This window comes from Sphingobium limneticum, assembly GCF_008710155.1.
GTDB classification, from domain to species: Bacteria; Pseudomonadota; Alphaproteobacteria; order Sphingomonadales; family Sphingomonadaceae; genus Sphingobium; species Sphingobium limneticum.
On sequence record NZ_VYPZ01000025.1, the window covers coordinates 1 to 54,255 of the forward strand.

The following is a 54,255-nucleotide window of genomic DNA, read 5'->3' on the forward strand; positions in this document are numbered from 1 at the left end:
CAGCATCAGCATCAGCATCAGCATCAGCATCAGCATCAGCATCAGCATCAGCATCAGCATCAGCATCAGCATCAGCATCAGCATCAGCATCAGCATCAGCATCAGCATCAGCATCAGCATCAGCATCTGCATCTGCATCAGCATCTGCATCTGCATCTGCATCAGCATCTGCATCCGCATCGGCATCAGCATCGGCATCGGCATCGGCATCGGCATCGGCATCGGCATCGGCATCTGCATCTGCATCTGCATCTGTTTCTTCGATCGACGACGTGCCATCGTCACGGCTTCCGACGACGGCCGCGCCTGCGATGCCTACGCCGCCGATGACGGCCGGCAGGATCAAAGAGGAACCCGCTGCACCAGCACTGCCCGCAGCGCCGATCAGTTCATCCAGATCATTGAGGAGAGAAAAGCGCGGGAAGCGGCTACCGGAACGGGCCAGCCACTGGTTCCCATCCGTATCGCGCAGCACCAGATCGCTATGGCCGGCTTCGAAAGGTTCGTAGAATTTGGCAACCTTTATGGTGCTGCCATCGTTCAGCCGGATGACAAGATCGTCGCCGCTCTTTTCCAGAGCGGACACAGCTTCCCGGTTGATTTGAAGTCGGACGACGCTGGGATCCTGCAAAGTGATCGCATCGACGGGGGCCTGCGTGATTTCACCCGTGACTTTATCGATAACTTCGGCTGCCATCGTCTTCCCTTTCCTTCTGGCGCGCGTCGCAAAGCCGCGCCGGACAAGCCCATCGCCCCACGACGCCCGTCGAACGGACGCAGCATGGCGCTACACAGAAGGATCAAACGGCATGCGTCGGATGACGCTGCAAGGATTCCGATTTCGGATGTGATTTCCGCCTCTCATCTCACTCCCGGTGAGAGGCAGCATGTTTTTCAGCCCGATTTGGGGGCGCGAAAAGATGCAGGGCCGATATCATCATCGCCCCGCCGGGATGGAGACTTTCCATCAACCGTCGCAAAAACGAACATGGCCCCGTCTCCTGTTCCCAGGAGCGGGGCCATGCGATTTTCGGCGAAGCCGGATCAGCCGTTCAGGCGATCCTTGATGCCCTTGGCCGGAGCAAAGGTCAGCTTGCGCGAAGCGGCGATCTCGATGGTCGCGCCCGTCGACGGGTTGCGGCCCTGGCGAGCCGGGCTGTCCTTGACCTTGAATTTGCCGAAACCGCTTAGCGACACTTCGTCACCCTTGGCAGCCGCGTCAGCGATGGCGCCGATGACGGCATCCACCAGCTTGCGTGCTTCGGCCTTGCTCAGATCGTTCGACGCCGCGATTGCATCGGCAAGATCATTGTTGTTCATAAAACCATCTGCTCCTGATTATGGGCCGCTTCAGGTAACGCCCTCACGGCCTTACGTCCATGCCAGACACGCAAAGATTGCGCGATTCCAGCCGTTATTCCGGTGCGACCCCATATTATATCGTCCACAAAATCTCCGCCGGGGCGGGATTCGCGATTTTGTGGGTCCATGAAAAACATAGACAATAGATAATCGCAAGGCACATCCGCCCGCGATCCGCCGCAAGGCCGAAAATATCGGCATGTCGAAGGAGCCCATCGCCCGCGTGAAAACCCTTATCGCAAGGCCATGGAATAAAGCCGATCACCCCATTGCCCTTTGCGCTTGCCCGTCTAGTCTGTCTCGATGTCGGAGCGGAAACTCAGGGCGTGGCAGGCGGCGGGATTGATCGACGCCGACACCGCCAGCCGGATCAGCGCGTGGGAAGCGGCACATAGCCGGCCGATCGGCGTCTGGGCGGTCGTGGGCCTGGGCGCATTGACGACCGGCCTCGGCCTTGTCTCCCTCATCGCCGCCAATTGGGAAGATATAGCGGGCACCACGCGCCTTGCCATCCATATGCTGCTGATGGTCGCGCTGGCTGCCGGGACATGGTGGAGCATGTCCAGGGAACGGATGCACGATCAGGTTCAGGACGCCTTGCTCTTCATCGGCGCGGTACTTGGCCTTACCTTTTTCGGCCATCTGGGGCAGGTTTACCAGACCAGCTCACCGCTATGGCAGCCCCTGCTCGCCTGGATGCTGCTTTTTTCCCCGCTGCTCCTGCTGTTCGGCCGCGGCTGGCCGGTCGCTGGCCTGTGGATGGCCGGCCTGCTTGGCCTGATGTGGGCGCATGCCGACGATCATGGGCATATCTGGACGCTGTTCGGCCGAACGGAGCGGCCCTGGCTCTGTTGGGGGCTGATCGCCTGTCCGCCGATGATCGTTGCCGGGGCCGCCGCCCTTTTGCGCGGCAGGAGCAGCCGCCCCGCCTTCTGGCGTCTGCTCGAACAAATGGCCGTCGCCACCATCTTTACCGGCATCAGCCTGGCCATCCTGCTTCACGGCTGGGATGGCGACAGCAGCCTTCGCCCGGGCAGCGCGCTGATTCACGGTCTGGCCTTGCTGGCCGCAGCCGCCGCCATCGCCCATGCCCGTCGAACGGCGTCGGGCCGGGCCACCGCGGCGCTGCTGCTGGTCGCGGCTGCCTTGCACTTCACCCAGGCCCTGCTGCCCAATCTCCACGGCACTGCCCGCGCCTGGACCGGCAGTCTGTTCTTCTGCCTGCTCTGGGGCGCAGTCGCCGCTGCCGCCATTCATGCCGGCTGGCGTCGCCTGTTCCAGCTTGCCGTAACGCTGGTTGCACTGCGGATCATCATCCTGAGTTTCGAACTGAACGACGATCTGCTGGGCAGCGGGGTCGGCCTGATCCTGTCCGGCCTGTTCGCCATGGCCGTCGCCTGGGGCACGATCCGCCTGTCCCGCCGCTATGCGCCTGCGCGAGGAGACATGGCATGATGCCCCGTCGCACGCGACTGATCCTCGCCGCCGCGCTGACGCTACCGCTTGCCGCACTGGCCGGCAGCTGGGCCGTCACGCATCGCCAGGCGCAACAGGGACAGGAATGGCTGATCCCCATACAGGGCTATGACCCGCGCGACCTGCTGCGCGGTCATTATGTGCAATATCGCTATGACTGGCCGCTTGCCCCGCATCAGGGGGAGGATGGCCGGTTCGATCCCAGCTATGCCGACGCGCTGTGCGTGACCGGCATAGCCCCGCATATTCAGGCGGTCCGGCCCCTGCCCCGGACCATGAACGCAGATCAGAGCTGCGCCATCATCCTGCGCGGCACGATCGGCACCCGGCGCGAGATACGCGGCCTGACCAGCGACATCTTCTATGCCTCGCAATCGCAGGCGATCGTCCTGTCGCGCAAGCTGTCCGATCCGGCGCTTCAGGGGCTGGTCCGCGTCCGGGTGCGTCCCGACGGCATGCTAAACCCGGTCGCGTTGGAATTTCGTCGGCGCCCGCCCCCGCAGCCTTAAAGCTCCAGCCCGATCAGCGTCCCACTGCCAATCTTGTCGACATAGCGCTTGCCGTCGATTTCCAGCCAGTCGGGTGTCACCTCCAACCGGCGGCCATTGATGGTGGTGCGCAGATGCTCCACCGCGATCCGGTTGCGCGCCACGATGCGCAGCACCGCCAGCCCATCGCCCCGCGCCGCCATCATGCTGTAGCGGTCGCCGCGCAGCAGGAAATGCCAGCTGCCATCGGTCGGTTTCCATTCATTGCCGTCGATGATCTGGGTCGCGACGCCATCGGGCGACCCCAGCCGCACGCTGATCCGGGTCGCCCCGTTCATCCGGCGCGGCGGCGCGAAGATCAGGATCGGCTCGCCCTCCAGCGTGATCGGGATCGGCGTGTCGCGCAACAATCGCGATCCCCCGACAATCAATTGCGGCAGTTCCGCCGAAAAGGGCAAACGATCCCGCGCGAAATGGCGTTGGCGTACCACCGGATTGGCGTGGAAACTCTGAACCTGCGTGGCGGTCAGCCGCCCCTCCTCCACCAACCCATGGCAGGTCGGACAAAGCAGGGTCGCGCCCGGCCCATCCGGCAAACCCAGATAGCGATAGATGGTCACGCCGCAGCGGACACAGGCAAAACCGCAGGCCTGCCTTATATCGGCGCGCTGCTCGGCCGTCAGATCCGGCAAAGACGGCATTACTCGCAAGCCTACCATGGACGACCCCTTTTTCCGCCGTTCACCCCGATGTGAACGGACGTTCCTGACATGGCGTCCTCTTGCGATTATGGGGCTCTTCGGCCCCTCCCTTGTTAACCCTATCGTTGGAATTTATCGGCCCAAGTCAAGGGCCTGAACGAAACACACCGCTTTTTCCGCTATCGCTGCGGCAACAGATCGACATTGCGCGCGGCGGCGATCGCCCGGATGCGGTCGGGCCGCGGCATATTCTTGATCGCGATCTCGGCGATATCGCCTGCACTGAACAATTCGATATGGCCGACGCCGAAGATACGCTGACCCAGCGTCTGGGTAATGCGCACGGATCGGATGCTGGTCAGTGCGATCTCCGTCCGCTGCTTGGCCAGCAGTCCGCGCTCCAGCAACACCTCGCGCTCGCTCAGCGCCAGCCGCTCGCCCTTGTGCAGCACCCACCAGATGGCAATGGCGATGATGCCCACCACGGACACCAGCAACAACAGGAACAGGAAAGGATGCGCCCGGAACATCGCGGGATGCTCGTCATATAGCCAGATGTCGCTCACGCCGTCTCCCTCGCTACAGCCCCCGGACTTGACCATGGCCCGCCACGCCCGTCAAGCCGCAGGCTGATCAATGTCCGCGCTGCCTGGTTAACCGAAATTTTCCATAATCGACATTAAACGAAATCCTCCATTTGGGACGAAATATGGCACGCAATCTCTATGACGTCGGCGATCGCACCCCGGACGAAGAGGATGGCTGGCTGAACGAAAAGCAGGAAAAGCGTTCCAAGGTCGTGCCGATCGGCTTGGTGGCCATCGCCCTGGCGCTTGGCATTGGTGGAACGATGCTGGCGATGCAGGTCATGCCCGCTAGCAGCGCGCCTGCCAACACCCTGTCCCCCGTAAACAGCATAGCGGACGAGTTCAGCCTGTGTGACGATGCCAGGGGCGACGCCTGCGTCCTGTCTGCCGATGCCTATGCCTGGCGCGGCAAGCGTTATCATCTGGCCGATATTCAGGGACCAAGCGAGATCGAACCGCAATGCCCGCAGGAAGCCGCGCTCGCGCGCAAGGGGCGGGCGGCATTGATGGCGATGATGAATGGCGGCGCGTTCCAGACGCTTCAGGATTCTGCCGACAATGATCCCGCCGCCCGGATCCTGATGCGCGACGGCGTTTCGATCGGCCAGCTCATGATCCTCAAGGGCCATGCGAAAGCCTGGTCCCGCGACCCTGTTAATTGGTGCAAGGGTCAAGCGGCGATCGGGCCGGCGCAAACAGGCGCGCCGACCCGGTCCCATATTACCAGCTCAGCGAAACCCGGCCGTACAAATAGCGGCCGTTGAAGCCGAACGGCGAGTAATAAGGGAAGGCTACCACGCCGGTGCTGTTGTTTGCGACGGTCAGCGCATCGGGATAGATGTCGAACAGATTGTTCGCACCGATCGCCAGGTTGATCGCCTTGGTCGGCTTGTAGCGCGCTTCCAGATCCACGATCGTCTTCTTGCCGGTATGCGTATCGCCCGCCGCCGTCGAACCGGGCTGGGTCACGTCGCCATAATAGGTCGCCCGCGCGGTGGCCCCGAACTGATCCAGCGTCCAGTCGAGCGAACCCACGACCTTGGTGCGCGGCGTGCCTTCTTCGATGCTGACGATACGCTGGCGCGAGAAAAGCACCGGCGTCGGGGTCAGGGCGACCGCCGTCGAAACCGGCACGCGGTTGACCTTGATATCGTTGAAATTGGCAGCGGCGGTCAGGTCGAACTGGCCGGCTGCGCTGTTCAGGCGATAGTGCGCGACCGCATCGATGCCCTTGGTCGTGGTGCGCACCCCGTTCACGAAGAAGCGGGCGGCCGACACGCCATAGGGCGCCAGCAGCGCCGCGACCTGCGGGCTGAAGCTAGACTGGATATTTTCCGACAGGCCAAGGCCGTTGCGGACGCGAATCCAGTAGCCATCGACGGTCAGGTCGAACCCGCCGCTGCGGATCACCGTGCCGACCGACAGGTTGGTCGACTTTTCCGGCTTCAGCGGCAGGCCGCCCAGCGCGGTGCCGATATCGCTGACCGACGGGAAGGTGCCGGTTTCGACGATGTTCGGCGCCACGAATACCGACGCGGTGGAGGTGAAATATTGCTGCTGGAGCGAGGGCGCGCGGAAACCGGTGGAAGCCGTACCACGCAGCGCGAACCAGGGCGCGATGTCGTAGCGCGCCGACGCCTTGCCCGTCGCGATATTGCCGAAGTCGGAATAATGTTCGCCACGCCCGGCCAGGCCCAGCGTCAGCGCCTCGGTCGGATGCGCTTCCAGGTCTATATAGGCGGCGACGTTTTCACGATGCACATTGATGGTGTTGGACGGCTGGAACCCGCCAAAGCCTTGCGCGCCGCTACCCAACGATGCATTTCCGCCCAGCGGGCCGCGATTGTAGGATTCCGGATCGCCCGCCTTGATCTCATAGCTTTCGCGGCGGAATTCCCAGCCCCAGGCGATGTTGAGGTCGCCGCTGCCCAGCGGCACCTTGCGGCTCATGTCGAAACCACCCAGCGCCTGGTCGTAGATCAGCGCGCCGTCATAGAAGCTAGTCGGCGATGCCGCGCCATAGGTGGCGTTCAGCGAATCTTCGGTGCGGAAGTCCAGGCGATTGCGGCCATAGGACAGCTTGATCGTCGCATCCCAGTCGCCAATGTCGCCGCGCGCGCCGGTCGTCACCGTCAGATCCTTCGATCGCACGTTGATCAGCGGCAGGAAGCCATCGGGATAGAGCGAGGCGACATTGTTGACGTTGCTCGGCACGCGCGGGAAGGCCGCGCTGCTGCTGTCGCGATACTGATAGCCGCCAAAGGCGTAGAGTTCCCAGCCCTCACCGATCGGGTGGGCGGCGTTGAAGTAGAAGGTGCCCTGCTCGACGTCCGGATCGCCGAAGCGCGAGCGGACCACTGCCGGCGTCGCGCGCGGATCGACGTCGCCCCGGCTGGTGGGGTTGCGGTTGAGATATTCGCCGCTGATCGTCAGGAAGCCGTCTGCGCCCAGCGCGAAGCCCTGCCAGCCCGACACGGTCACCGTTTCGCCGTCCGACGCATGGCGCGAAGAGCGAGCGGCGTCGATATCCGTGTCATATTGGCCGTAGGATACGGTCGCCCCGCCGCCGCTGCGCGCTTCGCGCAGGCGCAGGTTGACGACGCCGGCGATCGCATCGGAACCATATTGCGCCGATGCGCCATCGCGCAGCACTTCGATCCGCTCCAGCGCCGCGCCGGGAATGGTGTTGAGATCGACCGCTGCCGCACCGCGACCAACCGAACCGTTGGTGTTGAGCAGAGCCGAAGGATGGGCGCGAACGCCGTTGATCAGCACCAGTGTCTGGTCGGGCGACATGCCGCGCAGCGTTGCGGGGCGGATCGAATCGGTGCCGTCCACCGCGGCGTTGCGCGGGAAGTCGATCGACGGCGCGATGGCAGACAGCGCCGCGCCCAGTTCGGTCGTGCCTTGCTGGCGCAGGCTGTCGCCCGACAGCACATCGACCGGCGCGACCGAATCGAGCCGCGTTCGGCCCTGCGCGCGCGTGCCGGTGACGATGATATCCACGCCACCTTCCGCAGCAGGCGCCGTCTGCGCTATGGCCTGGCCGCCGATGGAAAGGGCGAGCAGCCCGGTTGTCAGCAAGAGCGCGTTGCGAAGCGGCATATCTATCGTCCTTTGATTATTACGCTTTTGCGGAGCGTCTATAATCTACTTTTACGATAGACAATTAGCCGAACGTGATTTCCCGATTCCTGTGACATATGGGCGACACAAAGGTCAGCCCGATCTGGCCCGAACCGCATTCAGCACATCGGATGCCAGTTGCGCATAGTCCGCGCAGGCCCGTTGCATCGCCGCCTCGGCGCCCTCCCCGCGCACTTGTCCGAAACATTGGCGGTTCTGCGCGGCACGCATCTGGCGCAACCTGGCGCGGCTTTCGACGCCCAGCCCCAGTTGCGGCCCGTTGCGCCGCCACGCTTCCGCCGCACTGAAGATACGGCGCCCCGGATGGACGCCGGGATCGCATCCCGCCGCCGCGCCCAGCCGGTCGATACGCCCGGCTTCCACGATCAGGTCGGTCAGGAACAGGTCCAGTTCGCGCAGGCCGTTGCCGATCAGCTTCGCCGGCATGGCATCGCGCCGTCGCCCGGCGGCCCGCTGGCATTGCCCGAGCGACATGCCATTGGCCAGAAAGGCGGCAGCGCGCTGGAGATGAGCGACCTGGCCCGCCAGACTGGCGCAGCGGTCGCTCTCCCCGATCAGTTTTCGTCGCCCATGCGCAGCGCGGCGATGAAGGCTTCCTGCGGAATCTGGACGCTGCCATATTCGCGCATGCGCTTCTTGCCTTCCTTCTGCTTGTCGAGCAGCTTCTTCTTGCGGCTGATGTCGCCGCCGTAGCATTTGGCGGTCACATCCTTGCGCATCGCCGCGATCGTCTCGCGCGCGATCACCTTGCCGCCGATCGCCGCCTGAATCGGGATCTTGAACAGATGGCGGGGGATCAGATCCTTCAGCCGTTCGCACATGCCGCGACCGCGCGATTCGGCGGTGCCGCGATGGACGATCATGCTGAGCGCATCGACCGGCTCGCTGTTGACCATGATGCTCATCTTGACCAGATCGCCCTCGCGATAGCCGATCTGATGATAGTCGAAGCTGGCGTAACCGCGGCTGATGCTCTTGAGGCGATCGTAGAAATCGAACACCACTTCGTTGAGCGGCAGTTCGTACGTCACCTGCGCGCGGCCGCCGACATAGGTCAGGTTCTTCTGGATGCCGCGCCGGTCCTGACACAGTTTCAGGATCGAGCCGAGATATTCGTCGGGGCAATAGATGATCGCCTCAATCCACGGCTCTTCGATCTCATCGATCTTGGTGGGATCGGGCATGTCGGCCGGATTGTGCAGTTCGATCTCGCCCGCGCCATAGGTCAGCTGGATCTTGTAGACCACCGACGGCGCGGTGGTGATCAGGTCCAAATCATATTCGCGCGTCAGCCGCTCCTGGATGATTTCCAGATGCAGCAGCCCCAGGAAGCCACAGCGGAAACCGAAACCCAGCGCCGCGCTGCTCTCCATCTCGAAGGAGAAGCTGGCGTCGTTCAGGCGCAGCTTGCTGATGCTGTCACGTAGCTTGTCGAAATCGTTCGCATCGACCGGGAACAGGCCGCAGAACACCACCGGCTGCACTTCCTTGAAGCCCGGCAGCGGCTTAGTCGCGCCGTTCTTCACCGTGGTGATGGTGTCGCCGACGCGGGTCTGGGCGATTTCCTTGATCTGCGCGGTGATGAAGCCGATCTCGCCGGCGGCCAGTTCGGGCAGCGCCTCGATCTTGGGACGCATGCAGCCGACGCGGTCGATCAGATGTTCGGTGCCGCCGATCATGAACTTGACCGCCTGCCCCTTCTTGATGACGCCGTTGACGACGCGCACCAGAATGACCACGCCCAGATAGGGGTCGTACCAGCTGTCTACCAGCATCGCCTCCAGCGGCGCGTTACGGTCGCCCTTGGGCGGCGGGATCTTGGTGACGATGGCTTCCAGGATATCGTCGATGCCGATGCCGGACTTGGCGCTGGCCAGCACCGCTTCGGATGCATCGAGGCCGATCACGTCCTCGATTTCCTTGCGCACCTTCTCCGGCTCGGCGGCGGGCAAGTCGATCTTGTTGAGCACCGGCACGATCTCATGGTCATGCTCGATCGACTGATAGACGTTCGCCAGCGTCTGCGCTTCCACGCCCTGCGCGGCATCCACGACCAGCAACGCGCCCTCGCACGCGGCCAGGCTGCGCGACACTTCATAGGCAAAGTCGACATGGCCCGGCGTGTCCATGAGGTTCAGCTCATAGGTTTCGCCATTTTTGGCCGTATAGTCGAGGCGCACCGTCTGCGCCTTGATGGTGATGCCGCGCTCCTTTTCGATGTCCATATTGTCCAGGACCTGGGCGCTCATCTCACGGTCGGTCAGGCCGCCGGTGCGCTGGATCAGGCGATCGGCCAGCGTGGATTTGCCATGGTCGATATGGGCGATGATCGAAAAATTACGGATATGGCTGAGGTCGGTCATCGGCGCCCGATAGCAGCGATTTCACGCGCTGTCAGCAGGATCACGCACAGGCGGGATTCAATGACAAAGCCCGTCATTTGCGCACCGCTTTGCTTGGAAGCGATTGACCCCTGTGATAAGTATTCGCAGGAACGGGGCAACATTTTCAAACTCAAACAACAAACGGGGTTCTTGAAATGCGTGGAATGAAGAAGCTGACCATGGCGGCTACGTGCCTGGCCATGGTTGCACCGCAGGCGATGGCGGCGGACAAGGGTTCGTCGGGTCGTCAGGCCCAGACCCAAAAGCAGATGGAAATCCCCCGCTGCACCAAGCGCCTTGGCACCGTCGCGATCGTCGAACCCGACAATCAATGGTGGCGGGAACTGAACCTGGGCAGCCCGGAAGCAATCATCAAGCTGTTCGTGCAGCAGTCCGGCTGTTTCGGCATCGTCAATCGCGGCCGTTCGATGGCCAGCCGCAACATGGAACGCGCGATGGCGGATTCGGGCGAATTGCAGGCCGGATCGAATCTGGGCAAGGGGCAGGTGAAGGCGGCGGATTATTTCATCCAGCCCGACATCGTGACCACCAACAATAATAGCGGCGGCAATGCCATTGGCGGCCTGGTCGGCGGCTTCCTGGGTGGACGCACGCTGGGCGCGCTGGCCGGCGGCATCTCGGTCAAGAAGAGCGAGGCCAATGTCATGCTCTCGGTCGTCAACGCCCGCACGACAGAGGAAGAAGTGATGGCCGAGGGCTATTTCCGCAAGTCGGACCTGAGCTTCGGCGGTGGCGGCGGCCTTGGCTGGATGGGCGGCCTCGCGGCCGTAGGCGGCGGCGGCTATCAGAATACCGCCATCGGCCAGGTGATCGTGCTCGCCTATCTGGACGCCTATACGAAAATGGTCACGCAGATGGGCGGCCTGCCCGTCAATGCGGCCGCTGCGGCGCCCGTCGCCCAGTAAATTCGTCTCTATCGAATTAGGAAAGGGCGCGGCCGGTGACGGCGGCGCCCTTTTCGCGTCAGCTTCGGCTGGGCGCGGCGTCGGCCGACACTGGCTGGGCTTCGCGACGGCGCTTCCACCAGGCGATGATCGCTTCGCCGGCCGGACGCTCCACTGCGCGATTGATGGCCGTACCCAGGGTCAACGCTACCAGGAAGGCGGCGGCAAAGCCGATCCAGGGGCTATAGCCTGCCTTGGCAAATTCCAGCATCACGACGAAGCCGACATGCTGGTGGATCAGATAGAAACTATAGCTGATCCCGCCCAACCAAACGAGCGGCCGCAAGCTGAGGAAGCGCAGATGGCCATGGATCAGCGCCACGAACGCCGCGACCAGCACGCACCCCACAATGGTGACGTCCCATGTTTCGATCGTCGCGATCGAGAGCAACGCCATCGCCGCATAGGGCATTTGTTGCCGCATGGTCCGCTGCCCCGACCATATGCGATAGGCCAGCATGCCGATGACGAAGAAGGGCGTGTAACGCAGCACCAGCAGCATCACGATCCGTTCGGGCATGTCCGGCCAGAACCAATAAACCGAACGCACGGCCAGCCACAAAGCCAATATCGGCTCCAACCGCCGTATCCCGGCAAACTTCCATATGGCGATCATGCAGAAGTAAAAGGCGATCTCCACCGTCAGCGTCCAATAGGCGCCATCCACTTCCGGGATGAAGGCGAAACCCTGAAGCATGGTGATATTGGCTAGGATGTCGACCGGCCCGATCAGCAATTGCGTCGCATGGGCCACATATTCGATCGACAGCGTCAGCAGCATCGCCACCAGATAGGCGGGATAAAGGCGCGCGAAGCGGTTGACCACGAAATCCGCCACCGTGCGGATTCGGTCCAGCGTGAAAAAGATCGCGAAGCCGGAAATGGTGAAGAAGAGCAGGACGCGATAATTGCCGCCCGGAAAGCTGAAAGGCACATGGCTGGCCTGCGGGAACAGCTCATGGAAGCGGGTCGAATAATGGAAGGTCAACACGCACAGGGCGCCGATTCCGCGCAGCGCGTCCAATTCCGTCAAGCGGCCCCGGGATGATCCAACCATGGCGCTTCATAGCAACAACAGAGCAACCAATCCGTTAAGATCGTGGTTAACGCCGCATCCAGACCTGCTTTTCTTTTGCTGCTTTCTTTCCCAGCTGCGTTCTCGAGGCCGTCGCGGCAGCCCGCTGCGCAGGCAGGTGCGCCCGCCCAGGTCTTGATGCGACAATCGACCAAAAAGCCCGCATGGCCATTGGCCATCATAGCAGAATGGGCCGGCACAGCCTTCGCCGCACCAGCCCATGCCAGAAATCCGCGCATGTGAATGTCTTGCCCTCCCCCAATTGGGGAAGGGAGAAGATCAGGCCGTTTTGCCGTCCAGTATGGCGGCAATCGCGACGGTCACGTCGTTCATGTCGGCCATGCCGTCCACGCGCGACACGATATCGCGCGCTTCGTATATCGGCAGGATCGGTGCGGTCTTGGCACGATATTCGGCCATGCGGGTGCGCACCGTTTCCTCATTGTCGTCGGGACGGCGCTTGAACTCATGCCCATGGCACTTGTCGCACTCACCCTCGACCTTGGGCTGCTTGAAGCTATCATGATAGCCCGCGCCACAGGTGGCGCAGGTAAAGCGGCCGGTGATGCGCTCGACCAGCGCATCCTCATTCACTTCCAGCTCGATCACATGATCCAGCGTGCGATTGCGGTCGCCCAGGATGGTGTCGAGCGAATGGGCCTGCGCCTCGGTCCGCGGATAGCCATCAAAAATGACGCCCGTGTCCGGTGCCAGCGCGTCGAGCGCTTCGCCGATAATGCCCGACACCACTTCGTCGGGCACCAGCGCGCCCGATTCCATCAGCGCCTTGGCCTGAAGGCCCACAGGCGTTCCCGCCTTCACCGCTGCGCGCAGCATGTCCCCCGTCGACAGCTGCACCATGCCACGATCGTCAACCAGACGGGTCGCCTGGGTGCCCTTGCCGGCCCCCGGAGGGCCAAGCAGAATGATATTCATTGCGCGCATACTCCCCTGTTCGTTGCGCTGAATCAGAGTCTCGAAACGCCCCTCAGCGCAGTCGACCCTTGAGCTTCGCCTTTTTGATCAGATCGCCATATTGATGGGCGAGCAGATGGCTCTGAATCTGGGTCACGGTGTCGACCGTAACATTGACGACGATCAACAGGCTAGTCCCACCAAGGTAGAAGGGAATGCCCGCCCGCGCGATGGCGAATTCCGGCACCAGGCAGATGAAGGCCAGATAGGCCGCGCCGATGACGGTGATGCGCGTCAGCACATAATCCAGGTAATTTTCGGTATTCTTGCCCGGACGGATGCCGGGAATGAAGCCGCCATTGCGCTTCAGATTGTCGGCCGTCTCTTCCGGATTGAACACCACGGCGGTGTAGAAGAAGCAGAAGAACACGATGCCGAGGCCATAAAGGCCCATATAGACCGGGCTGCCATGCGACAGATACTGGTTCAGCGTCAGGACGAAGTCGCCCCACTTGCTTTCACCCGCGACCGTCTGACCGGCGAACTGCGAGATGGTCAGCGGCATCAGCAGCAGCGAACTGGCGAAGATCGGCGGGATGACGCCGGCGGTGTTGACCTTGAGCGGCAGATGGCTGCGATCGGCCTGCATCAGGCCCTGGCGCGTCTGGCGTTTGGGATATTGGATCAGGACGCGACGCTGGGCGCGCTCCATGAAGCAGATCAGAAGGACGAGGCCGACGGCCATCACCATGACCAGGAAGATCAGCAGGCCCGAGATCGACCCTTCGCTGCCCGACTTGAACAGGTTGCTGAGCGTCACCGGCAACTGGGCGACGATGCCCGCCATGATGATGAGCGACACGCCGTTGCCGATGCCGCGCGAGGTGATCTGCTCACCCAGCCACATCAGGAACATGGTGCCACCGATCAGCGAGACGACGGCGGTCAGGCGGAACAGCAGACCGGGTTCGATCACCGCCTGCATGCCCTGCTGGGCACCGAAGCCCTCCAGGCCCACGGCGATGAAATAGCCCTGCACCGCGGTCAGGCCGACGGTGCCGTAGCGCGTCCACTGATTCATCTTCTTGCGGCCGCTTTCGCCCTCCTTCTTGATCGCCGCAAGCTGCGGCGACAGGCTGGAGGCCAGCTGAACCACGATCGACGCGGTGATATAGGGCATGACGCCCAGCGCGATCAGGCTCATGCGCGACAGCGACCCACCCGAGAAGGTGTTGAAGATGTCGAGGATGCCGCCATTGGTCTGGCTATACAGCTGCGACAGGGCGGTCGGATCGACGCCGGGCAGCGGCACGAAGCTGAGGAAGCGGAACACGATCAAGGCGCCCAGCGTAAACCACAGGCGCTTCTTGAGGTCGGTCGCCTGGCTGAACTTCGCGAGGCTGAGATTGGATGCGAGCTGGTCGGCTCTCGATGCCATGGTGGCTGCCCTTCAAATCACTCTTACCCGGATAAAGCCGGGCCGGAATCGGAAATCCCCTTAACGGGGACATGGGGCGCTGTCGAACCGGGAATTACCGTGGATGCGGTAAACAGCGTCCCCCGATGCACAAGACCCCGCCGACCCATATCGGGCAGCGGGGTCATGCTTGCAAGACTGTCAGACCGAAATCAGGCCTTCGCTGCGGCCTTCTTGGCGGCCAGGGTCGTGCCCTTCTTCGCCTTGGCCTTCTCGGCAGCCGGAACGACTTCGATCACGTCGACCTTGCCACCGGTCTTTGCGACGGCGTCGATGGCGCTCTTGGACGCACCGGCGACCAGGAAGCTGACCTTGGCGGTCAGTTCACCCTTGGCGAGCAGACGGACGCCGTCCTTGCCACCGCGGGTCAGGTTTGCAGCGTTCAGAGCGGCCTGGTCGATGGTCGCGTTGGCGTCCAGCTTGCCCTCGTCGATCGCCTTCTGCACGGCGCCCAGGTTCACGATCGCATAGTCACTCGCGAAGATGTTGTTGAAGCCGCGCTTCGGGATACGCATGTGGAGCGGCATCTGGCCACCCTCGAAGCCGTTGATGCTGACGCCCGAACGCGCCTTGGCACCCTTCTGACCGCGACCGGCGGTCTTGCCCTTGCCCGAGCCGATGCCGCGGCCTACGCGCATACGGCCCTTGCGGGCGCCGGCATTGTCGTTGATTTCGTTGAGCTTCATGATGTGCACTCGCTTTCGCTTGGTTCGCGCTGAATGGAAGCGGGGCCCATAGCCTTTCCTGCCCCCCTTGTCACCCCTCCTTTTACTGCAAAGGCCACGCCGCGCCATTGACATGGCAGGGGTGCAAATTACGCTCGCCAGCAGGGCATGCCGGGGGGACGGAGCATGGACAGCGGGGGAAATGATCGGCCTATCGCCGACCGGACCAGTCATCGACCGATCGAGGAGATTCGGGTTCTCGCGACCCTGCTTCTCGTCATCTATCATGTGATCGGGGGCGAAGGCACCGGCCTCGCCCTATCCTACCCCCATCCCTTGCGCACTTTTGCGGACATGCTCGCGGATTTCCGCATGCCTGCCTTCGCGTTCGTGGCCGGCTTCGTCTACGCATTGCGCCCGCCGCGCCTGGCCGGTCTTGGCGCCTTCTATGCGGGCAAATTGCGCCGCATCGCCGTTCCCGGCCTTATCGCGGCGCTCGGCTTCGAAACCATCGCCCTGTTTCTCGATGCCATGGGCATGACGTTCGGATGGATGATTCCCCCGGACCAGATCTGGCGGCTTCTGATATTCCCCTACATCCATTTCTGGTTCCTGCAGGCCATATTGACGCTGTTTGCGGTCGTTGGCCTGATGGATGCCGCAACAAGGCACAGGCAGCATCTCTGGCTGCTGGCGACAGCCACCCTGCTCGCCCTGTCCGGGCTGAAGCTGCCGCCCTATTTCTCGCTCGATCAGGCTGCCAGCCTGGCGCCCTTCTTCATCCTGGGAATATGCGTTCATCGCGGCGGTGCCTGGGTCGATGCCCATCGACGCCCCCTCACCCTGACCGCTCTTATGGTCATGCTGATCTGTCTGTGCTGGAAATCATGGAGCTACACGCAGACGGGCATGATCGACCTCGATCGGCGCGATATCGAGACGCTCGCGATGGTTGCTGCATTATGCACCTTGCTGATCTTCTACCTGCCGACACATCCATGGGCCAAGCCGATCGGCCGAATAACCTTCACTATCTATCTCTATCATGTTCTCGGCACCGCCGCGGTGCGCATCGCACTCACCAAGGTCGGCATCGACATGCTGCCCATGCATCTCTTGTCGGGCGTGATCGCCGGGCTGATGCTCCCCGCCGCCATTCATCTGGTCGCGGCCCGCCATCCGCTCTCGAGCCGATTATTGCTCGGCATCAAAAGCGCGAGAAAGCCGGTCGCACCGCTATCTGCCTCTCCATCGCGCGACACCGTCTCTACGCTGGCGCCCTAGCATAGCGGCTGATCGCTATCCGGTCGCGCTTGCCCGGAGTGCATGGAGCAAGACGATTTTTGGACGTCACCGCTAGCGAAGCGTCGCGATCACGCAGTGGGTCCGTCTCGCATCATCAAACTCTCCGTGCCGTCAGATTTAGCCTTCCCCCGCAGTTGAGGCGATCTTGAGGACAAAAGAAAAGGCACGCAGAACCTAAGTTCCGCGTGCCTCCATCTCTATCGTTTTGGGAAGAAGGCTCAGCCTTCGACCACTGCCACCATGTGGGGGAGCTTCTTGATGGCGCCGCGGACTTCCGCAGTGTCTTCCAGCTCCACAACGCGGTGCATCTTGCCAAGGCCCAGGCCGATCAGAATCTTCTTCTGGGCTTCGGGGCGACGGATCGGCGAACCGATCTGCTTGATCTTGATCTTCGCCATGTCAGTTACTCCGCAATCGCTTCGGCATCAGCCTGCGCGACGTCGGCCGAAGCACCACCACGACGCAGAAGGTCGGCGACCTTCTTGCCACGGCGCTGCGCCACCGACTTCGGGCTGGTCTGTTCGACCAGAGCCGCGAAGGTCGCACGGATCATGTTGTAGGGGTTCGACGTACCGTTCGACTTGGTCACGACGTCAGCGACGCCGAGGCTTTCGAACACGGCGCGCATCGGACCACCGGCGATGATACCCGTACCGGCCGGAGCCGAACGGACAGTCACCTTGCCGGCACCGAAGTGGCCAAGGCCGTCATGGTGCAGGGTGCGGCCTTCCTTCAGCGGAACGCGAACCATTGCCTTCTTGGCAGCGGCGGTCGCCTTGCTGATGGCTTCAGGCACTTCGCGCGCCTTGCCATGGCCGAAGCCCGCACGACCCTTGCCGTCGCCGACGACGACGAGGGCTGCGAAACCGAAGCGCTTACCGCCCTTGACGGTCTTCGAGACGCGGTTGATGTGAACCAGCTTCTCGATCAGCTCTTCGCCCTGCTCCTCGTCACGGTTGCCACCGCGACGATCGTCGCGACGACCACGGCCGCCACGCTCGCCACGGTTGCGATCGCCACCGCCACGGTTGCCACGGCCACGGCCGGGGCCACGACCTTCGGTCGGTGCAGTCGCTTCGGCGCCCTCGACGGGTGCGACGACTTCGTTGGTGTTTTCGTCAGCCATGATCAGAACTCCAGCCCGGCTTCACGGGCCGCATCGGCCAGCGCCTTGACGCGGCCATGGAACAGGAAGCCACCACGGTCGAACACGACCTGGGTGACGCCAGCGGCGGTCGCCGCTGCGGCGACGCGCTTGCCGACATCGGCAGCTGCTTCGGCCGAGGCGCCGGTCTTGCCCAGAGCCTTGGAACCGACATCCTTGTCCAGGGTCGAAGCGGCGGCGACGGTCTTGCCGGCGACGTCGTCGATGACCTGGGCGTAGATGTGCTGGCCCGAACGGTGGACGCTGAGGCGCGGACGGGTGCCCGACACGGCCTTGAGCGCGGTGCGAACGCGGCGACGACGCCGCGCGAAGAGGGAAAGCTTTGCCATCTTACTTCTTCTTCCCTTCCTTGCGGAAGATGAACTCGCCGGCGTACTTGATACCCTTGCCCTTATAGGGTTCGGGCTTGCGCCAGCGACGGATCTCGGCAGCGACCTGACCGACCTGCTGCTTGTCGATACCGCTGATCTCGACCGTGGTGTTATCCGGGGTCTTGATCTCGATACCTTCCGGGATCGCGAAATCGACATCGTGCGAATAGCCGAGCTTCAGGTTCAGAACCTTGCCCTTCGAATCCGCGCGATAACCGACGCCGGTGATCAGCAGCTTCTTGGTGTAACCTTCGGTCACACCAGTAATCAGGTTGGCGATCAGGGTGCGCTGCATGCCCCAGAAAGCGCGAGCGCGCTTGCTGTCGTTGGCAGGCTTCACCGCGATCGAACCGTCTTCGATGCTGTAGGTGACTTCGTTAGCCAGCGGCAGCGAAAGGGTACCCTTGGGGCCCTTCACCGACAGCTGACCGTCGGCGATGGACGCGGTCACGCCCGAAGGCACGGTGACCGGCTTTTTGCCAGTGCGGCTCATCAGAACACCTCCGCCAGCACTTCGCCACCGACATTCTGTTCGCGCGCTTCGGCGTCGGACAGAACGCCACGCGGCGTCGAGACAATGGTGATGCCCAGGCCGTTGCGGATCACCGGAAGTTCCTTGGAACCCGAGTAAACGCGGCGGCCAGGCTTGGACACGCGGGCGACATGCTTGATCGCCGGCTGACCTTCGAAATATTTCAGCTCGATGCGCAGGCCAGGGTGGTTACCCAGGGCTTCTTCGGAATAGCCACGGATGTAGCCTTCACGCTGGAGCACGTCGAGAACGCGAGCGCGCAGCTTGGAAGCGGGGGACACAACGCTGTCCTTCTTCGCCTGCTGCCCGTTGCGGATGCGGGTGAGCATATCACCCAGGGGATCGGTCAATGCCATCTCAAATGATCCTTACCAGCTCGACTTGGTGACGCCGGGGATCAGGCCCTTGTTGGCCAGATCACGCAGCTGCACGCGGCAGAGGCGGAATTTGCGGTAATAAGCGCGGGGACGCCCCGTCAGTTCGCAGCGGTTCCGAACGCGGGTCGGATTGCCGTTGCGGGGGATCTCCGCCATCTTCAGACGCGCGATCAGACGATCGCTGTCATCGGCCGCGGTATCATTCGCGATCGCCTTGAGCTTTGCATAACGGCCGGCATATTTCTTAACCAGCTTCTTGCGGCGCTCGTTCTTGTTGATCGAACTCAGTTTCGCCATGACTTAAGTTCTCTTCCTTAGCTTAAGCGTTGGGAGAGAAGCGGGGCCTGATCAGGCCGCCTGCTTCTCTTCAATCGGGAAGGGGAAGCCGAAGAGGCGCAGCAGTTCGCGCGCTTCATCGTCCGTCTTCGCGGAGGTGGTCACGATGATATCCATGCCGCGCACCTTGTCGACGCGGTCATAGCTGATCTCCGGGAAGATGATCTGCTCTTTGATACCAAAGGCATAGTTGCCACGGCCATCGAAGCTCTTCGGGTTCAGACCACGGAAGTCGCGCACGCGGGGCAGAGCGATGTTGATCAGGCGATCAACGAACTCGTACATGCGTTCACGACGCAGCGTGACCTTCGCACCGATCGGCATGCCTTCACGCAGCTTGAACTGCGCGATCGACTTCTTCGCCTTGGTGATGACGGGCTTCTGACCAGCGATCAGCTCCATCTCTTCGGCAGCCGAGGTGACCTTCTTCTTGTCCTGGGTCGCTTCGCCCACGCCCATGTTGAGCGTGATCTTTTCGATCCGGGGGATTTCCATGACGTTCTTGTAACCGAACTTCTCGGTCATCGCCTTGACGATTTCGGCGTCATACTGCGCCTTCGAGCGCGGCGTAAACTTCTCGGCCATTACAGCACCTCACCGGACTTGACGGCGACGCGGACCTTCTTGCCGTCGCGATCCTCGAAACGGACGCGGGTCGGCTTGCCATCCGTATCGGCGACAGCGACGTTCGAAATGTGGAGCGGCGCAGGCTTGCGCTCGATGCCACCCTGCGGGTTCGCCTGGTCGGGCTTGCGATGCTTGGCATGCACGTTGATGCCTTCCACCAGGACCTTGTCGTCCTTGGGCATCACGGCCAGAACAGCGCCGGTACGGCCCTTGTCCTTGCCGGCCAGGATGACGACCTTGTCGCCCTTCTTGATCTTAGCAGCGCTCATTACAGCACCTCGGGAGCAAGGCTGATGATCTTCATGTGCTTCTTGGCACGCAGTTCACGAACCACGGGGCCAAAGATACGGGTGCCGATCGGCTCCTCGTTCTTGTTGATCAGCACAGCGGCGTTGCCATCGAAACGGATGACCGAACCGTCTGCACGGCGGATATCCTTGGCGGTACGCACGATGACGGCACGATGCACGTCACCCTTCTTCACCTTACCACGAGGCGCAGCTTCCTTGATCGAGACGACGATGATGTCGCCTACGCCAGCGAAGCGACGCTTCGAGCCGCCCAGCACCTTGATGCACTGGACGCGCTTGGCGCCGCTGTTGTCAGCGACGTCAAGATTGGATTGCATCTGGATCATAGATCCGGTTCCTTCTTATTTGGCCTACCGGGGCAATTCCCGGCGGTTCCGAATTCATCAGCCTAAAGCCCGGTGACTCTACGCGAAGCGCGGGCCTGTAACCCTTTCCGAAGGAAAAGGCCAGCCCCGCGCCGCATTTTTCACCAAAGGCTCAGCGAGCCTGCCCTCAGGCCGCCGTTTCCGGCGACTTGTGGGTGTCCACGCGCTCGATGACCTTCCAGGTCTTGAGCTTGGAAATCGGAGCGGTCTCTTCGATTCGGACCGTTTCGCCTTCCTTGTAGACATTGCCCTCATCATGGGCATGGTACTTCTTCGAACGGCGGATGATCTTGCCGTAGAGCGCATGCTTTACCTTGCGCTCCACGCGAACGACCACCGTCTTGTCGGTCTTGTCGGAAACCACAGTTCCCGTCAGCACGCGCTTGGGCATCGTGTGGTTCCTTTACTTGGCAGCGGAGCTGTTACGCTCCGTCTGCAGGGTCTTGATCTGCGCGATCGACCGACGGACTTCCTTGACGCGGCTGGGCTTTTCCAGCTGGTTGGTGGCCGCCTGGAAACGCAGGTTGAACTGCTCGCGCTTCAGGTTGTTGAGTTCGGTCGACAGTTCGTCGTCCGTCTTGGTCTTCAGGTCTGCGACATTCGCCATGTGCTTAACCCTCCAGATGCGAGGTGTCGCCGAGGCGGGCGACAACCTTCGTCTTGATGGGCAGCTTCATCGCGGCGCGCGAGAAGGCCTCTGCTGCGAGCGGACCGGGTACGCCGTCCAGTTCGAACAGGATGCGGCCCGGCTTGACGCGAGCAGCCCAATATTCGACCGAACCCTTACCCTTACCCTGACGGACTTCGGCAGGCTTCTTGGAAACCGGCACGTCGGGGAATACGCGGATCCACAGACGGCCCTGACGGCGAAGGTGACGCTGGATCGCGCGGCGAGCCGCTTCGATCTGGCGGGCAGTGACGCGCTCAGGTTCCATGGCCTTGAGACCATAAGCGCCGAAATTCAAAGCCGAGCCACCCTTGGCATCGCCCTTGATCCGACCCTTGAAGGTCTTGCGGAACTTCATTTTCTTCGGTTGCAGCATGACGCTATTACCTTCTTATCTTCAGCGCGCCGGGCGCACGCCGGAGGTTTGAGCCTCCAGCATCAGCCGGTCGGTCGCGAACGGATCGTGACCAAGGATTTCGCCCTTGAAGATCCAGACCTTGATGCCGCAAACGCCATAGGCGGTGTGCGCCGTGGCTTCGGCATAGTCGACGTTCGCACGCAGCGTGTGCAGCGGAACGCGGCCTTCGCGATACCATTCGACGCGCGCGATCTCTGCGCCGCCCAGACGGCCGCCGCAGGTGATCTTGATGCCTTCGGCGCCCAAACGCAGGGCCGACTGCACCGCACGCTTCATGGCGCGACGGAAGGCAACGCGGCGTTCCAGCTGATCGGCGATACCCTGAGCGACGAGCTTCGAATCGATTTCCGGCTTGCGGATTTCGACGATGTTCAGCGACACGTCGGACGAGGTCAGCGCACCCAGCTTGCGGCGCAGCTTTTCGATGTCCGCGCCCTTCTTGCCAATGATGACGCCCGGACGGGCGGCATAGATCGACACGCGGCACAGCTTGGCCGGACGCTCGATGACCACCTTCGAGATCGCTGCCTGCGGCAGGTTCTTGAAGATGAACTGGCGGATCTTGAGATCTTCCAGCAGCAGGCGACCATAGTCGGCACCTTCGGCGAACCAGCGGCTGTCCCAGGTACGGTTGATCTGGAGACGCAGACCGATCGGATTGCTCTTGTGACCCATGTGCTTACGCCTCCGCTTCTTCGCCAGCTTCACGCACGACGATGCGCACGCGGCTGTAGGGCTTGAGGATCCGGGTCGACTTGCCGCGGCCGCGAGCATGGAAGCGCTTCAGCGTGAACGCCTTGCCGACCGATGCTTCCGCGACGACCAGCGAGTCGACGTCGAGATTGTGGTTGTTTTCCGCATTGGCGATGGCCGAAGCCAGCACCTTGCGCACGTCGACAGCCATCGCCTTCTTCGAGAAGGCGAGGATGTTCAGCGCCTCTTCGACCTTGCGGCCGCGGATCAGCGTGGCAACCAGGTTCAGCTTCTGGGCCGAACCGCGGATCTGCGTGCCGACGGCCAGAGCCTCATTGTCGGCGACGCGACGGGGAGCCTTAGGCTTGCTCATTAGCGCTTGCCCTTCTTGTCGGCGGCGTGGCCGGGGAAGAAGCGGGTCGGGGCGAATTCGCCCAGCTTGTGACCCACCATATCCTCGTTCACGGAAACCGGAACATGCTTACGACCATTATAGACGCTGAACGTCAGGCCGACGAACTGCGGCAGGATGGTGGAACGACGCGACCAGGTCTTGATCGGCGCACGGCCACCCGCGTCCTGCGCGGCTTCCGCCTTCTTCAGAAGGCTGAGGTCCACGAACGGACCTTTCCAGACGGAACGAGCCATCTCGCTTACCTCTTCTTCTTCGCGTGGCGGCTACGGATGATGAACTTGTCCGTCGCCTTGTTGTGGCGGGTGCGAGCACCCTTGGTCGGCTTGCCCCACGGGGTAACCGGATGACGGCCGCCCGAGGTGCGGCCTTCACCACCACCATGCGGGTGATCGACCGGGTTCTTGGCGACACCGCGCGTCAGCGGGCGGATGCCGTTCCAACGGTTGCGGCCGGCCTTGGCAAGATTGGTGTTGCCATTGTCGGGGTTCGACACGGCGCCGATGGTACCCATGCAGTCCGAACGGATGTAGCGCTGTTCGCCCGAGGACAAACGCACCATCACCATGCCGCGATCACGACCGACCAGCTGGGCATAGGTGCCCGCCGAACGGCAGAGCTGCGCGCCCTTGCCCGGCTTCATTTCGATGTTGTGGATGATCGTGCCGACCGGCATCTGACCCAGCTCCATCGCGTTGCCCGGCTTCACGTCGGTCTTCTTGCCGGCGATGACCTTGTCACCGGGCGCAAGACGCTGCGGCGCGATGATGTAGGACTGCGTACCGTCAGGATAGTTGACCAGCGCGATGAAGGCGGTGCGGTTGGGGTCATATTCCAGACGCTCGACCGTACCTTCGACATCCCACAAGCGACGCTTGAAGTCGATGATACGATAGCGCTGCTTATGACCGCCACCGATACCACGCGAGGTCACATGACCCTTGTTGTTACGGCCACCGGTCTTGCGCTTGCCTTCGGTCAGCGCCTTTACGGGCTTACCCTTATGCAGGCTCGACTTGTCGACCAGGATCAGGCCGCGGCGGGCCGGGCTGGTCGGGTTATAATGCTTAAGAGCCATCTTAGCGGACTCCCTCGGTGATATCGATCGACTGGCCTTCGGCCAGGCGGACGATCGCCTTCTTCACGTCCGAACGCGTGTAGGGCTTGCCCTTCCAGCGCTTCGTCTTGCCCTTGGTCACCAGCGTGTTGACGCTCTTGACTTCGACGCCCCAGATCGCCTCGACGGCGGCCTTAATCTCCGGCTTCGACGCATCGCCAGCGACCTTGAAGACCACGGCGTTGTTCTCGGAGAGAAGAGTCGACTTCTCGGTGATGTGCGGGGCGACAACGACGTCATAGTGACGGTTGGCGACGGCCGCGGCTTCTTTTTTAGCCATTGAAACGGGCCTCCAGCTTTTCGACCGCGGCGCGGGTGAGCACCAGCGAGTCGGCCTTCAGGATGTCATAGACATTGGCGCCAACGGCAGGGAGCAGGTCCACGCCGATGATGTTCGCCGAAGCCTTCGCGAAGCTGATGTTCACGGCGTCGCCGTCGATGAACAGCACCTTGGTCAGGTTCAGCTTGGCAAGGTTGGCGACCAGCGCCTTGGTCTTGCCTTCAGCCACGTCCAGGCTGTCGATGATCGTCAGCGTTCCCGCCTTGACCTTCGAAGACAGCGCCATCTTCAGACCCAGCGCGCGAACCTTCTTGTTCAGCGAGGGGTTGAAGTCGCGAACGCGGGCACCGTGAGCCTTACCACCACCGATGAAGATCGGCGCGCGGCGATCGCCGTGACGAGCGGTACCGCCGCCCTTCTGGCGACCGAACTTCTTGCCGGTACGGGCGACGTCGGAACGCTCGCGGGTACCGCGGGCGGTGCCACGACGCTTTTCGAGCTGCCAGGTGACGACGCGGTGCAGGATGTCGGCGCGCGGTTCCAGACCGAACACGTCGTCATTCAGCTCCAGTTCGCCGGCGGCCTGCGCGTCGAGGGTCTGTACATTGACCTTCATGATTAGCCCTCCTGGCCTTCGGTCGCTTCGGGAGCGACTGCTTCAGCAGGCGTCTCGGCAGCGGTGTTGCTGTTGGCGGCAGCCTTCAGGCTGGCCGGATAGGGAGCGTCAGCCGGGCGCTTCACCTTGACGGCGTCGCTCACGGTCAACCAGGTACCCTTGGCACCGGGAACAGAACCCTTGACGAATAGCAGGCCACGCTCGACGTCCGTGCGGACGATTTCGAGGTTCTGCTGCGTACGCTCGCGGTCACCCATGTGGCCGGCCATCTTCTTGTTCTTGAAGACGCGACCCGGATCCTGACGGTTACCAGTCGAACCATGGGCACGATGGCTGATCGACACGCCGTGCGTGGCGCGCATACCGCCGAAGCCCCAACGCTTCATGGCACCGGCAAAACCCTTACCCTGGGTGTGCCCTGCAACGTCGACCAGCTGGCCGGCGATGAAATGGTCAGCGGCGATTTCGACGCCGACATCGAGGAGAGCATCCTCGGCGACGCGGAATTCGACCAGGCGAGCCTTGGGCTCGACTTCGGCCTTGGCGAAGTGGCCACGCTGCGGCTTGGCAACATTCTTCACCTTGGCAACGCCAGCACCGAGCTGAACGGCCACATAGCCATCGCTGTCGACATCCTTGCGTGCCACGACCTGGTTGCCCTCGAGGGCCAGAACCGTAACTGGAATGTGACGTCCGTCCTCCTGGAACAGACGGGTCATCCCGACTTTCTTAGCGATCACGCCTGTGCGCATCACTTGTTACTCCCATAGAGGCCCGCCTTAGCAGCGGGCGTATCCAACGAAAAAACCGCTCAGCATCTCTGCTTCGCGGCCCAACCCAATGTTTAGATCACCCCGTCCGGGTTGGATGCCACCCCCTCTCGGGAACAGCGACGGGGGACCAGAACCGCGACCTCTCCAGCTTACTGGCGTCGCGCGGTATCCCTTGTGTCGTTTGAGCTTCCGCCCCTCTTGAAAATCAGAGGTCCAGAATACCCGATACCCTGCCCTCCAAAAGGAAGGCAGGGACTTGCCGGCGTTTAGGCCAGCTTGATTTCGACGTTCACGCCGGCAGCCAGGTCCAGCTTCATCAGCGCGTCGACCGTCTGCGGCGTCGGCTGCACAATGTCAAGCATACGCTTGTAGGTGCGGACTTCGAACTGCTCGCGCGACTTCTTGTCGATGTGCGGACCACGGTTGACCGTGAACTTTTCGATGCGCGTCGGAAGGGGAATCGGACCGCGAATAAGGGCGCCGGTGCGGCGGGCGGTGTCGGCGATGTCGCCGGTCGCCTGATCGAGCACGCGATGATCGAACGCCTTGAGGCGAATGCGGATGTTGCTGTCCATAGTTCCTGTACCGATGCGAAAGAGCCAAAAACGTAGAGCATTTTCAAAAATCAGCCGGAGCAGCCGATGATTTGTAAAAATGCGCCAACAAAAAATATCCGCCCCGTAAACTGCCCTTCTAGCTCTTGCGAGCCGGAGAAAGGCGATCCGGGGCGGTTAAAATCCTCAGCGGCGCGAATCGGACGATTCGCGCCGCTGCGGTCCTATATTACTTCGAGATCGTGCCGACAACCCCTGCGCCGACGGTACGACCGCCTTCACGGATGGCGAAGCGCAGACCCGGATCCATAGCGATCGGGGCGATCAGCTTGATGCCGAGCTTCACGTTGTCGCCAGGCATGACCATTTCGGTGCCTTCGGGCAGGATCACTTCGCCGGTCACGTCGGTGGTGCGGAAGTAGAACTGCGGACGATAGTTCGCGAAGAACGGGGTGTGGCGACCGCCTTCTTCCTTCGACAGCACGTACACTTCGGCGTCGAATTCGGTGTGCGGGGTGATGGTGCCGGGCTTGGCCAGAACCTGACCACGCTCAACTTCTTCACGCTTCGTGCCACGCACCAGGGCGCCGATGTTGTCGCCTGCACGACCTTCGTCGAGCAGCTTGCGGAACATTTCCACGCCGGTGACGGTGGTCTTGCTGGTGTCCTTGAGGCCGACGATTTCGACTTCTTCACCAACCTTGATGATGCCGGTTTCGACGCGGCCGGTCACGACCGTACCACGACCCGAGATCGAGAACACGTCTTCGATCGGCATCAGGAAGGGCTTGTCAACCGGACGCTCGGGCTGCGGGATGAAGCTGTCGACGGCAGCCATCAGCTTGAGAACAGCGTCGTGGCCGATTTCAGGGGTCTTGTCCTGAAGGGCAGCAACAGCCGAACCCGGGATGACAGGGATGTTGTCGCCGTCGAAATCGTAGCTGCTGAGCAGCTCACGGATTTCCAGCTCGACCAGCTCGAGGATTTCGGCGTCGTCGACCAGGTCGACCTTGTTCATGAACACGACGAGCTGCGGAACGCCAACCTGACGGGCGAGCAGGATGTGCTCACGGGTCTGGGGCATCGGGCCGTCGGTGGCCGAAACGACCAGGATCGCGCCGTCCATCTGGGCGGCACCGGTGATCATGTTCTTCACATAGTCAGCGTGACCCGGGCAATCGACGTGCGCGTAGTGGCGGGCTTCGGTTTCATATTCGACGTGGGCGGTCGAAATGGTGATGCCGCGCTCGCGCTCTTCGGGAGCCTTGTCGATGTTGTCGTACGACGTAAAGGTCGCGCCGCCGGTTTCGGCCAGCACCTTGGTGATCGCTGCGGTCAGCGAGGTCTTGCCATGGTCAACGTGACCGATGGTGCCGATGTTGCAGTGCGGCTTATTCCGCTCAAACTTAGCCTTAGCCATTTTATCCTACCTTCTAATCAAAATCAGCTTGGGTCTGACCGCTCGGCCGCGCCTCGCGAAGGCGCGTCCATAGCAGCAAATTTACAGATTACCAGCCCCTAACCGAGCCGCTTGCACGGCTCGGCCCGGGAAAATCATCAGGCCATCTTCGCCTTGACTTCATCCGCCACATTCTGCGGCACTTCGTCATAGTGCGAGAAGGTCATCGAGTAATTCGCACGCCCCTGGGTGAAGGAGCGCAGCGAGTTCACATAGCCGAACATGTTCGCCAGCGGCACCATGGCCTCGACGATCTGTGCGTTGCCGCGCGTGTCGGTGCCCTGGATCTGGCCACGACGGCTGTTCATGTCGCCGATGACGTCGCCCAGATATTCCTCCGGGGTCACGACTTCGACCTTCATGACCGGTTCGAGCAGGGTGATGCCCGACTTCTGCGCCGCTTCGCGCATCGCGGCGCGGGCACAGATTTCGAACGCCAGCGCCGACGAGTCGACGTCATGATAGGCGCCGTCATACAGCACGATCTCGAAATCGATGATCGGGAAGCCGATCAGCGAACCGGTCGCTGCCGTTTCGCGGAAGCCCTTCTCGATCGCGGGGATATATTCCTTGGGAATATTGCCGCCCTTGATCTCATCCTTGAACAGGATGCCCGCACCGCGCTCGCCCGGCGTCAGCTTCACCTTGACGCGGCCGAACTGGCCGGTGCCGCCCGACTGCTTCTTGTGGGTGTAGTCGATGTCGACCGGCTTCTTGAGATATTCGCGATAGGCCACCTGCGGCGCACCGACATTCGCCTCGACCTTGAACTCGCGCTTCATGCGGTCGACCAGGATTTCGAGGTGAAGTTCGCCCATGCCCTTGATGATGGTCTGGCCCGATTCGTGATCGGTCGACACGCGGAACGAAGGATCTTCGGCAGCCAGACGATTGAGCGCGACGCCCATCTTTTCCTGGTCAGCCTTGGTCTTGGGTTCCACCGACAGTTCGATGACCGGCTCGGGGAATTCCATCCGTTCCAGAATGATCGGCTGGCGCTCGGCGCACAGCGTATCACCGGTGGTGGTTTCCTTCATGCCGGCCAGCGCAACGATGTCGCCGGCATAGGCCGCATCGATATCTTCACGGCTGTTGGCATGCATCAGCAGCATGCGGCCGATCTTTTCCTTCTTGTCCTTGACCGAGTTCAGGTACGTGCCCTTGGTCAGGGTGCCCGAATAGACGCGCAGGAAGGTCAGCGAGCCGACGAAGGGATCGTTCATGATCTTGAACGCCAGGCCCGAGAAGGGCGCGTCGTCCGCGGTCGCACGGCTGTCAGGTTCGTCGGTGTCGGGATTGATGCCCTGCACGTCTTCGATGTCGAGCGGCGAAGGCAGATAATCGACGACCGCGTCGAGCAGGGGCTGGACGCCCTTGTTCTTGAACGCCGAACCACACAGCACCGGCACGAAGGCCTGACCCAGCGTACCCTTGCGGATCAGCTTCTTGAGGGTCGCGACGTCGGGCTCATTACCTTCCAGATAGGCTTCCATCGCCTCGTCGTCCTGTTCGACGGCGAGCTCGATCAGCTTTTCGCGATATTCGGCAGCCTTGTCAGCCAGGTCGGCCGGAATTTCCTCATAGGAGAATTCGGCGCCCAGGCTTTCATCCTTCCAGATGATCGCACGGTTTTCGACCAGATCGACCAGGCCCTTGAAATCGGCTTCGGCGCCGATGGGCAGGTACAGGACGGCCGGGGTCGCGCCCAGGCGATCGATGATCGTCTGTACGCAATAATAGAAGTTGGCACCGGTGCGGTCGAGCTTGTTGATGAAGCACATCCGCGGAACCTTGTACTTGTCCGCCTGGCGCCACACGGTTTCCGACTGCGGCTCAACGCCGGCAACGCCGTCGAACGCGGCAACCGCGCCGTCGAGCACGCGCAGCGAACGTTCGACTTCGATGGTGAAGTCGACGTGGCCGGGGGTGTCGATGATGTTCAGGCGATGCTCGGGGCCCTTGCCCTCTGCAGCCTTCCACACGCACGTCGTCGCAGCCGACGTGATGGTGATACCACGCTCCTGCTCCTGCTCCATCCAGTCCATGGTCGCGGCGCCGTCATGGACTTCGCCGATCTTGTAGGACTTGCCGGTATAGTAAAGGATACGCTCGGTCGTGGTGGTCTTGCCGGCGTCGATATGCGCCATGATACCGAAGTTACGATAATGTTCGAGCGGATGGCTGCGGGCCATGATGCTTCTCCGTTGCCGGCGCACCGGCGGTGAGGGGATTCGTTTTTCTGCGCGTGGCCCCTAAACCAATCCGTTCGCCATGGGTAGCCACCCATGGCGAACGGACCGATTTTGAGTGCCGAATGTCGAAACGGGCACCTTGCGGCGCCCGTCCGATATTACCAGCGGTAGTGCGAGAAGGCGCGGTTCGCTTCCGCCATGCGGTGCGTGTCTTCGCGCTTCTTCACGGCATTGCCGCGGTTGTTGGCGGCGTCCAGCAGCTCACCCGAAAGGCGCGCGGCCATCGTGGTTTCGCTGCGGTTGCGCGCGGCAGTGATCAGCCAGCGAATCGCCAGGGCCTGCGAACGTTCGGGGCGAACTTCGACAGGCACCTGATAGGTCGCACCGCCGACGCGGCGGCTGCGGACTTCGATGCCGGGCTTGATGTTGTTCAGCGCATCATGGAACAGACCGATCGGATCCTTCTTGGCGCGGGTCTCGACAGTGTCGAGGGCACCATAGACGATCGATTCCGCAACGGCCTTCTTGCCGTCCTGCATGATGCTGTTCATGAACTTCGACAGCACGATATCACCGAACTTGGGATCGGGCAGGATGATGCGCTTTTCGGGGCGACGACGACGTGACATATTCTAGTCTCCCTTACTTCGGACGCTTCGCGCCGTACTTCGAACGGCTCTGCTTACGATCCTTGACGCCCTGGGTATCCAGAACGCCGCGCAGTACGTGGTAACGCACACCGGGAAGATCGCGTACGCGGCCGCCACGGATCAGCACAACGCTGTGCTCCTGAAGGTTGTGGCCTTCACCCGGAATGTAGGTGATGACTTCGCGCTGGTTGACCAGACGCACCTTCGCCACCTTACGAAGCGCCGAGTTCGGCTTCTTCGGGGTCGTCGTGTAGACGCGGGTACAAACGCCGCGCTTCTGCGGGTTCGCATCCATTGCAGGGACCTTGGACTTGGTCTTCTGCAGCTCGCGGCCCTTGCGGACCAGCTGATTGATTGTTGGCATGAAGCCCTTCACCTTTTTCAGTTACTTTACCTGGACGTCCCCGCGTTTTGCACCGTCCAGACGAAAGATTCGACCAAACGGCAAAGGCCCCGGTGGGCATAAGCCCCCTGGAGCCGCAAGAGCACCCGGCAATGTTCAGCTCTAAAAAGTGCCCAGAGAAAGGACGGAAAGAGAGCGAGTCTCCCCACGTCCGGGCCGCTGGGCAGCCGCGCCTATAGCGATGCACGCCGATCCGGTCAAGCAAGGCGCCTGGCTCACCGGCGCAGCGCCTTCATTCCTGTCGCTCGAAACGCTTCGGGAAGTGAAAAATACTGTCATTCGGACGGAACCAACGCACGCGATCCTCGTTTCGTCCCATTCAAACTTCGACTCGTCACGAGTCCGCAATGGCGGATTCGCGCGCAGTGCAAAGCTTTGCTACCGGCCCCGGCGGGCAAAAGAAGCATGGTTTAGAGTCGCGGGGTCGCATTGTCGCATCAGAAGAAGACGGGAATGGCCGGCCTCCGGGACCGGATCAGCGCCCTCTGCCCTGAGCGGGAGATTTTCCTGCGCTCCGGTGGCCAGGTCAAATTCATCCGTATCTCCCGCCGCGCGCAATTAGCCGCAGCGGGCCTGCTGTCCGCCGCGCTGATCGGCTGGGCCGGCGTCACCGTCTCCATGTTCGCCAGCAGCGCCTCAGTCGAGCAGCAGCGCGCCGCGCTCGCCCGGCAAGGCAAGTCGGTCGCCAGCGCCGCCAGCAAGGTGGAAGGCTATCGCCAGTCGGTCGAGGAACTGGCGCAGGATCTGAAGACCCGCCAGGACTTCATGGACGATCTCTACAAGACGCATTTCGGGGCGGAGGACGGCAATGCCGCCGGCGCCGATCTGGTCGGGGAAGAGAAGAACGCGGACAAGAGCGACAAGGCGGAACAGCTCAACACCAAGATCAGCATGGCGCCCGAAGCCGCGCCGCTGGTGAAGCTGGAGCAGCGCCAGCGCCGCTTCGCCCTGCTGCTGACCCATGCGGTCGAGCGCCGCGCCGACAAGGCCGCCGCCGCCATCCGCAGCTTCGGCCTCAATCCCGACACGCTCGCCCGCAGCGCCGCCCGCGCGCAAGGTGGTCCCTTCGTCCCCTGGAAGGGCGACAAGGGCGCGATGACCGGCGAACTGGAAGATCTTGCCGACGCCATGTCGCGCATGGAATTTCTGGAGCGCAGCCTGCTCACCATCCCCTCGGGCCAGCCCACCGGTTCACCGATGCTGACCAGCAGCTACGGCTATCGCCGCGACCCGTTCAACGGCCATGCCGCCTTCCATGCCGGCCTCGACTTTCCCGGTCGCTACGGCCAGCCGATCAACGCCGCCGCCGATGGCAAGGTCAGCTATGTCGGTCAGCGCCAGGGCTATGGCAATGTGGTCGAGGTCGAACATGGCAACGGCATCATGACCCGCTATGCCCACCTGTCCGGCTTTGCGAGCCGCGTGGGTCAGAAGATCGCGCGCGGCGACACGATCGGCCGCATGGGCTCGACCGGCCGCTCGACCGGCACTCATCTGCATTTCGAGGTTCGGCTGAACGGCCAGGCCGTCAATCCCCGCCCCTTTCTGGAGGCCCGCAAAGATGTTCTCCAAGTCCAGCAAATCGCCACGGCCCGTTTCGCCGATGTCCGCGACCGGGGGTAAGTCCATCCCCTTCTCGCTGATCGGCGGCGACGTCACCATCGCCGGCAATCTGACCGCGAGCGTGGACCTGCATGTCGATGGCGCGATCGAGGGCGACATCAGCTGCGCCGCATTGGTGCAGGGACCGGACAGCCGAATCACCGGCCATGTGACGGCGCAGAGCGCCCGCCTTGCGGGGCTGGTCGATGGGTCGATAACGGCGGGCGAACTGGTGGTGGAAAGCAGCGCCCGGATCACCGGCGACGTCGTCTACGAACGGATCACGATCGAACCGGGCAGCCGCGTAGAAGGCCGCTTCCGCCCCAAGGACAGCGACGCACCCGCGACCGAGTTGAAGCTGATCACCAGCGACAGCTGAATGGACATAATGGCGGGTATGGGTGGTTTTTTGCCTGCCCCTCCCGCTGGCGGGAGGGGCAGCGAGACTTACGCGCGCAGCGCGTTAGTCGCAGCGGGGTGGGCTGTCGCGACGTCCAGCCCACCCCCTAGCCCCCTCCCGCAAGCGGGATGGGGAACTATCCGCTTCCGCTCGGCAACCGCCCTTCCTCAATTGACCGGCGTCCGCCGCCGGTAACTCAACGCCTCGGCCACATGCACGCGCCCCACCCGCTCGGCCCCGGCGAGATCGGCGATCGTGCGCGCCACCCGCAGCACGCGGGTATAGCCGCGCGCCGACAGCTTCATCGCGGCGGCCGCCTGTGCCAGCAATTGCCGTCCGGCCTCGTCCGGCCCGGCGACTTCCTCCAGCCGTTCGCCATCCACCTCGGCGTTGGTGCGCGTCTTGCTCCCGGCATAGCGCACCGTCTGAACGCTCCGCGCCGCCGCGACCCGCGCCGCAACCTCGGCCGATCCTTCGGCGGGCGGCGGCAGCACCAGATCGGCGGCCGTCACCGCCTGCACCTCGACATGCAGGTCGATGCGATCCAATAATGGCCCCGACACCTTCGCTTGATAATCCGCCGCACAGCGCGGCGCGCGCGAACAGGCCAGCGCCGGATCGCTCAGATGCCCGCAACGGCAGGGATTCATCGCCGCGATCAACTGCACCCGCGCCGGGAAGGTCACATGCGCATTGGCCCGCGCCACCGTCACTTCACCCGTTTCCAGCGGCTGGCGCAGCGAATCGAGCACCGTGCGCTGAAATTCCGGTAGCTCATCCAGGAACAGCACGCCCAGATGCGCCATGCTGACCTCGCCCGGCCGGGCTTTCAGGCCCCCGCCGACCAACGCCGCCATCGACGCACTATGATGCGGGCTGCGATAGGGCCGTGCCCGGCTGATCCGCCCGCCCTCCAGCGTCCCGGCGACGCTCGCCACCATGGAGCTTTCCAGCGCCTCGGACGGCGTCATGTCGGGGAGGATACCCGGCAGGCAACTCGCCATCAGCGACTTGCCCGCGCCCGGCGGCCCGACCATCAGCAGATTATGGCCACCCGCCGCCGCAATCTCCAGCGCGCGCTTGGCGACCTCCTGGCCCTTCACCTGTTTCAGATCCACCGTGCGCACCGGCGCATCGACCGCGCCCGGCTGCGGCGGCGACAGCGCCGACGTCCCCTTGAAATGATTGAGCAGGCTCAGCAGATCGGGCGCGGCGACCACCTCCACCTCGCCAGCCCAGGCGGCTTCTGCCCCCTGCGCGACCGGACAGACCAGGCCCTTGTCCTGTTCGCCGGCATGGAGCGCGGCCAGCAGCACGCCGGGTGACGGCGCGGTCCGCCCGTCCAGCCCCAGTTCGCCCACGACCACATAGCCCGACAGCGTCTCGGCATCGATCACGCCCATCGCACCCAGCAAGGCCAGCGCTATGGGCAGGTCGAAATGCGATCCTTCCTTGGGCAGGTCGGCGGGCGAGAGGTTTACCGTGATGCGCTTGGGCGGCAGCGACAGACCGATCGCGGCGATGGCATTGCGCACCCGCTCGCGGCTTTCGGCCACCGCCTTGTCGGGCAGGCCGACGAGGATGAAGTTGGGCAGGCCCGGCACCAGCTGACACTGCACCTCCACGGCGCGTGCCTCCAGCCCCAGATAGGCGACCGTCGAAACCGTTGCGACCAAATGCCCCCCGCTATGCTCTTCTCAGGTTGGATCGGTACCTTCGTCCGGTCGCCCCTTGAACCCCTGTGCCACGACATACCATTCGACGCTGCCCTTGCGGCTGGCCGGCGGCTTGGCATGCTTGATCGTCGTGAAATTCTTCTTGAGCAGGACCAGCAATTCGCCATCCGTGCCGCCCGCAAACACCTTGGCGACGAAGGTGCCGCCCTTGCGCAGATTTTCCACCGCGAACCAGGCCGCCGCCTCGACCAGCCCCATGGTGCGCAAGTGATCGGTTGCGGCATGGCCGACCGTATTGGCCGCCATGTCGGAAATGATCAGGTCCGGCTCCTGCCCCAGCGCCTCACGCAGCACATCGGGCGCCTTGTCGTCCATGAAGTCCATTTCGAACAAAGTGACGCCGGCAATCGGATCAACCGGCAGCAGGTCGATGCCGACCACGGCGGCCTTCGGCGCCATTTTCCGCACCACCTGCGCCCATCCGCCCGGCGCGACGCCAAGGTCGACGACCGCCTTCGATCCCTTCACGAAATGGAATTTCTCGTCCAGTTCTATCAGCTTGAAGGCGGCGCGGCTGCGCCACCCTTCCGCCTTCGCCTTGCGGACATAGGGATCGTTCAGATGCCGCTCCAGCCAGCGCACCGACTGCGCCGTACGGCCCTTGGCGGTCTTGACCCGCACCTTGCCGACACCAGACCCTCTCACATCACTCTCCCGTCGCGGTCCATCAGCCCGCGTAAAATACCCTCTCTGATACCGCGGTCAGCGACGCCAAGTCGCTCCGCCGGCCAGATATCGAGGATCGATTCCAAAATGGCGCAGCCCGCCACCACCAGATCGGCCCGTTCGGTCCCGATGCAGGGCAGTTTCTGCCGTTCCGCCAGGTTCATGCCGGACAAGCGATCCGAAATCGCCCGCATCGATTCGCACGGCACGATCAGGCCGTCGATCGCCTGCCGGTCGTACCGCGGCAGGCCCAGATGCAGGCTGGCCAGCGTCGTCACCGTGCCCGACGTGCCGAGCAGCCGAATATCCTGCGCATCCTTGGGCAGGCGACGGGCCAGGGGCGAGAACGCCTCCGCCACGCGCGCGCGCATTCGTTCATAGGCAGCCAGCCGGTCGGCGGCATTGCCATGGTCGAACGCCTCGCTCTCCGTCAGCGACACCACGCCCCAGGGCGCGCTCACCCAATCGACGATACGCGGCGCGCCGGTTGTGCCGTGCGAATCGACCAGCACCAGCTCCGTCGATCCCCCGCCAATATCGAAGATCAGCGCCGGCCCTTCGCCCGGCTCCAGCAGCGCATGACAGCCCAGCACCGCCAGCCGCGCTTCTTCCTGCGCGCTGATGATGTCGAGCGCGATGCCGGTTTCCTTATACACCCGCTGGATGAATTCCGCGCCGTTGGACGCGCGGCGGCAGGCCTCGGTCGCGACCGATCGCGCCAGCGTCACATGACGGCGGCGCAGCTTGTCGGCGCAGACGGAGAGCGCCGCAATGGCCCGGTCGATCGCCGCGTCGCTGATCCGGCCAGTGGCGGCCAGCCCCTCGCCCAGACGCACGATACGCGAAAAGGCATCGACGACGATGAAGCCGTCGGCGGACGGCTTGGCGATCAGCAGGCGGCAATTATTGGTGCCGAGGTCAATCGCGGCATAGGATCGACGGTCGCGCGCACCATGGGGCGAAAGGCCCCGCTGTACCGGCGGGGGCGGAATGGCCGCAGCCTTGCTCCCATTGCCCGGACCGGAACGGGCGCGCTTGCCCGCATAACGGCCGGCCGGGCCGGAACTCTGCGGCGATGGGCGGCTCTGCTGCACCATGCCGTAACTCACTTCTGCTTATCGCCAGCCCCCAAAGCGGAGCCGGAACTTGACTCCATGCTTAGGCAGATATGCCGCGATACGCAAGCGACCCGCCGGCCGGGTGGTCCGGCGTAACGACCGACCGTCGTCCAAAGACATCAGATGCGCGGAGCAAGTTTCGTTACGAACATATAATGAATGACAATCATCGTTAGTAATGCATTAATATCGTACAAATCAGTCAGGAATGTGACCTTTTTGAAACAAGTCCAGACTTTCTTCATACGACTGATTGTCTTGGGCATTTCAGTTGACTAGCCTCCCCCTTGGTCTTTGGGGAGTTTATAACATGCACATTCGCAAGAATGGCGCGGGCCTGTTGGCGCGCGCCGGTCGCTCGGCCCTTCTCGCTTCCGCAGCCATAGCGGCTCTCAGCATCGCACCTGTCGCACAGGCCGTCGTGCCGGCCGACGACAAGACTCCCGCGGACATTCTCGACAGTGGCGTGAACGGTGTCGGCATCATGTATCGCGACGATGGGTTCGTTTGCACCGGAACGCTCATCAACCCGCGCACCGTCATCTTCGCTGCCCATTGCGTCAATGATTACACATCGGCCGACTATAGCACCGTCAATGGCGGCACCCCGGTGGCCTTCGCCTTCGAAGCGAATGCCCGCCCCGGCGTGATCGACTGGATTTCGAACAATTACCGCACCAACACGGCGCTCAGCGTCTATAATGTCAACAACATCGCCTATAATCCGGACTCGCTCGACCCGCCGGCACTCAGCTTCCTCTATGGCGACGTCGCGATGGCGACGCTGGACACGCCCGCCGCCGACGTACCGACCTGGGCCGTCCTCTTCTCGGCCCTGCCCGCCCCCTCCTCGATCAGCGAGACGAGCGGCACCGGCTATCATGTGACCATCACCGGCTATGGCCGCAGCGGCAGCGGCACCACCGGCAACAGCTTCGGCATCGACTTCCGCCGCAAGACGGCCGAAAATTTCCTCGGCCTGCTCGGCTCGCTGGACGATGTGGATGCGTTCCTGTTCGGCGAAGCCGGCGGCTATTCGCAAAATCTCTATCACACCGATTTCGACGATCCGAAGCGAGAGAACCCCTTCGACTTCAACCTGTTCAAGGATGACGCCCTGCCCAATGAAGGCGCCACCGCCGGTGGCGATTCGGGCGGTCCGCTGATCCTGGACCAGGCGTTCAACGAAAAGACGGTGATCGGCGTCCTTTCGGGCGGCAGCCGCTATTTCCTCGAACAGCCCGCCAGTTCCTATGGCGGCTCGTCCTTCTACCAGCCGCTCTATCTCTTCTGGGACTGGATCGCCGAAAATAATCCCTATCGCTATGCCACCGCCAAGGCCGGCGACGGCAAATGGAGCGACGCTAGCCATTGGCTCACCGCACTCGACCCCAATTACCGGATTATCGACAATAGCGGCCGGCTGGTGAACGGCGTGCCGACGACAGCGGGCGCCGGTGCCTTTGGCGAGGATGGCACGCAGAAATTCGGCCAGCTTTGCTACCAGCCCGACGGCATCTGCTATGATGTCGGTACGGGCACGATCACCGTCGATGGCGTGCCGGTCGAGGCTGGCGATAGCGGCACCACCCCGGCCACCGCGACGGCCGCCGGCACCACGACCGTGTCCAACAGCAAGGGCAAGGTCGAAATCGCCGAGCGCAGCCCCAATGCGGAAGGCGCAACGCTGTCCAGCGGCGCCATTCGTGACGCGCAGGCCGTGGGCGATGTGACGGCCACCGTCCTGCCCAGCGCGACGCTGGCCAACGGCCTGCCCGGGGCGACGGGGTTCATCCCCAACAATATCGACCCGGCCGCCTCGCGGGGTGTCGTGGGCCGCTATTATGACGTGACGCTGCGCGCGGCCGGCAAGACCACGCTGGATACCGTCGCGACCGTCGATCGCTTCACCATTTCGGGCGCTGGATCGACACTGGATGTCACCGCCGCAGGATCGCTGACCAGCCTGATGGATATTACGCATCTGGCCGGCGTGGTGAATATCGACGGCAAGGTGCAAACCCAGGGCGACTATTTCCTGCTGTCCGGCCTGCTGTCGGGCAAGGGCACGCTGCGCGCGCCCTTCTTCACCAACGTCCTGGGCACCGTGGCCCCCGGCGGCATCGGCACGGTCGGTACGCTCAGCGTGGAGGGCAACGCCCTGCTCGCTTCGGGCAGCACGCTGCATATCGACCTGGGCGCCAATGGCGTGTCCGACGTTCTGGCGGTCAAGGCGACGCAATTCGTCGGGGCAGATAGCCAGGGCGCTGCCGGAACCCCGACCACCGGCGGCCAGAGTGGCGGCCAGCAGCAGCGTCAGGAACAACTGTCCGCAGCGGCCATCACCGCGGCGCAGGCCGACGGCGACTTGTCACGCCTAGCTATCGGCGATCCGATCGACGGTATCGCCGCCGTCGGCGGTCACGTCGTGTTCGGCGCAGCCACCGGCACGAAGCTTCGCTATGGCAACCGATATACGTTCGTGACGGCCCAAGGCGGCATCGACGGCACCTTCACCGCCCCGGCCCAATTGTCGGCGATCCTGAAGCCGGTGCTGATCTATGGCGACAACAGCGTCAGCGTGCGGATCGACGCCGGCCGCTATGCCGACGTGGTCAATCGCGCCGCGCCGAACCAGACCAGCTTTGCCCAGCTGCTCGACCAGAATCGTCCGCTCTATGCCAAATATGCCGCTCTCTATGGCGAGGCGGACCTGCTGAGCGTCGCGGGCATTCAGGCAAGCTTCGAAGCGATGGCGCCGCGCACCGAAACGCTCAAGACGTCGATGGCCGAAGTGCTCAACGACAATATGGCGCGCTTCTATCGCGATCGCCTGACCAAGCTGGACGGCGGTTCGCTCGGCGGCACGCTGACCATGACCGGTCAGCCGATCCAGCTGGCCACCGCAAGCCTCAACAATATCGACCTGGGCATGGACCAGAGCGGCAACAGCGACACCACCACGCGCGAAGGCGTGCTGCCCGACGATATGAGCGCCTTCCTGGCCGGTGGCTATATCGACGGCAAGGCGGCGCCGATGCGCACCGCCGTGCCGCTGGGCAGCGACCAGTTTAACGGCTGGTACGGCGCGCTGGGCGTCGAAAAGGCGTTCGGCGACAATGGTGTCATCGGACTTTCCGCCTCCTTCAGCGAATTGAAGGGCAATACCGGCGCCAATGACTGGGCACGCGCACGCCTGTATCAGGGCACCGTCTATGGCGCGTTCGACCTTGGCGGGTTGAAGCTGGATGCTGTCGGCAGCGCCGGTACGCTGGCCACGCGGTCGCGTCGGTCCTTCGCGGTCGGGGTTAACCCCTACACCCTCTATGGCAACGACCAGGAACTGGCGCTGTCGGGTGAAATGGGCCTCAGCAAGGCGCTGGGCAGCGAAACGTTCAGCATCGTGCCGCGCGCCTCTATCCGTGGCGCCTATATCAGCTCGGGGAACCTGGCTGAAACCGGCGGCGACGCGGCCCTGGTCATCAAGCGCCACGCCATCCGCAGCGCACAGGGTCGCCTGGGCGCCACGGTCAAGGCGGACAGCGGCGGCTTCAAGCCTTACCTGACCGCCAACTTCGTGCATGAATTCAACGACCAGCCAGCCTTCCTGCTGGCCAATCTGGTCGGCGGCACCGGCGGCCCGGCGCCCTTCGCGCTCGGCGGTTCGGACAAGAATTGGGGCGAAGTCGGCGGTGGCATCACGCTCACCACCGGCACCATCGACCTCACTCTCTCGGCCGACACCACCGTCTGGCGCCAGGACGTGAAATATCAGAGCTATCGCGCCGGCGTGAAGTTCCGCTTCTGATTCCAGCCCCAGCAAAAAGAAAAGGGCCGCCCGATGGGGCGGCCCTTTTCTTATATCGACAAGCCATGATGGGAATCGAAGGCTCTGCGTTCCCCGACGCCAGTCCTAAGCTCTGAGCTGGACCCCGGCCTGCGCCGGGGAACGGCCCAAATCACCTAGCTTCAAGGCATCTTGGTCCTACTGCGTGTACAGCTTCACCAGTCGGTAGAGGAACGCCCGCCCGTCCAGCAGCGATTTGACGCGGATACGTTCGTTGAGGCCATGGACGCCCTGCCCGTCCGGGTCGGCGAACATGCCCGACACACCATAGGTCGGGATACCCGCCGCATTGGTGAAGCGCCCGTCGGTCGCGCCGGTCGCCAGACGCGGGATCACCGGCACGCCCGGCCACATCTCCTTCGTCAGCGTCTCGATCGGCCCCATGATCTGCGGCGTCAGTTCCGGCGCGGAAGATTTGGGCTGCGGCGGATCGGCCAGCGTCACCTTGACCTTCGGATCGGCAGCGACGTCGCTGAGGCGCGCCAGCACGGACTCGACGCTCTCACCGGGAATGATGCGGCAATTGACGTTCGCCGTCACCGATTGCGGCTGGGCATTGGGCGCATGCCCGCCATTGATCAGCGTCGGGATGCAGGTGGTGCGCAAAGTCGCATTCCAGCTGCCGCTCTCCGCCGACACGGTCGCATAATCGGCGTCTGTCGCCTTACCCGTACCGATCGCCGCCATCGCCGCCGACACTTTGGTGGGATAGAGCGACGCCGACGCGCCGAAATAGGCTTTGGCCGCGGGGGTCAGATCGACCGGGAAATCATAATCGTTGATCCGGGCCAGCGCCGCCGCCATCCAGCCGATCGCATTGAAACGCGGGGTCTGGCGCGAGCTGTGGCCGCCCGGCGCGGTCGCGGTCAGGGTGAAGTCCTGATAGACCTTCTCGCCGGCCTGTACGCCTTGGCTGACCGGCTTGCCCGCCTCGTCCAGCGACCCGCCGCCGCCTTCGTTCAGCGCCCAACCCGCCTTCAGCGCATCGGGCCGGTTCTTCAGCAGATATTCGACGCCGTTCAGCGCCTTCTCCGTCTCCTCGCCGCAGGTCAGCGCCAGCTTGATCGTGCGCTTGGGTTTATAGCCTTCGGTCTTGTAACGGATCATCTGATCGGTGAAGGCCGCCGCCATCGCCTTGTCGTCCGACGTACCGCGACCGTAAAAATAGCCGCCCTCCTCGATCAGGGTGAAGGGATCGCGCTCCCAATCGGCGCGCTTGGCCGCGACTACGTCGATATGGGCGAGCAGCAGCACGGCCGGCAGCTTGGCATTGCTACCACGCAGGATCGCGGTCAGATTGCCTTCCTTGGGGTGCGCCGGATCGGTGACGATCGCGATGTCGCCGTCGGCATAGCCCGCCGCCTTCAATCGGGCGCCCATCCGCTCCGCCGCGACCGTGCAACTGCCATCCGGCCAGCTCGAATCAGTCTCCACCAGTTCCTTGTAAAGCGCGCGGAACGCCGGCTCGTCCCCCCGCGCCTGCGCATCCGGGGCCGCTGCATGCGCGCTGGTGGTGACGAGCAGCGCAGCGATCAGCGCGGCGGCGGGACGGTGAAATGCCATGAAAAAGCCCCCTTGGGTTCAGCAAGGGGGCGACTTTGATCAAAGCAGGGGAAGAGGGCAAGCACTGCCCGACAGAATAGTGCCTTCATGTTCCCCGGCGCAGGCCGGGGTCCAGATCAGACCTTGAATACTGGACCCCGGCTTGCGCCAGGGAACAGCGTCGTAACAGCCGCACCTGCGTTACAGCGGCAGCAAAGCCGCCACGATCTGCCGCTCTTCGGCGCGCAATACGCCCCAGGCGCGGGCGGCGGCGCGGCTGTCCATCGCCTCCACGCCCAGCCCCAACGCCTCGACCGCGCGGACGAAGGGACGCGGCGGCTGGCGCAATCCCGCGCCGGTGCCCAGCAACAGAAATTCCGGTCGGGGATCGGTGCCGAACAGGTCGCCCAGCGCCTCGATCGTCAGTGCATCGACCGACGTCGGCGCATCGGCCCAGGCCAGCGCCCGCACCGGACTGAGCAGCAGGCCGCCGGGAAACACATCGTCGCGCACCCGGAAGCCCCGGCCCTGAAAGCCGGTGACGATCGGCCCCTGCCCGCTATCGTCGCGGCGGAGCTTTATCCCGGAATCGCTCAGGGCTTGGCCCCGTCGTCGCGGGGGCCGACCCGCTCGGCGGTACCGGCATAGTCGCCCTTCTTGGCCGCCTTCTTTTCCGACGTCTGCGGGCTGAGGCCCAGCGAGATGAGGAGCGAAGACGACACATAGACCGACGAATAGGTGCCCACGATAATGCCCAGCATCATGGCGGCGGTGAAGCCGCGCAGCACATGGCCACCCAGCAACAGCAGCGCACCCAACGCCAGCAGGATCGTCACCGACGTCATCACCGTGCGCGGCAGCGTTTCGTTGACAGACAGGTCGATCAGCGACTTCATGTCCATCTTGCGATATTTGCGCATATTTTCGCGGATACGGTCGTCGATCACCATCTTGTCGTTGATCGAATAGCCCACGATCGTCAGCACGGCCGCGATGATGTTGAGGTCGAATTCCAGCTGGGTGATGGCAAAGAAGCCCAGCGTCATCAGCACGTCGTGGACGATCGCCACGAAGGTCGACACGCCGAACTGCCATTCGTAGCGGAACCAGCTGAACACCGCGATGCCCAGGATCGCCAGCACGACGGCCAGAACGCCATTCTGGATCAGCTCACCCGACACCTTGCCCGACACCGTGTCGTAGCGGGAGAAGGTGACTCCGGGGAATTCGGCTACCATCGCCTTGCGGGTCTTTTCCACGACGGCATTGGCCGCACCGGCACCGCCCTGTTCGGGCAGCGGCAAACGGATCTGCACCGTTTTGGGATCGCCGAACTGCTGGAGCGAGCTTTCGCCCACGCCCAGCGATCCGATGGTGGAGCGCACCTTGTCGGTCTCCACCGCCTGCGGGAATTTCGCCTCGATCATCAGGCCGCCGACGAAATCGACGCCGAGGTTCAGGCCCTTGTGCAGGGTGGCGCCGACCGCCAGCACCGTCAGCAGCGCAGTGAGGGCGAACGCCCATTTCCGCACGGCGACGAAGCCGATATTGGTGTTGTCGGGGACGAGCTTGAGAAGTTTCATGGGTGTGTCCTCCCGCCCCTCTTAAATGTGAATGTCGGTCGGACGGGTGCGACGCACCCAGTTCGCGACGACCATGCGGGTGAAGGTGACGGCGGTGAACACGCTGGTCGCGATGCCGATCAGCAGCACGATGGCGAAGCCCTTGACCGGCCCGGAGCCGAGCGCAAGCATGATGCCGCCAGCGATGGCGTGAGTCACGTTCGCCTCGAAAATGGTGCGGCTGGCTTCCTTGTAACCATGTTCGATCGACGCCACGACATTGCGGCCGCGTCGCCGCTCCTCACGGATACGCTCGTAGATCAGCACGTTCGCGTCGACGGCCGTACCGATGGTCAGCACGAACCCGGCGATGCCCGGCAATGTCAGCGTAGCGCCCAGCATGCCCATCACGCCCAGAATGACCAGCACGTTGATGGCGACAGCCAGATTCGCATACATGCCGAAACGGCCATAGCTCACGAACATGAACACAGCCACGGCGACCACGGCGACCACCGAAGCGATCAGGCCCGCGCGGATCGAGTCGGCGCCCAGGCCCGGCCCGACGGTGCGCTCTTCCACGACGACGAAGTTGACGGGCAGCTTGCCCGAGCGCAGCGCGATGGCCAGCTGGTTGGCGCTTTCCACGGTGAAGCTGCCGCTGACCTGCGCGCTGCCGCCCAGGATCGGCTCGTTGATATTGGGGGCCGACAGCACCTTGCCGTCCAGAATGATGGCGAAGGGGCGGTTGACATTCTGCGACGTCACCTGCCCGAATTTGCGGCCACCCGAACTGTTGAAGCGGATGTTGACGATCGCCTGGTTGCTCTGGTCATAACCCTGGGTCGCGTCGCTCAGATCCTCGCCCGACACCATCACCTGGCGCTTGACCGCGATGAACGGCACGCCCGACGGGTTGTTGACATAGGGCAGCACTTCGCTGCCCACAGGGGCACGACCCTGCGCCACTTCGGCCGGGTTGGCGGTCGTATCGACCAGCTTGAATTCCAGCTTGGCGGTCTGGCCCAGCAGCGCCTTCAGCGCCTTGGGATCTTGCAGCCCCGGCACCTGCACGACGATACGATTGTCGCCCTGCTGCTGGATCGTGGGTTCGCGCGTGCCCATTTCGTCGATGCGGCGGCGAATGACTTCGGTCGAAACCTCCATCGCGCTCTTGACCGCATTCTTGATGCCGGCATCGGTCGGCGTGATGGTGATGGTGGAGCTGTTCACCACCTCGACATTGAAGTCGCGCTGGCCGGTCAGGCCCGCGCCCTGCGTCAACGGGCGGATGCGCTCGACGGCGGCATCGACCTGGCTCGGCTCACGGACCATGAAGCTGAGCTTCCCGTCGCGGCTCGAAATGTCACCGATCGCGATCTTGGGATCGCCCCGGCGCAATTCGGTGCGAACCTGCTCTTCCATGTTGGTCAGGCGCTGCTTGGCGACATCCTGGGTCGACGCTTCGAGCAGCAGATGGCTGCCGCCCGACAGGTCGAGGCCAAGATTCACGCGCGTCTGCATGAAGCGGGGCAGGTGCGCGACGGTGGCGTCGGGCAGGAAGCTGGGGATGGCGCACAAGACGCCGATCGCCAGCGGCAGGATGATCGCGGCGATCGCCCAGCGCGAGAAGTTCAGCATGGAGGGACTCAGTCGTTCGCAGGCTTGGCGGCGGTCGGGTCGATCACTTCAGTCAGGGTCGACTTGACCGCCTTGACCTTCATGCCCGGTGCCAGTTCGATGTCCGCGTAGATGTCGTCCACGCGTACGACCTTGCCGACCAGGCCGCCACCGGTGATGACCTGATCGCCCTTCTTCACGGCGTCGATCTTGGCCTTATGCTCCTTCATCTTCTTTTGCTGCGGACGGATCAGCAGGAAATAGAAGACCACGAAGATCAGGACCAGCGGCGCCATCTGCACCAGGATTCCGGCGCCGGAGGCTTGCCCGCCCGCGGTCTGGGCAAAGGCTGGGGTAATGAACATGGGTGGGACTGCCTTGTCTCTATCGGTCGCACACGCCCTGTCGGCATGCACGGATCAAGGGCCGGCGGCTAACATAGATGGGGGGCAAGAGGCAATATGATTAGGGATTCGGGCAAAGTGTGAAAAGAGGTGCGATTGAGCGCTTGCGCTTTTCTTTTCCGCCCCCTATTGGGCGCCCTCCGGTCGGGACGTAGCGCAGCCTGGTAGCGCATCACACTGGGGGTGTGGGGGTCGGAGGTTCGAATCCTCTCGTCCCGACCAAGATTTTCCGAAGTTAGCGGCCGTCCGGGGGACGGACGCGGGAAAATATCCCGAGCGCAAGCGCGGGATCCGCTGTTTTCAGCAATATCCTCTCCCTCTTCGTTAGTTTCAGCTGGTCGGGCAAAAAAGCGCCTGTCCTACAGCGAACCATATGGGATAAATGATTCGCCTCATTCCCGATATGGAGGCGACCCATGGATATTCACGACCTGATCGAAGAGGTCATCGCCCGCGAAGGCGGTTACAGCGATCATCCCGCCGACCGCGGCGGCCCCACCAATATGGGCATCACCCTGAAGGTCGCCCGTGCCAACGGCTATATGGGCGATATGAAGCTGCTGCCGCGCAGCGTCGCGGAAGCCATTTACCGCCGCCTTTACTGGGAACGGCCGGGCTACGCCTTCATCGCCGAAATGAGCTGGCCGATCGCCGCCGAACTGTTCGACACCGGCGTCAACATGGGCGTCGCGACCGCGACCGGCTTCCTTCAGCGCGCGCTGAACGCGCTCAATCGCAACCAGAAGGATTATCCCGACCTCAAGGTCGATCGTCAGGCCGGCGCCCGCACCTTCGCGGCATTGACCGCCTTTCGCGCCCTGCGCGGCGCGAGCGGGGACAAGATACTGCTCAAGGCGCTCGAAGCGCTTCAGGGCGAACGCTATGTCGCACTGGCGGAACAGCGTCCGGCGAACGAAGCCTTCCTCTATGGCTGGCTCGCCAACCGGATCGGTTAATGGAGACGCTTCATGCAACAGGATAGCGATGCCGAATCGGCCGACATCTGGACGCGGCGGGCCCGTCCCGCCTTCCTCTATGTCATGTATGCGCTACTGCTCTGGTCGCTCCCCATGGGGCTGATCGCCGGAGCACGGCCTGACATTGCGGCGGCGATCACGGCGGGGATGCGCGCCTATCTGAACGCCCTGCCCGAACCGCTCTATGCGCTCTTCGGCACCGGCTATCTGGGCTATACCGCTGCGCGCGCCTGGGGGAAGGCGAAGGGCGCGGAACGCTAGGCACGACCGGGCGGAGGACGCAGCCCCTCCGCCCGGCCTGCATCAGAAGCGGCGATGCGCCGCCGCGTCCACCGTGTCGCACATGCCGCGAAACCCATAGTCGCCGGTCCCCGCTATGCTGATCCGGCCGCCGATCCGATCGACCGTCAGGCGCGGCTTGTTCAGGCCGTTCAGCCGATATTCGCCGCTGATCCGGTCCGGCTGCATGGAGACATTATAGATATCCCACCAGCCATCCTCGCTGCCGCGCGAATGAATCGGCGGCACCAGCTTGCGCGGCAGTTTGATCCGCCCGCCGCCCGGCCAGAATTGCAGCATCACCGACGCATCGAACTGCTGCGCCGACAATTCGACGCGATTGTCGTAGACATAGCGTTTGCGATCATGGTCCCAGGTCCAGCCGGGATTATTGGCCACGGTCGGGCGCTGGCCGTCGCCAAAACAGACCAGGCCCAACTCTATCGCGCGCCCATCGACCATCGCTGCGCCCTCTCCGGCTGCGACCATGCTGGGGTCGCTCCGTTGCGGCCGTGCGCCGGCATGACCCAGATCAGGGTGATAGCCGCCATCCTGATGTGCCGGCGCCGCCTGCCCGCAATCGGGCGCTGGGGTCGCGACGATGGACTGATATCGGCCGTCGAAGGTCACCACGCTCAGACATTGATGCCGCTCGGCGTGCCACCAATAGCTCCATTTGCGATCGTCGCCGCTTTGCACACGCACGAACCGATAGCCGCGCGCCTGCAATTGCGTCTGGCCGCCCGCCCCCTTCGCGCCCACCAGATCGCGAACATCGTTTGGTGTCTCCGCCAGAGCGGGTGGAGCCAGAAGGCACGATATCAGGGCAAGCAAGCGGACGCGGGACATGTCGATGCTCCTTCACGATAAGGGACCATGATCGCAGAGGATCAAGACGGCGCGATGAACGCAAGTCTAGATTGCCGGTTCACACCGGGAAATGCGCCTTGATGAAGTCCAGCACGATCCGGGCGCGGGGCGGCAGGCGACGGCGCGACGGGTGCACCGCGAAAATATCCAGCGGGGCGATGACGCTGTCCGGCAACACCGGGACCAGTCGCCCCGCCGCCATGTCCCCCGCCACCCGGATCGCCGGCAGCAGCGCGATACCAAGGCCGCTCAACGCCGCGCGATGCACCGCCTCGCTATTGTCTGACCGGACCAGCCCCTCCACCAGCCGTTCCCGCCCGTCGATCGTCCAGCGCGCGGGCATATCGCCATAGGCATAGGCGATGCACTGATGCCCCGTCAGCGCGTCGGCCGACGTCGGCACGCCATGCGCGGCCAGATAGTCGGGATGCGCCACCAACCGCCGCGCCAACCGCCCCAGCGGATGCGCGACCAGACTATCGTCGCCGATCGGCCCAACCCGCACCGCCAGGTCCAGCCGGTCCTCCACCACGTCGCGCTGCCAATCGGTCATGGCGCAGTCGATCTGCAAGCCGGGATAGCGCCGCCCCAGTTCGCCCAACCGCTCCACATAATGGAGGCCCAGCGCCGTCGTCAGCCCGATCCGTACCAGACCATGCGGCTGGTCCCGCTCCGGCCCGAAATCCGCCTCCGCCAGGTCGAGCGCATCCAGCATGGTCCGGGCATGGACCAGCAACTGGTCGGCGTCCGCCGTCGGCACCAGCCGCCGCGTCGTGCGATGGAATAGCCGCACGCCAAAATGCGCCTCCACCATGTCCAGCCGCCGGGCGACGGTCGTGTGGCTGGCATGGATTTCCCTCGCCACGCGCGAAAAGCTGGGCACTTCGACCAGCCGGATAAATGTTCGCAACGCGATCAACAGATCGGACATATGCACGACTCACGCACAGATATTGTGCGGCCAATCCTTATTGTCCCCGGAACCAAAAGGCCACACCTGCATCGCCACGCCCAATTGCTACAGCAACACAACGGGCGGAAGGAGGATGAGAGGATGTCCGTAAACCGTATCGCTCACACCGGGCTGGCCGCCAAAAGCCGGTCCGCCGCAGAGGCCGCCGCGCTGATCCAGGACGGCATGACCGTGGGGATGAGCGGCTTCACCGGATCGGGCTATCCCAAGGCGGTGCCACTGGCGCTGGCCGACCGCATCATCACCGCCCATGCCGCCGGCAATCCCTTTCGCGTAAAGATCTGGACCGGCGCATCGACCGGCCCCGAACTGGACGGCGCATTGGCGAAGGCGGACGGCATCGAATATCGCCTCCCTTACAACAGCGATCCCATCGCCCGCGAACGGATCAACGCCGGGCAGATGCATTATTTCGACATGCATCTGAGCCAGGTCGCGCCGATGGCGTGGCAGGGCTTTCTGGGCGAACTCGACGTCGCGGTCGTGGAAGTCACCGGCATCACCGCCGATGGCGACCTCATCCCTTCCGCCTCGGTCGGCAACAACAAGACCTGGATCGACCGGGCCAAGGGCGTGATCCTGGAGGTCAACAGCTGGCAGAATCCCGCGTTGGAGGGGATGCACGACATTTATTACGGCACCGCCCTGCCGCCCTATCGCCAGCCTATCCCGCTGATCCGCGCCGACCAACGCATCGGCCAGCCGACCTTCCGCTGCGATCCCGCCAAGGTAATCGCGCTGGTGGAAACCGACGCGCCGGACCGCAACGCCCCCTTCTCCCCGCCGGATGCGACCGCCCATGCGATCGCCGGTCATCTGCTCGATTTCCTCAGCCATGAAGTGCGCCAGGGCCGCCTGCCTGCGTCGCTGCTGCCGCTGCAATCTGGCGTCGGCAATATCGCCAATGCGGTGCTAACCGGCCTGATCGACGCGCCCTTCCACGATATGGTCGCTTACACCGAAGTGATTCAGGACGGCATGCTGGACCTGCTGGATTCCGGCAAGCTGCGCATGGCGAGCGCCACCGCCTTCTCCCTCAGCCCGGAGGCCGCCACCCGGCTCAATGCCGACATGGGCCGCTATCGCGACAAGATGCTGCTGCGCCCGCAGGAGATCAGCAACCATCCCGAACTGGTCCGGCGGCTGGGCTGCATCGCCATGAACGGCCTCATAGAGGCGGACATCTATGGCAACGTCAACAGCACTCATCTGATGGGATCGCGCATTCAGAACGGCATCGGCGGATCGGGCGACTTTGCGCGCAACGCCTATCTGTCGATCTTCATGACCCCCTCGACCGCAAAGGGCGGCAAGATTTCCGCCATCGTGCCGCATTGCAGCCATGTCGATCATATCAATCAGGATGTGCAGGTCATCGTCACCGAACAGGGTATTGCCGACCTGCGCGGCCTCGCCCCGCGCCAGCGCGCGACGCAAATCATCGCCCGCTGCGCCCACCCCGATTACCGGCCGATGCTGGCGGATTATTATGCGCGGGCGCAAACGGGCAGTTTCGGCCTGCAATCGCCGATGCTGCCGGGCGAAGCGTTCGCCTGGCACCAGCGTTACATGGAGACAGGCACGATGCGGGGGTAGGCGCGACGGCGGGCCGGATCGACCATCCCGCCCGCCAGCTTGCAAACTAAGAAGGAGCGGATTCGGTGCCCCTCGCCGGTTCCGGACCGCATCATGCCCGGCGGGCCTGCAAGCGCACATGCAGGCCCGCCTTTTTATATATGGCAGGTCGCACACCGGCGGCACGGCGTGCAACATGCTGCATTGCAATCGAAACCAGCGGCCCTAGATTGCCAGCTCTTGACCAGTGGAGGATGCCGGATGATCGCCACCATCTTGCTTGCAATGGTTCAAACGGCCCCTGTCCCGTCCAGAGCATGGAAGGAGCGCAATCAGCCAGACATGCCTGTCCTTCCCCCATGCGAACCGGGCAATGGCGCAACACTCGTCCATTCGATCAAGGCGCTGCCCGACGAAGTGTCGGCTGAACTGGCCCGCTTCTTTCACGACGGATACGGGATGGCCGACGTTGGTGAACCCTTCAACAGCACCGACGTCGTTGAAGGCACGGTTCCGCAACGACGATTCATTCGGGCTTATCACAGCGGAAATTACTGGGTGATATGGTATGAACAAGGCGGCATCATCCACGCCTTGCAGACCATAGCGCTGCATCGCGAGAGAAGGCCGGGACAGCGCCCTGCATTTCAGATGGCGCCGGGTACAAGCTTCACCGGCGACCTCTGCATAGCGACAAAAGCCATTATATCGGGCGTTCGAGGCATCAACCCGTAAAGACAAGGCTGAGTCATGCCGCGCGGTCGCCCATTGCCGTGAGGCCGCCTGCCGCGCTCCGCCAGACAGGTTGGTGGAATGAAGGCCATTGCCCGCCCCCGCGTTCACATGCACGACAATTCAGGGACAGCAAGAACGCGTGTCGTCCGCCCCCATCATCTCCACTCTTTTGCACCATGCCCCACGCATGAGAGGGGCCGCCGGGTGCTTGCGCCCCGACGGCCCATCATTGACATGGTCAGCGGCCGGAAGCACCGCCCAAGGAAAACGGTTGATCGCGCTATCGCTCACCCGCAGACACGGCCTGTGTGTCGGCGCTCTTGATGCTTGCAGGTGATGGATCGACGCTAAAGGCGTCGCTCAGCGGCGCGTTTCCCGAATGGACTGAACCGACCCCATTGCTGAACCATGAGACATCGGATCACCTCCTTTCGCTATGTTGAAGCCCGCGTGACCGACTTCGCTTGTAACCTCTGATCGGCCACGAGACGGACTGTGAATCAGACGGGGCGCAGGATCAAGACTTGTAATTTTCTTTTTTCGAATCATAATTGCCCGTCCGCGTTTCGGTCTGAAACGCGCCGCACGGGTCAGCCCCGGCAATCCTCGATCACACGCGACACCTCGGCCCAGGCGGGCACGATCAGCGCTTCCTGCCCGGCCACCTCGACCGCAAACTTGCCCCGGCTATAGGCAAGCTGATCCAGCACCGTGTCCGATGCCGCGCGGAAGGCGACGATCTGCGGTACCGCACCGCTCGACGCCGCCGCGGGCCAGCTGGTCGCGCCATAGCTGGTGCGCACGACGATCGCGCTCGCGCCGCCAGCGCCGGCACGGGCCAGGCTGACCCGCCGGCTCGCCCGGTCGCAGCGCAGGGTCAGACGCGGATCGGCAGCGCTCGTCCCGAAGACCGCCACGGCGCCTGCCGCTTCTGCGCGATAACTCCAGTTGCCGGGCGTCGCCGGACGATATTGCCACTCCGTCGTCACAGGTGCGGGCTGGGCCGGCGGCACCGGCGCCGGGGCCGGCCGCGCGGGCGTAGGGGTCGGCGCCGGGACCGGGCGCGCCGGACCGGAACCGGGGCCGACGCAGGACGCCAGCAGCACCAGCGAGGGGAGGAAGACGACAAAGGAGGGAATGGCACGCATCCCCCTTCCATGCCGGACCCCGTCCCCCCACTCAACCGGAAAAGGGGCGAACCGCCGAACCCTTGCGTCCGGCCGCACGGCAATTGACTATTTTCCACCGAATCGCTAAAGGCCCCCTTCCCCTACATGCGGCGAGCGGTGGTGCTTTTGGCACTGGCCGTCTTTTGTGCGTCTAGGGGTCTTGTAATTGGCCGCTTTTCCTCGCCAGGGAAATCCGGCTCGGACGCTTTGAGATAGGGTAGCGCAAGCCGCCCTGTGGAGCAGGAGAAACTATTACCATGGCACGTATTGCGGGTGTAAATATCCCGACCAACAAGCGCGTGATCATCGCGCTCACCTACATTCACGGCATCGGTCGCAAGACGGCCGTCGATATCGCCGACAAGCTGGGCATCGACCACAGCCGTCGCGTGCAGGATCTTTCGGACGCCGAAGTGCTCCAGATCCGTGAAACGATCGACGCCGACCTGACCGTGGAAGGCGATCTGCGTCGCGACACCGCGATGAACATCAAGCGCCTGATGGATCTGGCCTGCTATCGCGGCCTGCGTCATCGCAAGGGCCTGCCGGTCCGCGGTCAGCGCACGCACACCAATGCGCGCACCCGCAAGGGCAAGGCGAAGCCGATCGCTGGCAAGAAGAAGTAATCGTTGAGGGTCATCGCTTCGGCATGACCCTCCGACGACTTCTACTTTTGAACGATTTCAGTAGGATAAGAGCAAAATGGCACGCGAACCCCAGCGCATTAAGCGCCGCGAACGCAAAAACATCTCGGCCGGCGTCGCGCACGTCAACGCCAGCTTCAACAACACCATGGTGACCATCACCGACGCCCAGGGCAACGCGATTTCGTGGTCCTCGGCCGGCATGATGGGCTTCAAGGGCAGCCGCAAGTCGACCCCGTACGCCGCTCAGGTGTGCGCCGAAGACGCCGGCCGCAAGGCCGCCGAACATGGCGTCCGTACCCTGGAAGTCGAAGTCAAGGGTCCGGGTTCGGGCCGTGAATCGGCTCTGCGCGCGCTGCAGGCCGTCGGCTTCCACATCACCTCGATCCGCGACGTCACGCCGATCCCGCACAATGGCGTGCGTCCGTCCAAGCGTCGCCGCGTCTAAACGCAGCGCTGCATGACATGCGGGCGGCGGACGCGTCGCCCGTTTACCCGTTTGCATCGCCGAAACGTCCTGTCGGGTGCAGGATTTCACAAGCGTTTCGGCCCATCCCCAGGGGAAATACATGACTGTCAACATGAAGAACTGGCAGGAATTGAAGAAGCCCAGCAGCCTTGAGATCAAGGCGTCGGGCGACGGCAAGCGTAAGGCGACCTTCGTTGCCGAACCGCTGGAGCGCGGCTTCGGCCTGACGCTCGGCAACGCGCTGCGTCGGGTTCTTCTGTCCTCGCTTCAGGGCGCGGCGGTCACCTCGATCAAGATCGAGAACGTCCTGCACGAATTCTCGTCGCTCGCCGGCGTGCGTGAAGACGTCACCGACATCGTCCTGAACATCAAGCAGGTCGCGCTGCGCATGGAAGGCGAAGGCCCCAAGCGTCTTCAGCTGTCCGCCACCGGCCCGGCCGTGGTCAAGGCTGGCGACATCAGCGTTGTTGGCGACATCGAAGTGATGAACCCGGACCTGATCATCTGCCATCTGGACCAGGGCGCGACGCTCAACATGGAACTGACCGCTGACGTCGGCAAGGGCTATGTCCCCGCCGTCGCCAACCGTCCGGCAGATGCGCCCATCGGCCTTATCCCGATCGACGCGCTCTACTCGCCGGTCCGCCAGGTCGCCTACAAGGTGGATAACACCCGCGTCGGCCAGGAACTGGACTATGACAAGCTGTCGCTGACGCTCGAAACCGACGGCACCGTGACGCCGGAAGATGCAGTGGCCTATGCCGCCCGCATCCTTCAGGACCAGCTCCAGCTGTTCGTCCACTTCGAAGACGCGCTGCCTGCCGCTGCCCCTGCTGCGGGTCACACCGCCGCCGCCGCGTCGGAAGGCGAAAGCGACACGAACCAGATCAACCGCTATCTTCTCAAGAAGGTGGACGAACTGGAACTGTCGGTCCGCTCGGCCAACTGCCTCAAGAACGACAACATCATCTATATCGGCGATCTGGTCCAGAAGACCGAAGCCGAGATGCTGCGCACCCCCAATTTCGGCCGCAAGTCGCTGAACGAAATCAAGGAAGTGCTGTCGTCCATGGGCCTGCGCCTAGGCATGGACATCCCCGGCTGGCCGCCGGAGAATATCGAAGAAATGGCCAAGAAGCTCGAACAAGAGCTGCTGGGCTAAAAGGTACGGGGCCGGGACAGATGTTCCGGCCCGGTTCCTT

The 54,255-nt window shown here is 63.3% G+C and carries 62 protein-coding genes and 1 tRNA gene; 16 read left to right on the forward strand and 47 right to left on the reverse strand.

From position 1 onward, the window contains the following. Together F4U94_RS19330 and F4U94_RS19335 are read right to left on the reverse strand one after the other, a co-directional pair. Positions 1-697, reverse strand: a 697-nt coding sequence (locus tag F4U94_RS19330; protein ID WP_150412153.1) for a BapA/Bap/LapF family prefix-like domain-containing protein, incomplete at its 3' end; no start/stop codon positions are given. Positions 698-1,044: 347 nt separating this feature from the next. Then, positions 1,045-1,320 (reverse strand): HU family DNA-binding protein, encoded by a 276-nt coding sequence (locus F4U94_RS19335; RefSeq protein WP_120250972.1) that lies wholly within the window; start codon positions 1,318-1,320, stop codon positions 1,045-1,047. 345 nt (positions 1,321-1,665) lie between these two features. On the opposite strand from F4U94_RS19335, the gene F4U94_RS19340 reads away from it, so the two are divergent. Together F4U94_RS19340 and F4U94_RS19345 are read left to right on the forward strand one after the other, a co-directional pair. After that, positions 1,666-2,817 carry a DUF2157 domain-containing protein gene (locus tag F4U94_RS19340; protein WP_120250973.1) on the forward strand — a complete coding sequence of 384 codons (1,152 nt, stop codon included), beginning with the start codon at positions 1,666-1,668 and terminating at the stop codon, positions 2,815-2,817. After that, positions 2,814-3,347 carry a GDYXXLXY domain-containing protein gene (locus F4U94_RS19345; RefSeq protein WP_120250974.1) on the forward strand — a complete coding sequence of 178 codons (534 nt, stop codon included), beginning with the start codon at positions 2,814-2,816 and terminating at the stop codon, positions 3,345-3,347. The genes F4U94_RS19340 and F4U94_RS19345 overlap by 4 nt, the downstream gene beginning before the upstream one ends. On the opposite strand, the gene F4U94_RS19350 is transcribed toward F4U94_RS19345, so the two are convergent. Both F4U94_RS19350 and F4U94_RS19355 read right to left on the reverse strand, forming a co-directional pair. Next, positions 3,344-4,027 carry a hypothetical protein gene (locus F4U94_RS19350; protein WP_172598831.1) on the reverse strand — a complete coding sequence of 228 codons (684 nt, stop codon included), beginning with the start codon at positions 4,025-4,027 and terminating at the stop codon, positions 3,344-3,346. The genes F4U94_RS19345 and F4U94_RS19350 overlap by 4 nt on opposite strands. A 179-nt stretch (positions 4,028-4,206) precedes the next feature. After that, complete coding sequence (locus tag F4U94_RS19355) at positions 4,207-4,593, reverse strand: PH domain-containing protein (protein ID WP_120252196.1); 387 nt, start codon at positions 4,591-4,593, stop codon at positions 4,207-4,209. Between the two features lie 143 nt (positions 4,594-4,736). Here F4U94_RS19355 and F4U94_RS19360 point away from each other — a divergent pair, with 143 nt between their 5' ends. Beyond that, complete coding sequence (locus tag F4U94_RS19360) at positions 4,737-5,378, forward strand: nuclease (protein WP_188117307.1); 642 nt, start codon at positions 4,737-4,739, stop codon at positions 5,376-5,378. Here F4U94_RS19360 and F4U94_RS19365 read toward each other — a convergent pair. From F4U94_RS19365 to lepA, 3 genes are all read right to left on the reverse strand, one after another. Then, positions 5,335-7,719, reverse strand: a complete 2,385-nt coding sequence (locus F4U94_RS19365) for a TonB-dependent receptor plug domain-containing protein (protein ID WP_120250976.1) — start codon at positions 7,717-7,719, stop codon at positions 5,335-5,337. The genes F4U94_RS19360 and F4U94_RS19365 overlap by 44 nt on opposite strands. 114 nt (positions 7,720-7,833) lie before the next feature. Then, complete coding sequence (locus tag F4U94_RS19370) at positions 7,834-8,235, reverse strand: hypothetical protein (protein ID WP_120250977.1); 402 nt, start codon at positions 8,233-8,235, stop codon at positions 7,834-7,836. Between the two features lie 80 nt (positions 8,236-8,315). Beyond that, positions 8,316-10,124: a translation elongation factor 4 gene (gene lepA / locus F4U94_RS19375; protein WP_120250978.1), complete on the reverse strand. Its 1,809-nt coding sequence runs from the start codon at positions 10,122-10,124 to the stop codon at positions 8,316-8,318. Between the two features lie 176 nt (positions 10,125-10,300). On the opposite strand from lepA, the gene F4U94_RS19380 reads away from it, so the two are divergent. Continuing rightward, positions 10,301-11,071 carry a CsgG/HfaB family protein gene (locus F4U94_RS19380; RefSeq protein WP_172598783.1) on the forward strand — a complete coding sequence of 257 codons (771 nt, stop codon included), beginning with the start codon at positions 10,301-10,303 and terminating at the stop codon, positions 11,069-11,071. A gap of 58 nt (positions 11,072-11,129) precedes the next feature. Here F4U94_RS19380 and F4U94_RS19385 read toward each other — a convergent pair whose 3' ends face one another. The 5 genes from F4U94_RS19385 to rplO form a co-directional block, all read right to left on the reverse strand. Further along, positions 11,130-12,167, reverse strand: a complete 1,038-nt coding sequence (locus tag F4U94_RS19385) for an acyltransferase family protein (protein ID WP_150412155.1) — start codon at positions 12,165-12,167, stop codon at positions 11,130-11,132. Continuing rightward, the gene (locus F4U94_RS24480) at positions 12,140-12,424 is read right to left on the reverse strand and encodes a hypothetical protein (protein WP_145986234.1); all 285 of its coding nucleotides are present in this window, start codon (positions 12,422-12,424) and stop codon (positions 12,140-12,142) included. Before F4U94_RS24480 ends, F4U94_RS19385 begins: the two co-directional genes overlap by 28 nt. Before the next feature lie 40 nt (positions 12,425-12,464). Then, positions 12,465-13,121 carry an adenylate kinase gene (locus tag F4U94_RS19390; RefSeq protein WP_120250980.1) on the reverse strand — a complete coding sequence of 219 codons (657 nt, stop codon included), beginning with the start codon at positions 13,119-13,121 and terminating at the stop codon, positions 12,465-12,467. A gap of 52 nt (positions 13,122-13,173) precedes the next feature. Continuing rightward, positions 13,174-14,538 carry a preprotein translocase subunit SecY gene (secY, locus tag F4U94_RS19395; protein ID WP_056691660.1) on the reverse strand — a complete coding sequence of 455 codons (1,365 nt, stop codon included), beginning with the start codon at positions 14,536-14,538 and terminating at the stop codon, positions 13,174-13,176. A 191-nt stretch (positions 14,539-14,729) separates the two neighbouring features. Next, complete coding sequence (gene rplO, locus F4U94_RS19400) at positions 14,730-15,263, reverse strand: 50S ribosomal protein L15 (RefSeq protein ID WP_120250981.1); 534 nt, start codon at positions 15,261-15,263, stop codon at positions 14,730-14,732. Between the two features lie 165 nt (positions 15,264-15,428). Here rplO and F4U94_RS19405 point away from each other — a divergent pair, with 165 nt between their 5' ends. Further along, the gene (locus F4U94_RS19405; protein ID WP_170271970.1) at positions 15,429-16,526 is read left to right on the forward strand and encodes an acyltransferase family protein; all 1,098 of its coding nucleotides are present in this window, start codon (positions 15,429-15,431) and stop codon (positions 16,524-16,526) included. 239 nt (positions 16,527-16,765) lie between these two features. Here F4U94_RS19405 and rpmD read toward each other — a convergent pair whose 3' ends face one another. The 24 genes from rpmD to rpsL all read right to left on the reverse strand — a co-directional run bounded on the left by rpmD (position 16,766) and on the right by rpsL (position 30,826). Beyond that, positions 16,766-16,945, reverse strand: a complete 180-nt coding sequence (rpmD, locus tag F4U94_RS19410; RefSeq protein WP_120250983.1) for a 50S ribosomal protein L30 — start codon at positions 16,943-16,945, stop codon at positions 16,766-16,768. 5 nt (positions 16,946-16,950) lie between these two features. Further along, complete coding sequence (gene rpsE / locus F4U94_RS19415; RefSeq protein WP_093020405.1) at positions 16,951-17,673, reverse strand: 30S ribosomal protein S5; 723 nt, start codon at positions 17,671-17,673, stop codon at positions 16,951-16,953. A gap of 2 nt (positions 17,674-17,675) precedes the next feature. Further along, a complete protein-coding gene (gene rplR, locus F4U94_RS19420; protein ID WP_120250984.1) occupies positions 17,676-18,041 on the reverse strand; it encodes a 50S ribosomal protein L18 in 366 nt (121 codons plus the stop codon). 1 nt (position 18,042) lies between these two features. After that, on the reverse strand, positions 18,043-18,576 hold the full coding sequence (gene rplF, locus F4U94_RS19425; protein ID WP_120250985.1) for a 50S ribosomal protein L6: 534 nt from the start codon (positions 18,574-18,576) through the stop codon (positions 18,043-18,045). Next, the gene (gene rpsH, locus F4U94_RS19430) at positions 18,576-18,971 is read right to left on the reverse strand and encodes a 30S ribosomal protein S8 (RefSeq protein WP_120250986.1); all 396 of its coding nucleotides are present in this window, start codon (positions 18,969-18,971) and stop codon (positions 18,576-18,578) included. The genes rplF and rpsH overlap by 1 nt, the downstream gene beginning before the upstream one ends. Before the next feature lie 12 nt (positions 18,972-18,983). Continuing rightward, the gene (rpsN, locus tag F4U94_RS19435; protein ID WP_007707881.1) at positions 18,984-19,289 is read right to left on the reverse strand and encodes a 30S ribosomal protein S14; all 306 of its coding nucleotides are present in this window, start codon (positions 19,287-19,289) and stop codon (positions 18,984-18,986) included. A gap of 51 nt (positions 19,290-19,340) precedes the next feature. Then, positions 19,341-19,913, reverse strand: coding sequence for a 50S ribosomal protein L5 (gene rplE, locus F4U94_RS19440; RefSeq protein WP_120250987.1), 573 nt, complete (start codon positions 19,911-19,913; stop codon positions 19,341-19,343). Then, positions 19,913-20,224, reverse strand: coding sequence for a 50S ribosomal protein L24 (rplX, locus tag F4U94_RS19445; RefSeq protein WP_120250988.1), 312 nt, complete (start codon positions 20,222-20,224; stop codon positions 19,913-19,915). The genes rplE and rplX overlap by 1 nt, the downstream gene beginning before the upstream one ends. Further along, the gene (gene rplN / locus F4U94_RS19450) at positions 20,224-20,592 is read right to left on the reverse strand and encodes a 50S ribosomal protein L14 (protein ID WP_056691686.1); all 369 of its coding nucleotides are present in this window, start codon (positions 20,590-20,592) and stop codon (positions 20,224-20,226) included. The genes rplX and rplN overlap by 1 nt, the downstream gene beginning before the upstream one ends. A 166-nt stretch (positions 20,593-20,758) precedes the next feature. Beyond that, positions 20,759-21,022, reverse strand: coding sequence for a 30S ribosomal protein S17 (gene rpsQ / locus F4U94_RS19455; protein ID WP_006960320.1), 264 nt, complete (start codon positions 21,020-21,022; stop codon positions 20,759-20,761). Positions 21,023-21,034: 12 nt separating this feature from the next. Continuing rightward, positions 21,035-21,238, reverse strand: a complete 204-nt coding sequence (gene rpmC, locus F4U94_RS19460) for a 50S ribosomal protein L29 (protein WP_056691689.1) — start codon at positions 21,236-21,238, stop codon at positions 21,035-21,037. 4 nt (positions 21,239-21,242) lie between these two features. Then, a complete protein-coding gene (gene rplP, locus F4U94_RS19465) occupies positions 21,243-21,674 on the reverse strand; it encodes a 50S ribosomal protein L16 (RefSeq protein ID WP_120250989.1) in 432 nt (143 codons plus the stop codon). 21 nt (positions 21,675-21,695) lie between these two features. Further along, positions 21,696-22,391 carry a 30S ribosomal protein S3 gene (gene rpsC / locus F4U94_RS19470; RefSeq protein ID WP_120250990.1) on the reverse strand — a complete coding sequence of 232 codons (696 nt, stop codon included), beginning with the start codon at positions 22,389-22,391 and terminating at the stop codon, positions 21,696-21,698. 4 nt (positions 22,392-22,395) lie between these two features. Continuing rightward, positions 22,396-22,782 carry a 50S ribosomal protein L22 gene (gene rplV, locus F4U94_RS19475; protein WP_056691698.1) on the reverse strand — a complete coding sequence of 129 codons (387 nt, stop codon included), beginning with the start codon at positions 22,780-22,782 and terminating at the stop codon, positions 22,396-22,398. After that, entirely contained in the window at positions 22,782-23,057 is a 276-nt protein-coding gene (gene rpsS / locus F4U94_RS19480; RefSeq protein WP_056691701.1) for a 30S ribosomal protein S19, read from the reverse strand. Before rpsS ends, rplV begins: the two co-directional genes overlap by 1 nt. Positions 23,058-23,062: 5 nt before the next feature. Beyond that, positions 23,063-23,899: a 50S ribosomal protein L2 gene (rplB, locus tag F4U94_RS19485; protein ID WP_120250991.1), complete on the reverse strand. Its 837-nt coding sequence runs from the start codon at positions 23,897-23,899 to the stop codon at positions 23,063-23,065. Position 23,900: 1 nt separating this feature from the next. Beyond that, entirely contained in the window at positions 23,901-24,218 is a 318-nt protein-coding gene (locus F4U94_RS19490; protein WP_120250992.1) for a 50S ribosomal protein L23, read from the reverse strand. Then, positions 24,211-24,834, reverse strand: coding sequence for a 50S ribosomal protein L4 (gene rplD, locus F4U94_RS19495; RefSeq protein ID WP_120250993.1), 624 nt, complete (start codon positions 24,832-24,834; stop codon positions 24,211-24,213). Before rplD ends, F4U94_RS19490 begins: the two co-directional genes overlap by 8 nt. A 2-nt stretch (positions 24,835-24,836) precedes the next feature. Further along, entirely contained in the window at positions 24,837-25,586 is a 750-nt protein-coding gene (gene rplC, locus F4U94_RS19500; protein WP_120250994.1) for a 50S ribosomal protein L3, read from the reverse strand. Between the two features lie 287 nt (positions 25,587-25,873). Beyond that, positions 25,874-26,182 (reverse strand): 30S ribosomal protein S10, encoded by a 309-nt coding sequence (rpsJ, locus tag F4U94_RS19505; RefSeq protein ID WP_007686587.1) that lies wholly within the window; start codon positions 26,180-26,182, stop codon positions 25,874-25,876. Between the two features lie 208 nt (positions 26,183-26,390). Next, on the reverse strand, positions 26,391-27,581 hold the full coding sequence (gene tuf, locus F4U94_RS19510; protein WP_120250995.1) for an elongation factor Tu: 1,191 nt from the start codon (positions 27,579-27,581) through the stop codon (positions 26,391-26,393). 137 nt (positions 27,582-27,718) lie between these two features. Further along, on the reverse strand, positions 27,719-29,812 hold the full coding sequence (gene fusA, locus F4U94_RS19515) for an elongation factor G (RefSeq protein ID WP_120250996.1): 2,094 nt from the start codon (positions 29,810-29,812) through the stop codon (positions 27,719-27,721). Between the two features lie 158 nt (positions 29,813-29,970). Further along, entirely contained in the window at positions 29,971-30,441 is a 471-nt protein-coding gene (gene rpsG, locus F4U94_RS19520) for a 30S ribosomal protein S7 (protein ID WP_120250997.1), read from the reverse strand. A gap of 13 nt (positions 30,442-30,454) precedes the next feature. Next, positions 30,455-30,826: a 30S ribosomal protein S12 gene (gene rpsL / locus F4U94_RS19525; RefSeq protein WP_004208728.1), complete on the reverse strand. Its 372-nt coding sequence runs from the start codon at positions 30,824-30,826 to the stop codon at positions 30,455-30,457. 492 nt (positions 30,827-31,318) lie between these two features. Here rpsL and F4U94_RS19530 point away from each other — a divergent pair, with 492 nt between their 5' ends. Further along, on the forward strand, positions 31,319-32,488 hold the full coding sequence (locus F4U94_RS19530) for a M23 family metallopeptidase (protein WP_120250998.1): 1,170 nt from the start codon (positions 31,319-31,321) through the stop codon (positions 32,486-32,488). After that, positions 32,469-32,846, forward strand: a complete 378-nt coding sequence (locus F4U94_RS19535) for a bactofilin family protein (protein ID WP_172598784.1) — start codon at positions 32,469-32,471, stop codon at positions 32,844-32,846. Before F4U94_RS19530 ends, F4U94_RS19535 begins: the two co-directional genes overlap by 20 nt. A gap of 188 nt (positions 32,847-33,034) precedes the next feature. On the opposite strand, the gene F4U94_RS19540 is transcribed toward F4U94_RS19535, so the two are convergent. Genes F4U94_RS19540 through F4U94_RS19550 form a run of 3 tightly spaced genes read right to left on the reverse strand, consistent with a single transcriptional unit; the run spans position 33,035 to position 36,366 of the window. Next, complete coding sequence (locus tag F4U94_RS19540) at positions 33,035-34,543, reverse strand: YifB family Mg chelatase-like AAA ATPase (RefSeq protein WP_120251000.1); 1,509 nt, start codon at positions 34,541-34,543, stop codon at positions 33,035-33,037. A 21-nt stretch (positions 34,544-34,564) separates the two neighbouring features. Beyond that, positions 34,565-35,248, reverse strand: a complete 684-nt coding sequence (locus tag F4U94_RS19545) for an RlmE family RNA methyltransferase (RefSeq protein ID WP_120251001.1) — start codon at positions 35,246-35,248, stop codon at positions 34,565-34,567. Next, a complete protein-coding gene (locus F4U94_RS19550; RefSeq protein WP_120251002.1) occupies positions 35,245-36,366 on the reverse strand; it encodes a Ppx/GppA phosphatase family protein in 1,122 nt (373 codons plus the stop codon). Before F4U94_RS19550 ends, F4U94_RS19545 begins: the two co-directional genes overlap by 4 nt. Before the next feature lie 331 nt (positions 36,367-36,697). Between F4U94_RS19550 and F4U94_RS19555 the strand changes: the two genes are divergently transcribed. Continuing rightward, positions 36,698-40,195, forward strand: a complete 3,498-nt coding sequence (locus F4U94_RS19555; protein WP_120251003.1) for an autotransporter domain-containing protein — start codon at positions 36,698-36,700, stop codon at positions 40,193-40,195. A 177-nt stretch (positions 40,196-40,372) separates the two neighbouring features. Here the strand turns inward: F4U94_RS19555 and F4U94_RS19560 are convergent, their stop codons facing one another. From F4U94_RS19560 to yajC, 5 genes are all read right to left on the reverse strand, one after another. Continuing rightward, positions 40,373-41,797, reverse strand: a complete 1,425-nt coding sequence (locus F4U94_RS19560; RefSeq protein WP_150412157.1) for a M20/M25/M40 family metallo-hydrolase — start codon at positions 41,795-41,797, stop codon at positions 40,373-40,375. A gap of 180 nt (positions 41,798-41,977) precedes the next feature. Beyond that, positions 41,978-42,373 carry an Mth938-like domain-containing protein gene (locus tag F4U94_RS19565; RefSeq protein ID WP_331852624.1) on the reverse strand — a complete coding sequence of 132 codons (396 nt, stop codon included), beginning with the start codon at positions 42,371-42,373 and terminating at the stop codon, positions 41,978-41,980. Next, positions 42,370-43,359, reverse strand: coding sequence for a protein translocase subunit SecF (gene secF, locus F4U94_RS19570; protein WP_120251004.1), 990 nt, complete (start codon positions 43,357-43,359; stop codon positions 42,370-42,372). The genes F4U94_RS19565 and secF overlap by 4 nt, the downstream gene beginning before the upstream one ends. A 21-nt stretch (positions 43,360-43,380) precedes the next feature. Further along, complete coding sequence (gene secD / locus F4U94_RS19575) at positions 43,381-44,979, reverse strand: protein translocase subunit SecD (RefSeq protein ID WP_120251005.1); 1,599 nt, start codon at positions 44,977-44,979, stop codon at positions 43,381-43,383. A gap of 8 nt (positions 44,980-44,987) precedes the next feature. Beyond that, on the reverse strand, positions 44,988-45,323 hold the full coding sequence (yajC, locus tag F4U94_RS19580) for a preprotein translocase subunit YajC (RefSeq protein ID WP_120251006.1): 336 nt from the start codon (positions 45,321-45,323) through the stop codon (positions 44,988-44,990). Positions 45,324-45,507: 184 nt separating this feature from the next. Between yajC and F4U94_RS19585 the strand changes: the two genes are divergently transcribed. The 3 genes from F4U94_RS19585 to F4U94_RS19595 all read left to right on the forward strand — a co-directional run bounded on the left by F4U94_RS19585 (position 45,508) and on the right by F4U94_RS19595 (position 46,600). Next, a tRNA-Pro gene (locus tag F4U94_RS19585) sits at positions 45,508-45,584 on the forward strand. Positions 45,585-45,778: 194 nt separating this feature from the next. Beyond that, the gene (locus F4U94_RS19590) at positions 45,779-46,318 is read left to right on the forward strand and encodes a glycoside hydrolase family 108 protein (protein ID WP_120251007.1); all 540 of its coding nucleotides are present in this window, start codon (positions 45,779-45,781) and stop codon (positions 46,316-46,318) included. Between the two features lie 12 nt (positions 46,319-46,330). Beyond that, a complete protein-coding gene (locus F4U94_RS19595) occupies positions 46,331-46,600 on the forward strand; it encodes a 3TM-type holin (RefSeq protein ID WP_120251008.1) in 270 nt (89 codons plus the stop codon). A gap of 42 nt (positions 46,601-46,642) precedes the next feature. Here the strand turns inward: F4U94_RS19595 and F4U94_RS19600 are convergent, their stop codons facing one another. Together F4U94_RS19600 and F4U94_RS19605 are read right to left on the reverse strand one after the other, a co-directional pair. After that, positions 46,643-47,467 carry a hypothetical protein gene (locus F4U94_RS19600; RefSeq protein ID WP_120251009.1) on the reverse strand — a complete coding sequence of 275 codons (825 nt, stop codon included), beginning with the start codon at positions 47,465-47,467 and terminating at the stop codon, positions 46,643-46,645. 79 nt (positions 47,468-47,546) lie between these two features. Continuing rightward, positions 47,547-48,419, reverse strand: a complete 873-nt coding sequence (locus F4U94_RS19605; RefSeq protein WP_120251010.1) for a LysR family transcriptional regulator — start codon at positions 48,417-48,419, stop codon at positions 47,547-47,549. Between the two features lie 123 nt (positions 48,420-48,542). On the opposite strand from F4U94_RS19605, the gene scpC reads away from it, so the two are divergent. Further along, positions 48,543-50,057 (forward strand): succinyl-CoA:acetate CoA-transferase ScpC, encoded by a 1,515-nt coding sequence (gene scpC / locus F4U94_RS19610; protein WP_120251011.1) that lies wholly within the window; start codon positions 48,543-48,545, stop codon positions 50,055-50,057. 240 nt (positions 50,058-50,297) lie between these two features. Beyond that, complete coding sequence (locus F4U94_RS19615; protein ID WP_120251012.1) at positions 50,298-50,771, forward strand: hypothetical protein; 474 nt, start codon at positions 50,298-50,300, stop codon at positions 50,769-50,771. A 590-nt stretch (positions 50,772-51,361) separates the two neighbouring features. On the opposite strand, the gene F4U94_RS19620 is transcribed toward F4U94_RS19615, so the two are convergent. Further along, positions 51,362-51,919, reverse strand: a complete 558-nt coding sequence (locus F4U94_RS19620) for a hypothetical protein (protein WP_120251013.1) — start codon at positions 51,917-51,919, stop codon at positions 51,362-51,364. 278 nt (positions 51,920-52,197) lie between these two features. On the opposite strand from F4U94_RS19620, the gene rpsM reads away from it, so the two are divergent. The 3 genes from rpsM to F4U94_RS19635 all read left to right on the forward strand — a co-directional run bounded on the left by rpsM (position 52,198) and on the right by F4U94_RS19635 (position 54,215). Next, positions 52,198-52,566, forward strand: a complete 369-nt coding sequence (gene rpsM / locus F4U94_RS19625; RefSeq protein ID WP_120251014.1) for a 30S ribosomal protein S13 — start codon at positions 52,198-52,200, stop codon at positions 52,564-52,566. 76 nt (positions 52,567-52,642) lie between these two features. After that, positions 52,643-53,032, forward strand: coding sequence for a 30S ribosomal protein S11 (rpsK, locus tag F4U94_RS19630; protein WP_004208752.1), 390 nt, complete (start codon positions 52,643-52,645; stop codon positions 53,030-53,032). Between the two features lie 121 nt (positions 53,033-53,153). After that, positions 53,154-54,215 (forward strand): DNA-directed RNA polymerase subunit alpha, encoded by a 1,062-nt coding sequence (locus tag F4U94_RS19635; protein WP_120251015.1) that lies wholly within the window; start codon positions 53,154-53,156, stop codon positions 54,213-54,215. The last annotated feature ends 40 nt before the right edge of the window (positions 54,216-54,255 follow it).

What these genes read in the sequence shown, in the direction of transcription:
- F4U94_RS19360 (WP_188117307.1), top strand. Translation starts at nt 4,737, where the DNA reads ATGGCACGCAATCTCTATGACGTCGGCGATCGCACCCCGGACGAAGAG.
- scpC (WP_120251011.1), top strand. Translation starts at nt 48,543, where the DNA reads ATGTCCGTAAACCGTATCGCTCACACCGGGCTGGCCGCCAAAAGCCGG.
- rplX (WP_120250988.1), bottom strand. Translation starts at nt 20,224, where the DNA reads ATGAGCGCTGCTAAGATCAAGAAGGGCGACAAGGTCGTCATCCTGGCC.
- F4U94_RS19385 (WP_150412155.1), bottom strand. Translation starts at nt 12,167, where the DNA reads ATGGTTGGATCATCCCGGGGCCGCTTGACGGAATTGGACGCGCTGCGC.
- rpsS (WP_056691701.1), bottom strand. Translation starts at nt 23,057, where the DNA reads ATGGCTCGTTCCGTCTGGAAAGGTCCGTTCGTGGACCTCAGCCTTCTG.
- rpsC (WP_120250990.1), bottom strand. Translation starts at nt 22,391, where the DNA reads ATGGGTCACAAGAGCAATCCGATCGGTCTGCGTCTCCAGATCAACCGT.
- F4U94_RS19600 (WP_120251009.1), bottom strand. Translation starts at nt 47,467, where the DNA reads ATGTCCCGCGTCCGCTTGCTTGCCCTGATATCGTGCCTTCTGGCTCCA.
- rplO (WP_120250981.1), bottom strand. Translation starts at nt 15,263, where the DNA reads ATGAAGCTCAACGAAATCAACGACAATGCCGGCGCCCGCAAGGGCCGT.
- F4U94_RS19560 (WP_150412157.1), bottom strand. Translation starts at nt 41,797, where the DNA reads ATGGCATTTCACCGTCCCGCCGCCGCGCTGATCGCTGCGCTGCTCGTC.
- rpsN (WP_007707881.1), bottom strand. Translation starts at nt 19,289, where the DNA reads ATGGCGAAACTGAGTTCGATCAACAAGAACGAGCGCCGCAAGAAGCTG.
- tuf (WP_120250995.1), bottom strand. Translation starts at nt 27,581, where the DNA reads ATGGCTAAGGCTAAGTTTGAGCGGAATAAGCCGCACTGCAACATCGGC.
- rpsL (WP_004208728.1), bottom strand. Translation starts at nt 30,826, where the DNA reads ATGCCAACAATCAATCAGCTGGTCCGCAAGGGCCGCGAGCTGCAGAAG.
- F4U94_RS19350 (WP_172598831.1), bottom strand. Translation starts at nt 4,027, where the DNA reads ATGCCGTCTTTGCCGGATCTGACGGCCGAGCAGCGCGCCGATATAAGG.
- rplB (WP_120250991.1), bottom strand. Translation starts at nt 23,899, where the DNA reads ATGGCTCTTAAGCATTATAACCCGACCAGCCCGGCCCGCCGCGGCCTG.
- F4U94_RS19365 (WP_120250976.1), bottom strand. Translation starts at nt 7,719, where the DNA reads ATGCCGCTTCGCAACGCGCTCTTGCTGACAACCGGGCTGCTCGCCCTT.
- rpsM (WP_120251014.1), top strand. Translation starts at nt 52,198, where the DNA reads ATGGCACGTATTGCGGGTGTAAATATCCCGACCAACAAGCGCGTGATC.
- secY (WP_056691660.1), bottom strand. Translation starts at nt 14,538, where the DNA reads ATGGCATCGAGAGCCGACCAGCTCGCATCCAATCTCAGCCTCGCGAAG.
- rplD (WP_120250993.1), bottom strand. Translation starts at nt 24,834, where the DNA reads ATGAAGGTCAATGTACAGACCCTCGACGCGCAGGCCGCCGGCGAACTG.
- rpsJ (WP_007686587.1), bottom strand. Translation starts at nt 26,182, where the DNA reads ATGGACAGCAACATCCGCATTCGCCTCAAGGCGTTCGATCATCGCGTG.
- rpsG (WP_120250997.1), bottom strand. Translation starts at nt 30,441, where the DNA reads ATGTCACGTCGTCGTCGCCCCGAAAAGCGCATCATCCTGCCCGATCCC.
- rpsK (WP_004208752.1), top strand. Translation starts at nt 52,643, where the DNA reads ATGGCACGCGAACCCCAGCGCATTAAGCGCCGCGAACGCAAAAACATC.
- rplE (WP_120250987.1), bottom strand. Translation starts at nt 19,913, where the DNA reads ATGGCCGAGAAGTTTACGCCGCGCTCGAAGGCGCAGTATGACGCCGAA.
- F4U94_RS19340 (WP_120250973.1), top strand. Translation starts at nt 1,666, where the DNA reads ATGTCGGAGCGGAAACTCAGGGCGTGGCAGGCGGCGGGATTGATCGAC.
- rplR (WP_120250984.1), bottom strand. Translation starts at nt 18,041, where the DNA reads ATGGCAAAGCTTTCCCTCTTCGCGCGGCGTCGTCGCCGCGTTCGCACC.
- rplP (WP_120250989.1), bottom strand. Translation starts at nt 21,674, where the DNA reads ATGCTGCAACCGAAGAAAATGAAGTTCCGCAAGACCTTCAAGGGTCGG.
- rplF (WP_120250985.1), bottom strand. Translation starts at nt 18,576, where the DNA reads ATGAGCCGCACTGGCAAAAAGCCGGTCACCGTGCCTTCGGGCGTGACC.
- F4U94_RS19620 (WP_120251013.1), bottom strand. Translation starts at nt 51,919, where the DNA reads ATGCGTGCCATTCCCTCCTTTGTCGTCTTCCTCCCCTCGCTGGTGCTG.
- F4U94_RS19595 (WP_120251008.1), top strand. Translation starts at nt 46,331, where the DNA reads ATGCAACAGGATAGCGATGCCGAATCGGCCGACATCTGGACGCGGCGG.
- F4U94_RS19555 (WP_120251003.1), top strand. Translation starts at nt 36,698, where the DNA reads ATGCACATTCGCAAGAATGGCGCGGGCCTGTTGGCGCGCGCCGGTCGC.
- F4U94_RS19380 (WP_172598783.1), top strand. Translation starts at nt 10,301, where the DNA reads ATGCGTGGAATGAAGAAGCTGACCATGGCGGCTACGTGCCTGGCCATG.
- F4U94_RS19535 (WP_172598784.1), top strand. Translation starts at nt 32,469, where the DNA reads ATGTCCGCGACCGGGGGTAAGTCCATCCCCTTCTCGCTGATCGGCGGC.
- F4U94_RS19335 (WP_120250972.1), bottom strand. Translation starts at nt 1,320, where the DNA reads ATGAACAACAATGATCTTGCCGATGCAATCGCGGCGTCGAACGATCTG.
- F4U94_RS19615 (WP_120251012.1), top strand. Translation starts at nt 50,298, where the DNA reads ATGATCGCCACCATCTTGCTTGCAATGGTTCAAACGGCCCCTGTCCCG.
- rpsE (WP_093020405.1), bottom strand. Translation starts at nt 17,673, where the DNA reads ATGGCTGACGAAAACACCAACGAAGTCGTCGCACCCGTCGAGGGCGCC.
- F4U94_RS19550 (WP_120251002.1), bottom strand. Translation starts at nt 36,366, where the DNA reads ATGGTGCAGCAGAGCCGCCCATCGCCGCAGAGTTCCGGCCCGGCCGGC.
- rpmD (WP_120250983.1), bottom strand. Translation starts at nt 16,945, where the DNA reads ATGGCGAAGATCAAGATCAAGCAGATCGGTTCGCCGATCCGTCGCCCC.
- F4U94_RS19605 (WP_120251010.1), bottom strand. Translation starts at nt 48,419, where the DNA reads ATGTCCGATCTGTTGATCGCGTTGCGAACATTTATCCGGCTGGTCGAA.
- lepA (WP_120250978.1), bottom strand. Translation starts at nt 10,124, where the DNA reads ATGACCGACCTCAGCCATATCCGTAATTTTTCGATCATCGCCCATATC.
- secF (WP_120251004.1), bottom strand. Translation starts at nt 43,359, where the DNA reads ATGAAACTTCTCAAGCTCGTCCCCGACAACACCAATATCGGCTTCGTC.
- rpsH (WP_120250986.1), bottom strand. Translation starts at nt 18,971, where the DNA reads ATGGCATTGACCGATCCCCTGGGTGATATGCTCACCCGCATCCGCAAC.
- rplN (WP_056691686.1), bottom strand. Translation starts at nt 20,592, where the DNA reads ATGATCCAGATGCAATCCAATCTTGACGTCGCTGACAACAGCGGCGCC.
- F4U94_RS19530 (WP_120250998.1), top strand. Translation starts at nt 31,319, where the DNA reads ATGGCCGGCCTCCGGGACCGGATCAGCGCCCTCTGCCCTGAGCGGGAG.
- F4U94_RS19405 (WP_170271970.1), top strand. Translation starts at nt 15,429, where the DNA reads ATGGACAGCGGGGGAAATGATCGGCCTATCGCCGACCGGACCAGTCAT.
- F4U94_RS19590 (WP_120251007.1), top strand. Translation starts at nt 45,779, where the DNA reads ATGGATATTCACGACCTGATCGAAGAGGTCATCGCCCGCGAAGGCGGT.
- fusA (WP_120250996.1), bottom strand. Translation starts at nt 29,812, where the DNA reads ATGGCCCGCAGCCATCCGCTCGAACATTATCGTAACTTCGGTATCATG.
- secD (WP_120251005.1), bottom strand. Translation starts at nt 44,979, where the DNA reads ATGCTGAACTTCTCGCGCTGGGCGATCGCCGCGATCATCCTGCCGCTG.
- F4U94_RS19635 (WP_120251015.1), top strand. Translation starts at nt 53,154, where the DNA reads ATGACTGTCAACATGAAGAACTGGCAGGAATTGAAGAAGCCCAGCAGC.
- yajC (WP_120251006.1), bottom strand. Translation starts at nt 45,323, where the DNA reads ATGTTCATTACCCCAGCCTTTGCCCAGACCGCGGGCGGGCAAGCCTCC.
- rpmC (WP_056691689.1), bottom strand. Translation starts at nt 21,238, where the DNA reads ATGGCGAATGTCGCAGACCTGAAGACCAAGACGGACGACGAACTGTCG.
- F4U94_RS24480 (WP_145986234.1), bottom strand. Translation starts at nt 12,424, where the DNA reads ATGCGCGGATTTCTGGCATGGGCTGGTGCGGCGAAGGCTGTGCCGGCC.
- F4U94_RS19390 (WP_120250980.1), bottom strand. Translation starts at nt 13,121, where the DNA reads ATGAATATCATTCTGCTTGGCCCTCCGGGGGCCGGCAAGGGCACCCAG.
- F4U94_RS19345 (WP_120250974.1), top strand. Translation starts at nt 2,814, where the DNA reads ATGATGCCCCGTCGCACGCGACTGATCCTCGCCGCCGCGCTGACGCTA.
- rpsQ (WP_006960320.1), bottom strand. Translation starts at nt 21,022, where the DNA reads ATGCCCAAGCGCGTGCTGACGGGAACTGTGGTTTCCGACAAGACCGAC.
- rplC (WP_120250994.1), bottom strand. Translation starts at nt 25,586, where the DNA reads ATGCGCACAGGCGTGATCGCTAAGAAAGTCGGGATGACCCGTCTGTTC.
- F4U94_RS19490 (WP_120250992.1), bottom strand. Translation starts at nt 24,218, where the DNA reads ATGGCTAAAAAAGAAGCCGCGGCCGTCGCCAACCGTCACTATGACGTC.
- rplV (WP_056691698.1), bottom strand. Translation starts at nt 22,782, where the DNA reads ATGAGCAAGCCTAAGGCTCCCCGTCGCGTCGCCGACAATGAGGCTCTG.
- F4U94_RS19370 (WP_120250977.1), bottom strand. Translation starts at nt 8,235, where the DNA reads ATGTCGCTCGGGCAATGCCAGCGGGCCGCCGGGCGACGGCGCGATGCC.